We start from the raw sequence: 57,671 nt of genomic DNA on the forward strand, positions 1-57,671 counted from the left end.
AAGATGGCCATAGTCAGCGGTGAGTGCCGCCATATTCTCTACATCCTTAAGATTAAAGACGCTGAGATGAACAGCTCCCAGTTCATGCAATAAGTTTTCGATCTCATCCTGATAGGTGTTAATGGTCTCGTCGCTGGTCCCAATTAGATCGCCAAATACATGCCCATCCGAGCAAATACGGATATGTGCGCCGGGCGGATAATAAAGCTGAATACGCTGACATAACGAATTCAGAAATATCAGGGACAAGCGCTCTGCCATGTCTGGCATTCTCCCCAGTACCTTATAAGGGCTAGGAGATTTAACGGGAAACGCCGGTAGAATAAGTTCAACCCGACGACCTTCGTCAACAAAAGTACGAATTCTGGGTAATTGAACCTGAGTTACCTGAGATTCCTCTTCACTCACTGACTTCGTCGAGTGGGTGAATCGACGCCGATATTGAATTAACTCCCTTAATATTAGCGATGAAACTAATTCATTATTCATTATATCCAAAATAACCTCACTCATTTACATTCATTTAAAAATAGAATTAACCACATAGCTATGGCGTAGAAACAATAGAATAAAAACCCTTCACGAGTACAAAGAAAATACTGAATAACATATTCAGTATTTTTATTTACATAGCTAATAATTAACTTTGAATATAAAACTAATATAGTAAAATGGAGAGTGGTTTGTGTATTAAAAATGAGAGATAGTCATATTACTGAGACCATTAGCGACAAGAGTAGTGCAAAAGAGATGAGTAGATAACGGAGAACTGACTATGGAGGGAGGCAGATTATATATGGGCTGACTACCCAGTCAGTCGTTGGATATTCATTGACAGAAAAGGGCGAAGTACTGGCGTCATCGACTTATGACGGATACCAACCGTAACCAAATAAGAATAAATCATCTACTTTAACTAATTATATCACGAGATCTAATTGATCGTTTTCACTCTCTACTCTTTTAACCATAAAATCGTTAGAATGTAGAAAACCAAGAAACCTCATTTTATTTATTAAATCGTCGCCTTTCACCCTAAGCTTCAGAGTGTTTATTGCAATATCGTTAATAATAATATAATCATCTGGCATTATATTCATAAAACACTTACCACCAATTAATATGGAAGTGAAATAACTTCCATTTGAATTAAACGCCACCGCGCCCCGTCCGGCAGGCTCACCCGCAACAGTCGGTCCTGCACGTCCCAGTCGAAGTACGTTTCCTTCGGCCTGAACCCCGGACGCGTTTCCCGTTTCATCGCCAGACGCCCGCAGTCATCATACCGGTACTGCGTATGGCCGCGCTCCACCACCCGACCCGCCGTATCATACCGCACCGACGACTGTACCACCGCATCCTGCACCTTCAGCGTCTCACCCAGACCCGGCGCTATCTGCGACACCTCGCACAGGTTCTGTTCGCTGTCGTAGCCAAATAGCCGTGCTTGGCGCCGCCATTGTGGCGGACGGTGGAAAAGGCAAGATTATTATTGAAATGCAGATTAATCTGTAGCGACTGACCAGACCATATAGCATTGACAATGCAATAGCACATACGATATTTTTCAAACCCACTCATAGCCAAAGCCTTATTATTCAATAGGGTAACAAATTCAGATTTAACCATGAGTGTCATTACTGACAGAGCCAAAAATCCGATGACCACGTATATAGAACGTGTTATTCAGTTAGAAATAAAAAACCTGAAGGGTCATAGATGATCTTTTCGGATTTTTTATAAATTCAAAATTGTATTTAATTAACTTTCATATCTAACAAACACCCAGCCTTTATAAGAGTTCAACTTACCTACAGGTTCACATGACTTGACTAAATTGATCTCTTGATTTTCCAATTCAGGACATGATGCCATTATTTCGCTTACAGCAACATCGATGATTTCATCATCATCAGGCTCAGTGTCCAAATACCCATACATTATGATTTTTTTATCAAAAAAATCATAAGCTAATGCTCTAACATTTTCATTAACGTTACCCAAAAGCGAATTAAATATTATTAATTTCAGTTCATTCATATTCATCTCATAACCTACCTAAATTGTATCAGGCAACGCCGGAACAATATGAGCACCATTTTTACGGCTATGGATTAGCCCCCATGATGTGGAAGTATTAGTACCATTCATATCTTTATGAGTACCGTTCACATCACCAAAATCCACTTTAATTTTATTTTCGTTAATTACCCTAGAGGTATTAACATTTCCTGCATGGTAGTTATCTAATAATTCTTGAGGCTTAGCATCTATAACACTCTTACCCTCAACGTAGTTATTATGTCCTTCTATATGTTTACCTTGTGCGCCGTCATGAATTTTTGTTGAAATATTTGGTTTTTTAACTTCTGGCTTTTGGCTGTTTTCAGGTGAGTTCGGCTGCTTACAGCCAGATTCCGTCAACCCTAGCGGATCAACCCATTCTAACGGATTATGTACGTAACTTTGTGGTTGGATACCCCCACCCAGCCCTATCGGATCCGGAGACAGATGCTGCCCCCCTCTCCGCATCATAGTAACGATGTCAGTTGTAGTAAAGCCCCGTTTCCGCGTCGTACAGCTGCCCCTGATAGCGCAGCTCGCAGTACACTTCCTCGTTTGCCGCATCACCCAGGTAGCGCCGCAGCGGGATAGGCCGTCGCTCTTCACGATGCGCCCCCCACAACCCCTGCTCGCCGCGCCAGCGGATTTCCCCTTCCTCGCTGCACAGCTCTCTCGCGGTTCCTGTCAGGTCAGTGACGATGTAGTGCAGTTGTGTGCTATCACCTTGCGCTTCCACTTGCGCAAGTGGTCGGAAGCTCCCCGGCTCGTACACCCACTGTACCTCCCGCGCCGCTGACCCGTCTGCCCGGTACTGCTGCTGACCAATTAACTGGTTTTATTATACCGTGTGATATGCCCCGCATAGTGGCAGATCCACCCCGCCTTCGGCCATTAACCTTAAAAGCCGCTGGCTCGAAGAGTCGGGCTTTATCACCGGGATGCCCGTCACCGTCACTGTGGAGCGGGGCAGGATTATTATTGAGACGCAGATTAATCTGTAGCGACTGACCAGACCATAAAATAATAAAGCCGAAAGGATCGTAAGATCACTTCCAGCTTTTTTAACGAACCATTCATGTATAAAATCTAAACATCATTAAATATGTCTATTAATTTTTCCATTCGGATTCCATATGCATTTATTTCCCCATCATTACCTATACCAACATTAGATATAGCATTCGATAGTTCATCTAAAATAACATCAACATCCTGTTCAGAAAACTCAACAAAATATCTACCAGTCGGATATACATCTTTTATTTTTATCTCCCCCGTTCCTACACTTTCTTTTAATACCCCTGCTATATGAGGGTCAGAAATAAAAACAAGAAGATCATTTATAACCTCACGATTTAGCTTAAAATTCATAGCCTCACCTTACCATTCTGGGGTTGTAACTAAAGCCAAGATCATTAGCTCGACGCTGCGCTGAACCACTTCCCGAGACTCGACTAGTTCCTTGACCCCAAATTTCTGGCCCGCGAGATTTTCCGAATGTTGTAACAACCTTACCGTCCTGATTTAATACGACAGTTGCTCTTTTACCTTGATAGCGGGTTGTTCCATTTGCATTTTCTACAACTTTTTTAGGATTCTTCACTGCATCGAGCATATCTTTAGCATTGACCCCTTTACCACCATTACGGCCAACTGCTTGGTTTAAACCATGCTTCGTATAACCAGTAATTTTTCCAGCTACTGGCTTATTCGGCTGTTTACATCCCGATTCCGTCAACCCCAGCGGATCCACCCATTCCAACGGATTGTGAACGTAGGCTTGAGGCCGGATTCCACCAAGTAACCCTATCGGGTCATAGGGACAACTCCGGTGCAGTCGTACTTTTTAGTGCACTCAACCACTTGAAGCAACAGCCTTTTTAGACAGCGTTTTCGGCCATGTTAACACGCCCGTAACCCACAACTCCCGACGCGCACTTTTGCCCGCAGACACGCTACCGCCACGCTGTGACTTCCCTGTCTGCCTGCGCCACATCATAGCAGCGGCGTCAGCCGCTGCCATTACTCGTTTTGTTGCTGAACCGGGGTTTATTGTGGCGCGAGCCGTTCCGCAGCTTGCTGTGGGACGGTGAAGCGTCTGCCGGGCGCGGGCTGGCGAGGCCCGCAAGACAAGACGTTGAACAGGGAGGCCCCCGGCGGGGGCCGCACGGGGCGAAGATGGCGAGCACGGGAACGAGCAAGGAGCTTGCGACTGCGAGCCGGGCACAGCCAGTGCAGCGGGGTTGGGGCGGGGGCGAGGTGAAGCCGTTAAGCGCCGTGACGAAGGAGCGGCTTCTGCTTTGGGGTTGACGTTGGTCGAGGGTTGACGCCGGAGCCAGTGCCGCCAGGGAGGGCGGCCACACCGTAAGAGCCGAGAACGAGTGCCGTTGCCGACAGCAGAGCGAGCGGGCGAGCTGTGCGCCACACCGCACCAAGAACCCAACCCCGGCGGCCAGCCGCTCACTGAGGTTGAGGTAGCCGCAGCGCGCCCTTAACCTGCCCGGCGCCGATATAATGTGTGTTGCGCGTTGGCCGCGTTCAGCGGCTTTCGCGTAATGCCACATTATGTTGAATGACGTTCGGCCAGCAACGATTGTTACAGAGAACGCTTTTGTCTGGTGCTGGCCGGGCGGCATTTACCGCCGGAGCGCCTTGGCTGAACAAGGCAGTAAGCCCGCAGGGACCGCCTGCGTAAGTCCCCGCTCCTCGCACCACGTCACGAACGGGCGAAGCCGTTCACCGTAGCCTTCCACCGTGCGCGGGCTGTGGCTCGTGGCCGTCAGGTATTCAAGGTAAGCGGTGGTGTGCTGGCGCAGCGTCTGTGACAGGCTGCTAAGGTAAAGGGCTTCCGAGCTGGGTAGTTTCGGTTTGGTCATGGCGGCGCGTCCTGCGAGGTGATGAGGGGTTACGATGTGATGCGTTTGTTTCTCTTCGCCGGAACAGGGCTTTTCGCCTTATCGCCACTTGCGACTGACGAACCCTTACCCCGCGTGGCTTGGCGGGATTTTCCAGACTCCAACTTGGCACCAACTTGGGGGCAACTTGAGGCCAACTTGCTCTCCTTATCCCCCAACTTGCGTGAGTCGTACTGTCCTGCCGGATTATCTTCCGGCGGATCGATAAGGCCGCACAGATGCGTATTATCATCGCTTCCGTTCCCATCCCACAGCAGTTCGTACTGCAACAAGTGCCCCCGACTGCCGCCGTGGATAAGCAGGTATTCCATTTCGACCAGCCGCAGACAGTGGACTTTCAACTGGTTATCGCTCCACTGGGTCGCGTTGCGGATATCCCGCCGGGTAAAACGTACCTCGCCCGGCTTCCTGTTTTGCGTATGTGCTAACTGATTGACCATGCCCTGTATCAGCAGCAACAGCTTGCGCGTCTGTGGCGGCATCTCGTCCAGCGTGCGGCCTAATATCTCGTGCGCTAACCGGTTGGCCAGCACGATATCCGAGCGCGCCACCTCGATATACTCGATAACCGCGCCACGGTGTTCAACCTGCTTTATCTCCCGCTGATACTGGTGCAGCAGCGTGATGCTCTGGATTAACGTCAGGTATTTCATATGGTCGCGGCGGGTACGGGTTTTGTCGCTCAGGAACGTGAGCTGGCTGGCGAACGGGTTCACCACTTTTAACGGTTTCAGTAACCGCTGGGCATTCTGGTGCAGTTCGGTGAGATAGCCTTTCTCGTTCTCCATCAGCAACCCTACCGTTTGGCAGGGCGTCAACCACGACACCCGCAGCTAAGGAAGCAGCAGGTTGAGACGGTTTGTCAGGCTGTAATGGATTCAGGTTCAGCTCTGACGGCTTCCCCATCGCCATTGCGCCTTCAACCACCGCACGGAACGCCACTTCCGCCGCTGGGAGAGAGGGCATATTTCACCGCAGTTGGAGACGCTGTTAAAGCTGGCTGAGGTGTTGCAGGTTTCGCTTGATGAACTGGTTGGAAGAGTGGAGACCAGCAAGGATGTGAAGATCCGTAATGCCGAGTTACATGAACTCTGGCAGCAGGCTGATGCATTGCCGGATGAAGAGCAAAGAGCGTTGATTATGGTGATTGACAGTTTTGTGACTAAGGTCAACGTGGAGAAGGCAGTCAAGAAGAGTGTAAGACAACGTTAAAATAGCGCGGCGGCGATGAGTTCAGACCTCATTGCCGCCGCTCACCACAAGCAACTATAGGAGTAGTTACTATGGCTAAGGCACATTCTAAGTCAGGCGTCACCGTTAATAAAGCAGCCAAAACAGAGCGTTACTACACCGTGGGATATGCGTCGCACAACGGCAAGCCTAACCCGCCCTCGGCCATCAACCTTAAAGGCCGCTGGCTGGAAGAGTCCGGTTTTATCACCGGGATGCCGGTAACCGTGACGGTGGAGCGCGGCAGGATTATTATTGAGACGCAGATTAATTTATAACGGCTGACCTGACCGCTAATAAAATAAAAAAGCCGGAAGGATCGTGTTATCGCTTCCGGCTTTCCATAACCAATATTAATACTGAGGATAACTCGTTTCCCAGTCCTTTTTAAAATCCTTTTCGTTAACGCCAAACTCTTTCTTTACAAAGTCCATGCATTTATAAAAATCATCAAATGTATAATATTCATCATATTTTACATTCGCTGCAAAAACTTCAGAGTCTGAGTCTTCAAGATATACCTTGTCTATATCACAAACATTTAAATTATATAACCAAAATGTTTCCAATCTATCAGGAATATATCCCAATCTAATTACATCGGGATATAAATCCTCCAGTGTCGATATCCCTTTTTTTATAAGATCTATATCTCTTTCAATAGTATCCTGGGGGAAGTAAGCCTTAGGTCTAATAATAATAAACCTTGTTCCTTTCCCCTCATTAATATCCACTTCACAATAAGATCCCTTTTTAATATCCCCTCTAAAACCATAAGGGTAAGGGCTATATGGACTAATTTTTTCTGTCATCACTTACACTTCCTTAAATAGACTTAATAAAATATCCTTATTATCTTTCCTTCATAAGTGTGGATTTGGAGGTGATCTCCAAGTAAAGCATGATCCCCTGCTTTTGCATTCGCGTCAGCTAAATCATAATGATAAGTGCCTTGTTTTTCATAAGCACCTTGACCACCAGGAAGCCAGTCAGAACCAGAGTCCGATTTTTTACCTGAGGGTAACTTCTGATCCGTGGTATTTCTGAAACCACCTTGTTTACTCACATCTTTATCAGAGATATATCCTCTTAAAACATCCTCTGCCTCTTCTTTAGAACCAACGGTAACGCTAACTTCCTTACCGTTTTGTTTCATCTTTTCATTAATTTCTTTGAGGGCTTTATCTGGACATCCAGCCTTGGCCAGTCCCAGAGGATCACAGAACACTAAGGGATTGGAAACATATGCTTGAGGTCTATTTCCCCCCGCCAGCCCTATCGGGTCATAGGGACAACTCCGGTGCAGTCGTACTTTTTAGTGCACTCAACCACTTGAAGCAACAGCCTTTTTAGACAGCGTTTTCGGCCATGTTAACACGCCCGTAACCCACAACTCCCGACGCGCACTTTTGCCCGCAGACACGCTACCGCCACGCTGTGACTTCCCTGTCTGCCTGCGCCACATCATAGCAGCGGCGTCAGCCGCTGCCATTACTCGTTTTGTTGCTGAACCGGGTTATTGTGGCGCGAGCCGTTCCGCAGCTTGCTGTGGGACGGTGAAGCGTCTGCCGGGCGCGGGCTGGCGAGGCCCGCAAGACAAGACGTTGAACAGGGAGGCCCCCGGCGGGGCCGCACGGGGCGAAGATGGCGAGCACGGGAACGTGCAAGGAGCTTGCGACTGCGAGCCGGGCACAGCCAGTGCAGCGGGGTTGGGGCGGGGGCGAGGTGAAGCCGTTAAGCGCCGTGACGAAGGAGCGGCTTCTGCTTTGGGGTTGACGTTGGGCGAGGGTTGACGCCGGAGCCAGTGCCGCCAGGGAGGGCGGCCACACCGTAAGAGCCGAGAACGAGTGCCGTTGCCGACAGCAGAGCGAGCGGGCCTTGCGACTGACGAACCCTTACCCCGCGTGGCTTGGCGGGATTTTCCAGACTCCAACTTGGCACCAACTTTGCGCTAACCGGTTGGCCAGCACGATATCCGAGCGCGCCACCTCGATATACTCGATAACCGCGCCACGGTGTTCAAAGGTCATCCGTCAGCCTGCCGATCAGGTTCGGGTCACGCAGCAGCGCCAGCGCGGCCTCCCGCTGTACATCGGTGATGTCCTGTGTGGCTTCACCGTTTGTTTCCGGCTGGCTCAGATGCGCTTCCAGTGCCAGCAGCACACGTCCCAGAGTGCGTTTAAGGTCACTTTCCGCTAACCCCAACTCCGAGGCGGCCAGCCGCGCATACCCTGCACGGGAACGCGCACTCATCATGTCCACGCTGTCGGCGAACACCACGCCGCTGGCCGTGTCGAGTACCTGTGCGTTCACTTTCATGGCACCGCTGCCGATCTTCACCGATGCCATGCCCCGGATGCGCCATTGCTGGCCGGATAACGCTATCTCAAGCTCACCGTTTGGCAGGGCGTCAACCACGACACCCGCAGCTAAGGAAGCAGCAGGTTGAGACGGTTTGTCAGGCTGTAGCGCAGCTTTCCGTTGTGGCATGGATTCAGGTTCAGCTCTGACGGCTTCCCCCATCGCCATTGCGCCTTCAACCACCGCACGGAACGCCACTTCCGGCTCCGAGACTTTACACAGGTATTCATTCGCATCCATGCCAGCCGGGAACACCACGCGGAACGGGGTGATGCCGTCAGCGGCTAACGCAGAAGCCAGTTTTACCGCGCCGTCATCGCCTGCCGTATCGTTATCGAACGCGATAAGTACCTGTTTTACGCCGTGGCGCATAACGGTATTCCGCATCTCTTCCGTGAACCCATTCACCCCGAACGCCGCCGTCACATTGCGATACCCCGCTACCCAGAACGACATCGCATCAATGAGTGATTCGCATAAGATGACCGACTTACTGGCAACCAGTGCTGGCTCGTTCCACACCCCGCCGTGTGGCCCCGGCAGGTACAGGTGTTTTGGCGTTCCGGCACGCAACTTGTCGCACAGTTTGCGCCCGTACAGCTCCCGCACCTGGCCGTTACGGCGATAGCCCAGCGTGCGGTTGGCGAACCCTAAGCGGAACTGCGCGACTAACTCAGGATGATGGAGGCGGCGCTTTTCCAGATAGGCGACGGCCTCCGGCGCATTGAGCAAGGTGTGGTGATAGAACTCGGTAACACGATGCAGTAACGCCTGCCGCGCCTGTTCATTCGCGATATTGGCAACGGGTGGCAACGGCTCAGCCGCTGGTATCTCACCCAGCTCACGCCGCAGCTTATCGACCGCATGCGGCAGGCTTAAGCCCTCCGTCTTCATCACCCAGTCAATGACCGAACCGCCTGCATCACAGCCGAAGCAGTGATAGAGGTTTTTGTCCGGGCTGATAACCATGGAAGGGGTGTTCTCCTGATGGAACGGGCACAGCACCACGACGTCTTTGCCGCGCTTCACCACCTTGCGCCCTTGAGAGCGCACCACCTCAACCAGTGACACGGCGGCTTTGAGGTGCTGCAACTCAGATTCGGGGAAGCGTGCCATTCGATACCTCTAAAATTGCTGTCAATGGACATATATGTGATATATAGTAATCACATATATAGCACATTACAACAGGCAGTTAAAAAAGGGGGCATACAATGGCAGCTAGTGATTTCCTGATAACAGGTCTTGATATGTCCGCTTTTTCCGAACGCCTGAAAGCACTAAGGGAAGCCAGAGGGCTTACCCAGACACGCCTTGCTGAGATGATAGATGTACAGCCCAGAGCCTATAACCGCTGGGAGCGAGGGCATATTTCACCGCAGTTGGAGACGCTGTTAAAGCTGGCTGAGGTGTTGCAGGTTTCGCTTGATGAACTGGTTGGAAGAGTGGAGACCAGCAAGGATGTGAAGATCCGTAATGCCGAGTTACATGAACTCTGGCAGCAGGCTGATGCATTGCCGGATGAAGAGCAAAGAGCGTTGATTATGGTGATTGACAGTTTTGTGACTAAGGTCAACGTGGAGAAGGCAGTCAAGAAGAGTGTAAGACAACGTTAAAATAGCGCGGCGGCGATGAGTTCAGACCTCATTGCCGCCGCTCACCACAAGCAACTATAGGAGTAGTTACTATGGCTAAGGCACATTCTAAGTCAGGCGTCACCGTTAATAAAGCAGCCAAAACAGAGCGTTACTACACCGTGGGATATGCGTCGCACAACGGCAAGCCTAACCCGCCCTCGGCCATCAACCTTAAAGGCCGCTGGCTGGAAGAGTGTGGCTTTATCACCGGGATGCCGGTGACCGTCACAGTGGAGCGCGGCAGGATTATTATTGAGACGCAGATTAATTTATAAAAACTGACCTGACCGCTAATAAAATAAAAAACCGGAAGGATCGTGTGATCGCTTCCGGCCATTAAAATAAGATGTCGTATTGCAAACCTGATATTAATTTGGCAGCAGTATTTCCTCTGCAACTATTTCTATGATATCACCCGATTGAATTTCAATTTTCATTCTTTCAAACCCATAGGAATTTCTATCTAACTCAATAACTTCATTAATACTCACGCTCTCTCCCCACTCATCACTCTTAGGTATATTAATCAACTTAACACCACTGGCTTTTATGACAACTGGTTCAGAGTTACTGTTCAATAATTTGATAACAAGCTCCCCTTTACTCCAATCAATTAATAAAGAAAGCAATGTCCAATCGTGCATATTTATATTCATCATGGGTCCATATCTAAGGGTAGATGAGCTTCAGGAGATTCGGAAGGAACGAGCTTCCCATTTATATCGAGCCTTTCTCCTGCTGGATTATTAACATGACAATGAGGACCGCAAGATGCATCAGGATGAATTAGTACCCTTTGTTTTGATGTAACAGGATCAACATAAGCTCCTTTACCTTCCATTGGGTTTGGCCCTTTAGGTTGAAGGCCCGCATCTCTTGCTACTTTATCAATTTCAGCGGGCTTTTTACCTGCTACGTCTTTAGGGTCAATATCAGGGGAAGTCGGTTGTTTACATCCAGATTCAGTCAACCCCAATGGGTCAACCCAAGTGAGCGGGTTGTGAACATAACCCTGCGGTCTCAACCCTCCCGCTAGCCCTATCGGGTCCGGTGACAGATACTGCCCACTCTCCGCATCATAGTAACGATGTCGGTTGTAGTAAAGCCCCGTTTCCGCATCGTACAGCTGCCCCTGATAGCGCAGTTCGCAGTACACTTCTTCATTCGCCGCATCACCCAGGTAGCGCCGCAGCGGGATGGGCCGTCGCTCTTCACGATGCGCACCCCACAAACCCTGCTCCCCACGCCAGCGAACTTCCCCTTCCTCGCTGCACAGCTCTCTCGCGGTTCCTGTCAGGTCAGTGACGATGTAGTGCAGTTGTGTGCTGTCGCCCTGCGCTTCTACCTGCGCCAGCGGCCGGAAGCTCCCCGGCTCATATACCCACTGCACTTCCCGCGCTGCGGAGCCGTCTGCCCGGTACTGCTGCTGACCAATCAGCTGGTCGCCATCCCACCGGTACGCCACCCGCGCTACTGCCTGCGCCGACGGCACCTGCCCCTCGCGCACCTTGTTGACTCTGCGACCAAACGCATCGTAACGATAGCGCCACCGCGCCCCGTCCGGCAGACTCACCCGTACCAGTCGGTCCTGTACGTCCCAGTCGAAGTACGTTTCCTTCGGCCTGAACCCCGGACGCGTTTCACGTTTCATCGCCAGACGCCCGCAGTCATCATACCGGTACTGCGTATGGCCCCGCTCGATTACCCGGCCTGCCGCATCGTACCGTGCCGACGACTGCACCACCGCATCCTGCACCTTCAGCGTCTCACCCAGACCTGGCGCTATCTGCGACACCTCGCACAGGTTCTGTTCGCTGTCGTAGCCAAACAGCCGCGCCTGACGCCGACGTCCCTCATCACGGCGCTCTGCCGTCACCTGACCCGCCCCGTTCAGTCGGAATGCCTGCTCACCCCAGTGGCTGTCGGTGATACCCGTCAGACGGTCCAGCACATCGTACTGATAACGACGCTCCAGCACGTCACTCACCCGCCCGTCCGCCCCTTCCAGCGCCTGACGCTGCAGCAGCCCCGTCGGACTCCACTCGTGGCGTAATGCAAACCCGCTGCCGTTACTGCGTCGCTGCTCTTCACCCGCTGCGGTATGGCTGAACTGCAACGGCTGGTGTGAACCGATACCCAGCGACGACAGCCGCCCCGACTGCCATGCCAGCTGCAGTGGTGCCAGAATGCCGTCGACAATGGCACGCTGACCGCCCGCGTCGTAACCGCTCTGCACCGCTTCGCCGTTGACCGTCTCCGACGTCACCTGGCCCGCCCGGTTATAGGCGTATTCCACCACCGCATCCGGGCTGGCGGCCTGGGTCAGCCTACCGGCAACATCATATTCCAGTTCGGTGATGCCGTCCGTTTCCCCGTCCGCTCTCCGCGCCGTGATACGCGTTATCCGCCCTGCTGTATCATGTTCATAATGAAGAGCACTGCCATCCGGTGCCATTCGCTGCACCAGACGGTCTGCTACATCGTAGTGATAGCGATATACCCGGCCGTCGTAATGCCGCTCCTCACTCAGCCGACCGCTGTGGTCAAAACCGTACGTCCAGTCCCGTCCCTGACTGTTCGTCACCCCGGCGAACTCCGCTTCCGCATTGTAGTGGTAGCGAACGGTTGCGCCCAACGGGTCCGTCGCTTCCAGCAGGTTATCAAACGCCCCATAGCGGAACTGGTAGCGCTGACCCAGCGCATCCGTCACTGCCGTCAGGTTACCTTCCACATCATAACCAAACCGAGTCTCGCTCCCGTCTTCGTACACCACCTTCGACGGTGACTCGCGCACACCGTCATATTCCCAGCGCCGGACCTGCACGCCCGCTTCATGCCCGATATGTCGCTCCGTCAGGCGGTCAAGGTCGTCATACCGGAACGTTACCGGTGGCGCATTATCCCGTTCAAGACTGCTCAGCAGGCCACGGCGGTTATAGTGATAACGCTGCAACACGCCGTCCGGCCCTATCACCGTCGACAGCTGTCCCGTTTCGCCATAAGAATACAGCCACTCACGCCCTTCCGGGTCGTTCACCTCCACAACCTGCCCGGCCGCATTACGCTGGTAGTGCCATTCGCTGCACAGCGGGTCGGTATAGGCCAACAGTTGCCCGTTGTCATCATACAAATACTGATGTGTGGCGCCGTCCGGCAAAGCAACCTCGGTCACCTGCCCCCAGTCGTTACGCTGATACGCCGTACGGCCGCCCAGCGGGTCAGTCTCCGCCACCAGTTGGTTATCCACCCACTCGAACAGGGTCTCACCACCATCTGGCGTACGCTTTAACAGAATATTATTACGCTCATCGCGCACATAGCTGATCACTCCACCAAACCCGCTATAATAATGGCTGGTCAGAGTATCATCATCATATTCAAAGCGCCCCGGCCAGTAACCTTCCGAGGTTCTATCACGAATTACACGACCTTTTTTATCGTAGTCGTGTTCAACCCAGGTCAACGCTAAATCCGACCAGCGCAGCAGCCAACCTTCAGGAGAATAACGATAATCAAAGTTACGCCCCTCATCCGCTCGCACGCTCAGTAAATGCCCGAGACTGTCATAGGTATAGCTAGCCAGTGTTTTCAAAGGCTTGCGATGAGTATCGCATAACGTTAAACAAGTAATACGTTGACGATGAGTTTCCACATGAATCAAGCGATTATCAGGCAAAGCCACCCAGCGTAATATGCCAAACTCCCAAATCAGCGAGATCTGGTTATCCTGCCGATCCTCTATTGATGTTAAGCATAATTCCATCCCTCTGGCGTGCTCAAACCGATAGCGCAAGCTACCGGCATCTTGCAAAATCAACCGTCCCTGTTGGCGGGTCAGACGCCATTGCGGGTTAGATGGCGAACGAGTGGATTCCCCCTCAATAGGCAAAACAAAGATCGCCTGATTGAACTCGCCGTCAGTCAGCGTCACCACACCGTCTTCAAGTGTAAGGCTCATATCCCAGTTACTACGCCATAGTGCGCCTAATAAACTAGGCTTCCTATCACCACCAGATCGGTAATAGCGTTTCATCACCAACGGTAAAATACTTGCCAGTTGGAAATCAGTACGCCACTCCACCATATAACCCGTGGCCATATCGACCGGTTCACCTTCACTTTTGCATTGATTTGATGTAGAGCAGGTATTTCCATCAGCTGTGTTAGCGGTAGATGATGAATGGCCGGGAGTCCCATCAACGTCTGATGGTGTTTTATCCGCTACCTTAATTTCAGGTTTTATAGCTTTTCCCTTACCTATCGCTTCTCCTGATTTTCTGGTAATTATTTTCCCAATAAATGCATTAACCTTCAGGATAATCTCATCAACAATTTCTTTAAATTTATCAATGAGTTTTTTAATAACACCACAAATCGCAGAAAAACTATCTTTTGCAAATGCAACAATCCAACTTTTTGCTGAACTTGCGGCATTATTTACCATTAATTCAATAGCAGTAATTATTTTATTGAGCAGATTTATAGCTTCTTTAGCCTCTTTATTAATTTTTTCTGCGAAGTCCATTAACCATCGAACAATATTACCATTAGACAAATTTCTAATTTCACGAACAGCCAGTTGAACAGCTTGATTATCCAACGCACTTTTTTCTAATGCTTTCATTGCACGGACAACAGATTTCCCTGCAATTTTTAGCGCATGTCCTGGACCAGGAATAACACCTACGACATTCAGTGCACCTTCAGCAAGAAAGTAGTTATCTTCCAAGTTATCTGGTTTCTTATAGGCGGCCCAGCACCACTCACCAATAAAATAAACATCGGGTGCTTGACCAACAACAGGGATAAAACCGAGAATAATTTGACAAAGCAACAAAACCGCTGTTTCTGTTGTCTGATCGGCAACCTCTGCCGACAAACTATGATGAATCTTATTAATTGCTCGCTTGAATTCACGATCCCCTGCATTAATCTGTTTTTTTAATGTTTGAAAGCGGTCATAGGCTAGCTGATATTTATCTTCAACATTAGAAAAAAATCGTCCACTCAATGTACTATCATCAACATTTACTTCATCATAACGTTCACTGTCTTCAGTGTCGTACTCTACAATCCCTTTTTCATGCAGCAGTAAATAAAGGGTAAAATACTCTCCTGCTAATGCAGCATGAGCGGGATTAGCTTGAAGTACCGGATTATTTTCTACGGTATCAGGGGAATCAAAATCATCTGAACCTTCTTTAATATCAAGTTGATAAGTACTGCATGCCATATCTTGGACTTTAAAGTACCCACTTCCATCCGTTTGCCCATCCGTTTTATTCCCTTTGCTATCGGTTAAAACAAAAGGAGCATTTGGTACAGGATCCCCTGACGAATAGACATATTGAACAAAGGTTTCACACTCACATTCTTTACACCCCCCTTGAATGATTTTATCCGTTGAAAACCTTTTTTCCGCAGCAGCACTACTTTGGTGTAATGAATCCTGTTTATCCTGACTCATGAAATGACGTCCTTTTTATTTTATGCTTCGTCCAGGTGGTCAATTGCTGCCTGATACAGGCGATCCATACGGCTTTGCGTGCCGATGTATTCTGGCTGTATCAGAATATTTTTTGCCCAGGGCTGATGAATGAATTCCGGCGAGAGCTCTGTCGCCAATGCCAGCCAGCGCACAATATCGCGGTCATTGTTAAAGCCATTGTTCCGCGCCTGTTCCGCCTGCTGGTAGGTAAATGTCTGTAGTTCATCGTCAGGCGCATGTTGCCAGCCAGCATGGTAAGCGCGCAGGTGTTCGCTATAGCGTGCCAGATTCTGATGTTCAGAAGGCACCATGATGGCTTGCCATTGTTCATCGCTCAGTTGACGCGGCAGGATGTCAGGAATGGAGTGGGGTTCGCGGGCTGTCAAATTTAAAGCACGTACGGTTCCATCAGGTGAAATATCGCAGAAGCTGGCTATAGGGCCATAGAGCGCGCAGGCTTCTTGTACAGAGCTGGCTGATAGCAGTTGATTCACCACCCGCCAGTCGCCAACGCGCAGAATGACATTCTCCCCGGAAGGTGAGGCCACCAGGCTCCACTGCCGCAGATGCTTCGTTACCTCAAGCAATTGATCGAGCGGCGAGTACGCCTGCATAAACCATTCCAGTTGCAGACCCATGCCCCAACCAGACTGGGTGATAATGTGTTCTTTCACCTGCGACCAGTTAGCAGCGTTAAGCGGGATGCAATACGGCGCTACCGACGCATGAACGCGCCCCGTTTCCCCCCAGTACAAACGCGTCTGTTCCAGGCTGCCTCCCCAGCGCTCGGCTAGCCAAGGCACCGCATCATTCATTGATGCCTCAGCAATAACAAAACAGCCACCCTGAGCGACACGCGTTTGCCAGACGGCATCATCTTCCGGCGTCAGTTCAAGGAAAGGTTGCGATACACTCACAGCGTGACCTCCGTCATGTCAGGTAACTCTCCCCGCATCCAACCGGGGCGATGGTAATTAAGCTGTACACTTTCAATACGTTCAGGCTCAGATTTAAAAATCCGAATACTGTCCGCAATCGAATAACGTTCAGTCAGATGAATAAAAATCGGGTGTAAATAGAATTCACTACCGAGTACCCAGCGATGAGCAGACCAGGCTTCACATTCCGCTTCGCTGGCTTTAGAGTAATATTTTTCAGCTAATGCAATACCGCTAATGAAGCGGGCCTTTACTACTTCGACATCCAGAGGAAAAACACATTGCGCACTGACAAAAAGAAAGAGTTCATTCGCTAATCGGTGTAATCGATTGTCATTGGCGAGAAGATAATATTGATAACTCGTTAAATTAATTTGGTACTCTTTATTAACTTCATTCTTATTTTTATTATTACCCTCTTGTTGTGCGAATAGCTGATATTCCCCTCGTTCACTATTCGCTACAGGCAAATAGATATTATTCAAAGGACCGAGAAAATCAGTTTGAGCAGCAAGGTCAAGGGTTGGCCACCAGGTCGATAAAACGTCTGGCACATAACTACGAAACAGCGCTCGTGTACCATCAGGCCAGAGACAGAAAATACGCGTCTGCCAAAAGTCAGCAACCTGCTGTAATGTCAGTGCGCTATGCGTAAGAATCACACCACCATGCCGCTCTGGCTGTGTATCGGTCAGCCAATGCAACAAGGTTTCTCCTGACTTAGCTTCTTCTACTTTCACCACAATAGGTGCCCACATCTGCCAGTTTTCAGCATCCTTGCCAAAATGCAGCTGTTGCCATATATCCGCCGCCGCAGGTTGAAAGGCCTGCCAATATTCAGGTAATTTGGGATAACTCAGCGGTGAGATAATAGCGTACAAAGGCGCATCAAACTGGCTGATTTCAAACAGAGTATAACCGTTTGCCATCATCGCTATTTGCCTGTAAATAAATGAGATAATTTTTAATACGATGAGCGACTATTTATTTTGTTAATAGTCACAGCACCGACCAGTTAATCACACTGATTATCTGGTCGGTAAGTGCAGTTTCTTTTTATGACACAAAATAGATAATAAAAACCACGAATCGAAATAAAATTACAGCGGCAGTCCTTTTTCCCAACGATCCCGAACTTCAGCAGGCGACAACGGTGGGAATTTAACACCGCGGTCCAGTAACAGTTGTTTTACCTTCAACGCCCAAGGGTAGTGAGGAGATTTAGGGGACATAATAGATAAGCTGTCTTCAACACTCCACGCTAAGCTAGCTCCCGTAGCCGAATAGGTATTAATATTAGCGCCCTGCTCAATCAGCCAATGTGAGATTTCATACTGGTTAAGATAGGCAGCATAGTGAGCACTATTGGTTTTTTGCTCATCAGGTAAATTTACGTCAGCTCCACGCGCCACAAGTAATTTTATATCGGCCCAGCGTTCTTCGTTAATAGCACTAAATATTGCTGGCTGCCCAAGGCGTCCAATTGCATTCGGATCACCCCCCGCATCCAGAATAATACGAAGCCAATCAGGATCTTTAACACCAGATACTCGATTCACCGCACTATCACCAGATCCATCTTTATAGTTTGGATCGACACCTAGCTTAAGCGCCAGCGTGACGGCTTTTTTATCCTTCGTCTCATAAATCAACCACAGTAGCGGTGTAATACCTTCTTTTCCCTTAATATTCAGGTTAACGCCCTGTGACAGTTGATGACGGGCTACTGATTCGTCACCTTTTTGAATGCTTTCCAGCACCGCCACCACTGGTGGTTCAAAAAGTTCACTCGCCCGCATACTGTGTCCTCCTGCCTGACAAGCGGTTAATAGTGGCAGACTAGCCAGCAGCCAATACCACCATCTCAAAGAGGTTCTCCTTTTTCCCAACGCTCCCGAACTTCAGCAGGCGACAATGGTGGGAATTTAACACCGTGATCCAGTAACAGTTGTTTTACCTTCAGCGCCCAAGGATAGTGAGGTGATTTAGGGGACATAATGGATAAGCTGTCGTGTACACGCCACGCCAAGCTACTGCCGGTTGAAGAATAGGTATCGAAACTTGCGCCCTGCTCAATCAACCAATACACAATTTCGTATTCATTTACATAAGCGGCATAAAGCGCACTATTTCTTTTATTTTGATCTTCTAAATTCAGATCAGCCCCTTTCTCAACGAGTAGCTTAATATCAGCCCACCGTTGCTCATTAATGGCACTAAATATTGCCGGCTGACCACGACGACCAATTGCATTCGGATCGCCACCAGCATCCAGAATAATGCGAAGCCAATCTGGATCTTTGGCTCCCGCCACGGAATTAACTGCGCTGTCGCCAAATCCGTCTTTATAGTTTGGATCGACACCCAGTTTAAGCGCCAGCGTGACGGCTTTTTTATCCTTCGTCTCATAAATCAGCCACAACAGCGGAGTAACACCTTCTTTTCCCTTAATATTCAGGTTAACGCCCTGTGACAGCTGATGACGGGCTGCTGATTCGTCACCTTTTTGAATGCTTTCCAGCACCGCCACCACTGGTGGTTCAAAAAGTTCACTCGCCCGCATACTGTGTCCTCCTGCCTGACAAGCGGTTAATAATCCCAGAATAACGACGCCTACCCATTTTATACGTGCCAACCATTGCATTATATTCCCCTGAATGTATTGGTTATCTTCCCGATATCTTCCTTTTTCTGGCTTTCAATACCCGCAACTACCTGATCCATACCGTGACGCGCAATCGGTGAACCGCCAACAGCGGGAAGCGCCATCATATCACCGCTTGCTTTCGGCAGCCCCCCTCCCAGTAGCTTTGCAACACCGATAACGCCCCCTAGCGCCGCACCGGCGGTTCCGCCAATCAATGCGCCCGCACCGGATAGCAAGCCTGGAATCAAAGCTTTACCGTAGGTTTGCACCATGGTTAATATCTCGCCATCAACCGCTTGTGTTTTAATCAATGATGCCGTTTCTGCCAATGTCGCACCACCACCTCGCAAGGCAGTATTCTCATGTAATCCTGCGGCATTGAACGTATAGCCGGGAAGTTTTGTCGCACTGACCGCTGCAGAGGCTAACCCGCCCCCCAGAGAGTGGCCAACAATAACAGGTGGAGGATTTGGCATCAGATCTTTGACTTGAGTCGCGAGATCCATTGCTTGTTTGTACTGCGCTGATTCAAATCCCATACCCTGAGTGGCGTTAGTCAACCAGTCTTTCACTCCCGTCACCGCATTATTGGTACCCCTATAGGTCAACATGGTTTCACCATTAATCGCTGATTTGAACAGGGCAGAACCAAACCCTGTTTTCTTATCCATAAAATCATTGTCCGTCAAACCAGGAAGTTTTTGGACATCCAGCAGTTCCAGACCAACCGGAGCCTTAGGCAGTTTATCCAGCACTCCTCGTCGAAATTCATCGACCGAATAAACGTACTGAGCCGCCTCCGCGCGCAAGATGCTGTCGTTATTAAACGCCAACCGCTTTGCCGCATCGGCTAATCCCGGCAGCGTCGCCGCCTCGGTCGCCAACTTGGCACGAGCCAGATAGCGCTCTTTACGCTGTGCGACAGAGAGCAGATCATCAAGAATGGGCAACTCGGCGACCGAAGCCCATTCCATTAATGTCGGCAACAGCATTGGCGTCAATGCCAACAGAGGCGCGCGGCTTTTGGCCGATTGTTCGGCGCACGGTTTAACCGGGGACTGATAAGGCGAGTCGCCAATGATCACATTCCCGCTGCCAGCAGCAACCGAGCCGCCACAGCCGATCGCATCACCGATACGCGCCGCCAGCTTTCCATTGATGATGACCGTACCGGAGCCCGCAGATATCGCTCGATTGTGTACGCCGTGAGGCATATTCGGGCAAGGGCAAGCATGGAGCAAAACCCCATCACCTTTACGGGCCGCTGGTTTGCCATTGATGATGACATCACCGCTGCCTTCAATAATTGGGGTCGCAGGAAAACAACCGTGACCTACGCAGCTGTCTCCTAAACGTGCAGCACCTGGCATAGTTCCTCCTTAACGTCTGTCTGGCGCATCCGGCAGCGTAGGCTTCGAGGGGTCTTCTGGCGTAATCGACACCGGCGCAGTCCCTACGCCAGCCGCACCACCATCGTTGATTTTCACAATCGTCCCGGAAATTGTGACACCCGCGCTATCAATCTTGATAAAACCGCCAGGCGCTTTAATAGTCAGAGCCTGCCCCGCTTCCAGCACGATATCTGCGGCTTTCAGGTAGCTGTCCGTATTGACCAGAATACGCTGATGCGCCCCGATCAGCGTCTCTTCAGAACCGGACATCGTGGTCTGGCGGCTCCCTTCGATACGGGTAATCTCTCCCCCACCGATAAAGCGCTTGAACGAAGAGCCTATTTTCTGAATAAAACTCCGGCCAATTTCCTGATGATGATCCTGACCGATATTTTCAAAGTCATCTTTGCCTATCGTTCGGTGACGGTGACGATCGACTCGTTGGAACTGATCCTGAGCGACGCTGAGATGCTGATCGCGCCCCACACTCTGCCGATGGATGTTATTGATGACACCATCCATATCTTTCTGAGCGTGATAGTAAATTTGTTCACGCGTCGCCTCATCCTCGAAACGCAGTTCGTTGAAGCCACTGCCTTTGTGCGTATCAGTACGCAGCGTCGTGCGCGTTTTATGTGCGGGTAAAACGTACGGCGTCGGGTTGGTCGCGTGGAACGTACGCCCAGTGATAATAGGCTGGTCTGGGTCACCTTCGAGGAAGCTGACGATCACTTCATGGCTGATACGTGGGATAGCGATCATGCCGTACTGGCCACCCGCCCAGCCCTGACTGACGCGCACCCAGCAAGAGCTCTGGTCGTTGCTCGCGCCATAGCGATCCCACGGGAATTGCAGTTTTACCCGGCCGAACTGATCACAGTAAATTTCTTCACCCGCCGGACCCACCACCGTCGCGATTTGCGGGCCGTCCACCATCGGTTTGTACGGCATCGCCGCGCGCCACGTCGTTGTGCCCTTCACCACCGCAAAGCTGTTGCTCATGGTCGTCGGTTCGCCGCCGCTTTCCTCTTCCAGCGCCTGCGGCTGCTGCCCGACGTGCGTCACACTCACTGTCTGCCACACTGCGTTCAGCGTCGCATTCGGATGCTCCGTCAGGGTAAAGGTATTGCCCGGCATCAGCCCCGCGCAGTTGGACTCCCCTTCGCTTGTCACCGCCCCTGAGCGCAGCGCATCCAGACGATAGCCGCTGAACGCCTTGCCGCTCGGATCTTGCTTATAACGTCCCGGATAGTCGTAATGCTGATAGCTTTCACGCTGGTGCTCCAGCTCACCGCTCATCTTCTTGTGTGACAGTCCGTAAGCCGGCGTCTTGAAGTTGTAGTCCTTCAGTTCCACTTCGGCCGTGCTCACCCGCTCCGCGTAGTGGAAACGCCGGACATATTCGCCCTCACTTAACCCCTGCGTGGCGAGATTGAAGAACAGCTCCGGCCCTTTGGTCAGCGCACCCGCATCATCGGCAAACACCACTCGATGCTTGCCCTCCTCAAACTCGTGGAAGAAGTACAGGCCTTCCTCTGCGGCCAGCCGAGTGATAAAGGCTAAATCACTTTCCCGATACTGTACGCAGTATTCCCGCACGGCGTGCTCATGGCGCAGCGCAAACGCGTAGTCGGTAATGCCTGCTTCTTCCAGCAATGTGCCGATAATCGCTTCCGGCTTCTGCGCCTGAAAGATGCGGGCGTTGGTGCGAAGACCCAGTCGCCACAGCGCCGGACGGACTTCCGCCTGATAGCGCGTGCGCCGAAATCCGGTGTCGCCTTGAGTAAACCCACTGATAATCCCGCTGACCCGACGCTTCAGTTCGCCTTCATACCAAATCATCAGTTCGCACGGCTGATCCAGCACCGCACCGAAATCGACATCCGGCAACGCGCTCGCCAGACTCAGCGACAGGCTGAAGGGCCGATTCAACCCCTCATCCAGACTGAAATCCACCACCGCAAAGGTGCCGGCCTCCAGAGCACCGACCTTTACGGTAAACTGTAATCCTGTACTGTTTGCCATCCGCCTTCTCCTTATTATTCTTGTGCTGTTACCATGGCTACCGCACGCCTCGGGTTCCCTCGGAGCGGCATGTTGCTATCCTGATTAACATGAAAACCTGAGTTGTGGTCTGAGTCTGCTCACACCACGACTCACATCAGTGAAAAAACAGAAAACCCGGGCAAGCCCGGGTTAGATAGGAATTACGCTTCGACCGGCGTACGCCAGTCATCAGAGCCAGAAGTCCCTGCAACCGTGTGTTCCCAGTCGATTTTGCGGTAAGCCAGCGACACTTCAATCAGTTGGGTGTAATCCAGTTTGGACGGGTCCTGGCAGTGTGGCATTTTGCAATCGATGTCCACGATGGTGGAATCGGTCAGTACGGTAGAGAAGAAATGCTCTTGTTTACCTTCAACTGACGTGCGGTACCATTTCAGGGTCACGGTCGGCAGCATTTCGCCAGACGCCAGGGCGTTGTACATCAACGGAACCGCTTTGTTCAGCGCGACAGTAAATTTGAACGGCTTGTGCACGCGTTGGCCAGATGGCTGACCAGACTGCGGGTCGGTCGGTACGGTTACAATGTGTTTGAATTCCTGTACCAGCATTTCGTCTTCGTGGCCTTCCACATAGATGTTGCCGACAGAATCAGACGTGAAGGCACCAGCGGTGATATTGCCCTGAGTTTTACCTTCGATGCTGATATAGCATGGAGTTGGCATAGTCTTGCTCCTTGTTGTTGAAACGGGGAATAGTTAAACGGGTTTAGTAACTTCACCGTCTGTATAGCAATCCCCATGCCAATTTTTATCTTGTTGTTTTTAATGAAAAATAACTTAACTAAAATTCCCCCTAAGCAAAATTTGAGCAATAAGTTGCGCAGACTTCTCGAATCGTTTGCAAACATTGCGCAAAAAGTGATTTACACCAGAAAGTGAGCAAGAAGTTGCGCAGAATGCGCAGTTATTCTGAAAGTTTTTATTAGTGCTGAATTAATCAAATAAATAACCAATTAAAATAGTGATCATTAATAGTAAAGAACGATATATGGCGATAATTTGTTCATTTCCTATAAGAATATAAGTAAGTAATCACTTTCATTTATGATGAAAAATAGGCGTGCAGATCGCGGAATAACAACAAAAAAGCGGGTGCTGCTATCACGCAACACCCGCCTGTTATTGTCATTACGATCTCATTAAACCGTGATGATTTATCGGTTCTACCTTAACTATTCATCAGCTATTTACCACCAACAAATCCGCAGTGGATTACTCTGTCTTTCCTGACGACCAGTGCATCGCCAGCCGCTGTCCGGCTTTGATTTCATCAGGCTGCATTGTCGCTTCCAGATCGTTACGCGCATGGATGGCTTCGCTCATCCCCTCCGTCGCCGCCATGGCATACCAGGCGTAAGCATGAATACGATTGCGGGATGCCCCCAGCCCATCCTGACGCATCATCCCCATACGATACTGAGCCATACGGTTACCGTCATTCGCCGCCAGACGATACTGCTTCATCGCTTCAACATAATCCTCTTTACCGCCTTGTCCCAGCCGCAACATCTCGCCATAGGCCAGTCGTGACTCGGCATCTCCTGCTGAAGCCGCTTTGGCATATTCTTCACGCGCACGCGCGAATTCGCTCACTTTAAATAGTCGCTCACCCAGTTCACGTTGCGCTCGGATATAGCCCGCAGAGGATGCCTGAACCAGATAATGTTCACGCTTTTCATGGGTTGTCTGACTCTGGCTAAGTAAATAATCTGCTTCGCCCGATCCTCCAGACGCAGCACGTTCCAGCCAGTAACGCGCCTTCTGCTCATCCCAAGGTAAGCGCTTACCTTCGCGGTATGCCTTGCCCAGCCAAAGCTGGGCTTCCGAATCACCTGATGACGCGGATTTTTGATACCAGTTCAACGCATTCTCACCGTCTTCATGCAGGGCCATCCACCGTTGCGCCTGTGCCTGACCGAGCGTCGCGGCACGGAAATACCAGCGCTCGGCCAGATCGCGACGGATAACCACGCCGTTGCCCTGCTCATAGCGCTGCGCTAGCTGATATTGCGCATCCCGATTGCCAAGTTCAGAAGCCTTCAGCAACCACACTACAGCCTCTTTTTCACCGCCCGCATGCGTAGCATGCCACTGAGCAACAATCAGCTGCGCGGGGGGATAGCCATTCGCCGCTGCAGACTCAAACGCATTCAGGCAGGCTGCTACCAGCTTTCCCTGATGCTGAACCTGACAGTCCATACCGAGCCGATGCCCCGCTTCACCATTTCCCAGACGTGAGGACGTTCCCCACCACTGGCGGGCAGACGGGCTATTCTTTGGCGCGCCTAACCCGGCCTGATACCAATCGCCGACCTGAAGCGCAGCAGCTGCGCGCATTTCTGCATTTCCGGGGAGTTCAGACAGCCCAGACGCCTTCTGCATCCATTGCATCGCCTCGGTGTACTGGGAACGTGTGGCTAGCGTCTTTGCCAGCTGATATTGCGCTTCACCATTTCCGCGGTTCGCTGACGCCACTAACTCCGATTCAGGCAGCGACGTCACGGGTGCCTGGCATGACGCCAGCCAGCAGGCCGACAGGACTATCAATAATTTGTTGTATTTCATCATGGGCTCAGCGGTTTTCCCTTCACGATAATCAACTGGCAGAATTACCCTGCTGCAAACGGTACAAGCGAATATTGAAGGCGCGCAGCTCATCTTCCATACCGCGTAGCTCCGCTGGCGTCAGCGATTGGCTCTTGATTTTACGCGCCTCAAGTTCCCGCAGCCGTATCCCAAAGGGGACGTCCGATATCAGATCTTTTTGCATATCGTAGAGTTTTGATTTCAGGTAGGAGATCGTCACCGTCCGCCGCTGACGCTCCAGTTCCAGCAGTTGCTGCAACGTCTCGTTGACTCTGGCACGCGCCTGTTCGTAACCCTGTGTTTTCGGTTCATCACCCTGCTGGCGTTCAAGCGCAATTTGCCACTGGCGCTCCATCTCCTTCACCGCCAGCGAATCGGGATAGAGCTGCTGCATCACGTTTTTCAACCCATTGCCGTACTGGTACAGATAGAAAGGCGACGCATTTTTCACCTGTTCCAGCTGTGCCTGATAACGGTTGATCAGTTCGCCTTCCATGCCCTGCAATTTCTGCTCACCCAGAACAATACGCACCCGGCGAATGTCATTATGGTCGGGGGCAGTAGGCAAGGCGTACGCGGGCTGTTGCAGCAATGCCAGCGCATCGGCTTTCTGTTCCTGCCAATACTGCCACCCCGTAATAGCGGCGACAGGTAGCGCGCAAGTCAGCAACCCGGAGACAAACCAGAACCAAGCTGGCTTCTGCTTTTTATGCGCCTCAATTTTCAATACCGTCGGTTTCATTTGCCCCTTCTCCCGTCCGATGAGAATGCTACCCGCGGGCAGCGCAGCCTGACCCGAGCCTGATGAACCACCGCTTTGCACCGTTGCGCCGGGTTCCATGTCTGAATGAAAGAACACCATGGGTGGAATCTGCATATCCTGCTTTCTCAGTTCCTGATCGTCCGACACAATGACAATCTCGGTTTCATCAAACAAATGGGTATAACCTTCGACGAAGTGCAGCAAATTCTCGACGCGAGGAATACGACTCAAGCCGGAATTATGCAGTTTTTCACTCATCAGTTGCAGCGCACGTTCGCAACGATAAACCAGCCGCTTGTGTTCATGGCTGATGGCGTACTGCCGCACCACCTCGCTGATGCGGGCAATGAACCAGTCCAGCATCTCGATACGTGCCCGCTCCTGATGCACCGGCGGCCAGAAGTTATCCCACTGCGTCACGATCAGGTTCGCCAGAAACTCACAGCTTTCCGTGAAGCCCGTCAATCCAGCCAGCCGTGAGCGCGCCAGAGTGAAATAGATCGCAGTCTGGAGATCCACACCCTGTTTTTCAAAGATGGTGGTGGCCATATCGTGTACCAGCATCCAATCCACATCGGGACGAGACGCGTGACTCAACTTGTTAATTTCCGCCCGAAGTGCGTCAAATTCCGGCAGCATCCGTGGATCTCGGCCCACTTTCAGGGCCTGTTGTGCATCTTGCATATCACATCATCCAGCAATAGGGAGCCTGAGCAGGCTCCCGAGAGTTAAGTTAATAAAGCGAGTCAGGCAGCGTGAATTGGCTGAACAGACCACCAGCAAACGGGTTATGGCTGGCATCGGTATATACGCGATACGTCATCGCGCCGTTTTCCAGCGAGAAGCGCACGTCGAAGGTGTTCTCATTAACCTGCGTTAGCTGGTCGCTGTTGACTAACCGGAACATCGCCCACGGCCCGCTAAAGCTCAGGCTACGTGGTGAGCGCTCACGATCGTCCGGCACCAGAGTTAGCTTGCTCTCAGCCCCATCTCGCATACTGTTTGGCCACACCAGCGGCGTTTTCTGACGACGACCGTGACTGTATTCCAGCAGTTGTCCGTCCAGATTGAGTACGCTGCGGCGCTTGTTCGCCGTCAGTTCCAGCGGCTCCAGAACAAAGTGCACTTCCAGACTACCCTGCGCATTAAACAGGGTCTGGCGGATGCGGGTAGCACGCTCCAGCTGTTTCACCAGCTCAGCCTGTAAAGGCGACGCCATCCCTTCTTCCAGCATGCCGCTTTCCATCATCGCCTTGAGGTTGGTTTGATAGAAGCTGTCCAGCGTCCCGCCAGTCATGAAGAACATTTCCATTTCCGATAGCGGCACATCCTTGTTCGATGACGGGTCGAAGGGGTAACGATCCGCCAGCTTCTCATTGAATGGCGTCACAACTTTATCCAGCCACTCTTGATTCAGCGACGACATCGCAAGCCCAGTCACCAGACTGGCGCTTTCTCCGGCTAATTGTCCTACCCAGCGATCCAGTGGCGCGGGAAGGCTACGGGCGTATTGCTGTAAGGCGAAGACTGGATCGGCAAATTTATTTCCCTGCCGCGCCTGCACCGCTTTCAACGCTGCCTGCCCTGGATCGGTCGCGTTGACGATCTGATCGAGGTAGTGATAGAGGTCGGTCAGCTTCTGATTAACCTCTTGCACCAATGGCCCCTGCTCACCACGTCCGCTCAGTGCCGCATTGATAGTCATAAACGGACGACCAGTGCGCGTGTTGATACCTTGCGCCGTGTCGTTATCATCGTCGGACAGCTTACGGATTCGGGTGTTATCACTGACCGTGGTCAACACTCGCTGGAAGGGCTGATCGTTGCCGGTAATATCCGTGAGAATATCGAGCGCCTGCTCCGGCGTATCGAGCGTCTGCACATCAATGTTCGCCAACACTTTCTGCCACTGGTTGATGTAATCCGTAATGTAGCGATCGTTCACCTGACGCAGAATTTCCCGACGGTCTGCCTCGCTAAACTGCGCACGCTCACGCTGGCCCAGAACCCAGGCGTCCAATGCCGTCAGTTCTAACAGCGCTTTGTCCTGCTTGAGGTAATAATCACTGAAACCGGGATACGTCAGCAGCCGCGGCACACTTCCCGCTTTGTCATTACGCAAGGAAAACACCGGATCAAACGTCGGGCCGACTTCATCACGGATCGCTAAATCCGGCGGCAGCACCTGCGTCGCTTTCATCACCAAACTCTGATAAACGCGCTGATACATCGGCAGCTTGCTCAGCTCCTGTTGAGCCAACGTAATCGGCTGATTAAATGGCGTAAAGGTACTGATCGCCGCCGCATATTTTTGCTCACGGGCCTTATGCCAGTCGGTATGCTCAAGGGCGTAATCCAGATGCTGCATCAGTTGTTCCTGCACATTGCCCTGTGCGGGAAACGCCTTCTGCCAGCGCTGCGCCATAAACTGTTCGACCAGCACTTTATTGCGTCCTGACGCATCATCCAACATCCGCATCACACGCAGAATCGTCAGCTTTTGCTCGCTATTAGCGGGTGCCTGATTCAAATCTTCCAACAGCCCCTGCATCACCGCAGGGAGAAAGCGCTGGTTCAGCATTTGCAGGTAAGTGCCTTCAACATAAGGCCCAATCTTACCGCCCTGATACAGGCCAAGATCGGCTAGCAGCGGCGTACGTTCGTGGTAATTACCAAAGGATAAGGTCGCATCACGAATCAAATTCAGACGCGGCAACTGCTGATAGCCATAGCCCGGCTGCCCTTCCAGCTCATTGGTGCCGATAAACGCCTGCGCTTTCGTCAGTACATTACGTCCGGCTTCTTCATTGACCCGATAGAAATGGTGCCAACTGCCGACTAGCGCCAGACTGGCGAGCAGCATACAGCCCACGCCGATACTGAGCCGACGACGACGATAGAGACTATGCAGTCGGTTTTCCCCCGCCAGACTGGCCTCCGGAAAAATGACATCAGGGAAAAGACGTTGCACAAAGAACGTGTTCGACTCACCGCGCAGCGCAGCGTTAATCGGCTCTGGCAGTTGATAGCGTCGGGAAGCCGACTGCGCAAAAGCATCGAACGGCACCCCCTGTTGATAGACAGAACTGACGTAGACGCCACGGATCAGGAACGCGCGATCCTCGCCCGTCGCTAACGTTTCCGTCAGCACTTCCATCACGTAATCTTTCACTCCAGCCAACTGGCGGACGAACGAGAACAGCGAATTGCGCACACTTCTGTCCGATTGCGTCAGCAGCATGTCTGGCAGGTTGTCATTCAGGTGCGTGACCCACTCGTCCCAGAAACGCTCTAGTTCTTCCAGCCAACCTTTGCTGTTGCTCGCCTGCGGAGTAAACGTCACGCCTAAAATGGCCTGACGCGCATCGCGGTTTAACTGGCGATAGACCTTATCGAAGCCGCTCAGCATATCCAGTCGAGTCAGCGCGATATACACCGGTAAGCGCGTATTGATGTTGACAGAAATTTCCTGCAAACGCGCGCGCATGACCTGCGCATAGGCTTTACGATCCGCGACACCGGCCTGTGCCAACCAGGAAATATCCAGCGTGAGAACCAGACCATTGAGCGGCTGGCGGCGACGATTTTCACTGAGCCACTGTAGCAGGTGCTGCCACAGTCGGGCATGGCGCAGCCCGAGCGAATCACCCGCCAGCTCAGGCTGCGCCAGTAATTGTCCACTAGGATCCCAGATGACAGCGGATTCCCCGACCCAGCTACTCACCAGCTGGCCTGCCGCTACGTCTCGCAGCGCGGCATCCAGCTTTGGATTCATTTTGTTTGCCGGATTGGCGCGATGGATCAGGCTGCTTTTGCCACTACCGGCCAGACCAATCGTCAAATACCAGGGCATCGCATACAACGCTTTTTTACCCAACTGGGTCTGAAATGCCTCCAGCCAGCGATCGAGAAACGTCTGCTGACTGTCGACATACACCTGTAAGGGATCCTGCTCAATCACCTGATGTTCATGGCGCTCTGCGCGCATCTGCTGCACGCGACGCCAGACCAGCCAGGCGCTGTAGGAGAACGCCAACCACAGCCAGACCAGCGTGAACACCACGCGGCCCCAGATTCCCTGCAACGGGCGTGACTCGCCCACCGTCAAACGCGGCCCCAGCCACCAGGCTAGAACCAACACTACGACCCACAGTAGCGCTCCCAAAAGTAGCCAGGAGGGTTTCAGTTTAGGCAACTGCTTGCGTAGAAAGGTTATGATTGTTTTAAACATAAGTGACCATTCACTCCGAATGTCTTATTTTTTACGGGCTGCCGCCAACCGCTCCACGCGGCTGACCATTCCCGGTTCCCATTGCATCAGGCCCAATTGCTGGCTTTCCTGCCACATGTGCTGATAGTGCTGTGCTGCCAGTGATTTCATCCCTTCTTCGGCGAGTAAATCCGCCAGTACCAACTCGGCATAAAAGCGATCGCGAGGCTCTTTCAAGCGACGCATACGTTCATCCAGTAACAACATCGCCGCACCGATGCCTTTCTCATCCCGACAGGAGGCAGCCTCTGTTGCCAGATCGTCCTGCCGCGCACCGCCACCGCCGCGCACTGGCTGGCTGGACTGCAACCATTGGCTGCACTTCCCAGTCAAAAATGGTGCGCCATCGCTGAACGCCAGCTCCCGCAGTTCAGGCAAACGCTGAATAAAGGCAGAAAGCTCTTCAGCCATCGCCGTGGCGACAGAGGTATGCCCCAGCCGAGATGCCACCGAAGCAGACAGCATGTGGCCATCAAACCAGTAAGGTGCCAACACCAGGCTTTGTTCTATACGTTCCCACAGCGCCAAATCGGCTTGTGCAAGCGCACTTTGGTATTCATCCACGCGGTCTGACGAGACGGGTGCCAACTGAGTTTTATGTCCCTTCGACGACATCGGCGGTGTGGCAATACCGGACCAGATAGCATGGCGTCGCAGACGATAGCCCATCGGTGAATCAGGATGACGCTCAACCAGCAATGCGGCGACGTTCAACTGAGTTTGTCGCCAACTGCGTTCATCAGATGAGTTAATCTCCACCGAACTGACTGGCGTCGAGGCAGCGCTGGCACTGGTTTCACTTACGCCTGAGCTACCGCTGGCTGCCGAGGTTGGTTTCGCCGTCTGATTCGCCTGTTCCTGCGCCTGCTGCCGCTGTCTGGCACGCTTAAAGCCTTGCACCAATTCATCCATCAGCGCCGCTTTGTCGCTGGCCAGCTCGCCCCAGCGGGTCGCCACCTGCTCGGTTAATTTCTGTAACTGCTCTAACTCTGCGCTGGATGCAGTCTCCGCAATACGAGGGATCGCGCCCTCAAAACGCCGAACAATCTGGATCATCAACTTTTGTTTCTGAACCGGGCTAGCAGGCCAGGCGGTAACCCAGTAGCTCTCCAGCCAGCTATCCAGCAGCATCAGTGCGGTAGAAAACGGTGTCGCTTTAGCGGGGTGCTGTAAGCAGCGCAGTAGCTGAACCAGTACCCGCATGTCTTTGGTTTTGCTTTCCAGTAACGTCAGGCAATAACCCGCCACCACGTTAAGATCGACCTGGTTATGCGCCAGCGATCCTAGCTTGACCAGCTCCGTTTCTACCTTTTCCCAGAGCGGATCGTCAGCCAATACCGCCGCGCGCAACCTCTCATCCGGCAACGAGGTTTGCAGGCGTTTACACCAAGGATGTGCATGCATGAACGCCTCCTTTACCAGTGACACTGCTGACGCAGCGGCGCTAATGCTTCACCCAGACCAGTCAGTTCGATACGCAGCGCGTGACCGTCTGTGCCGTTAAGTACCAGCTCACGATGCCCAATCCAGCGCTTTAACGTATCAATCGCCGGCAGGCCGCGTCCTGACTCCAGCAGCAGCCCGCGGTTACGAATAAACCAACTGTCGGATACCGTCACACCATCAAGCTGTGATGTAACAGATTCTCCTGCCCAAGGTTCACTGAGCGTTAAGCGCAGGTGCGTAATATTGCTGGCGCAGCTAATCACCAGCGTATTGCCATCGGCCAGCACGCGGGTGAGCGTCATATCGTCGCTATCCGCTTCACGTCCCAGTTGAAACGCTCCGCTGGTAGTCGCTCTATCTCCCTGTGGGGACAGCGTACCGGTGCGTTCAGCTTCTCGGCCTAGTGCGTCATAGCAGGCCAGTCGGAGCTCTGAAGTCGTTTCATTGCGGCACTGTTCCCATAACGACTGCCAGGCGGGATCGGGCATCGCGGCAGTTGCCAACAGTAGGGGAGCCATCGTCAGAAACATCAATTCACCTCCAGCTTCTGGCATTTGTGGTCAAGAGTGCGTTTAGGGATATTGAGGCTATCGGCTACCAGCAGGCGGTTGCCCTGAAACTGGCGCAGGCGTGCCTCAATCACAGCCGCTTCATACCGCTGTGTGGCTATACGCAAATCGTGGATATGCTGATAACAATCCTGTTCCTCAGCCGTGCTGCTCGTCAGCCGGTCACGCAGTTCGGGCGGCAGCGATGTCAAGGACAGCGCTTCACCGCTCGGCGTATGTGCACACGCCACTTCCAGCAGGTTACGTAGTTCCCGCACATTGCCGGGAAAGTCGTACCCCACGAGCTGGCGCAGGAAAGCGCGACTCAATGGCCCTATGGGCTTTTGTCGTTCATCCGAAAATGGTTTATCTGCAAATTGACCGATGAAGTGCTCGCACAGCAGACGAATATCATCTGGCCGCTCACGCAGCGGCGCGACCAGCAACAGGCACTGGCAGAGGCGGTGATAGAGATCCTGCCGGAACACGCCGTCAGACACCTGCTGTTCCAGCGGCTGGTGCGTCGCGGCAATCAGACGGAAATCTGAATGAACTTCTTTCTCCGCGCCCAGAGGGCGGAAGCTATGTGTCTCCAATACCCTTAACAGCTTGGCTTGCATGGACTGCGGCATATCGCCGACTTCATCCAAAAACAGCGTGCCGCCGTTAGCCTGCTCAACCAGACCAATTTTGTTACTTTGTGCGCCAGAGAATGCCCCTTTCTGATAGCCAAACAGTTCGCTTTCAATCAGATTTTCGGGGATTGCGGCACAGTTGATAGCAATAAAGGGTTTGTCGACGCGTTCGGAACACTCATGAAGCAAGCGAGCCACCACATCTTTCCCTGAACCGGTTTCGCCCTGAATCAGCACTGAAAGACGGTGTTTTGCCGCCTGATAAATCTGCTGATGCAGCTCTTTAATCACGACAGATCGGCCAATCAGGGTGGCTTCCACCCGCTTTTTCTGCTCGCGACGACTCTGCCCTTCATCCTTAATCTGGCGGAGAGAATCTCTCAAGGCGACCTGTTCCCGTCGGGTGTGTACCAGCTCACGCAGCAGCATAAGCTGGCGGCAAAATACCTGAGCCAGCCGCTCGCATTCGCCTCGCTGATGCAGCGTTTGCAGGCGCGTCGGCGTATCCAACAGCGCTAATACCGCCAGCGGCTTACCGCTGTCCGACAACAGCGGCAACGCGTGAAGCCCGCAACTCGTCCCGACAGAGACCAGCATCTGCCGAAATTCACGGTGCTCAATACGAGCACCGCCATAAAGAGAATCCCAGGTACGCGCCTGATTCTTATGCAGCGCATAAGCCAGCGGATGGCTAAAGTCATCCACCCCCAGACTCAGCGCCACCGGCGTCTCATGCACCCGCCCCTGACAGATCAGCTGTCTGCCGCTGACATCCACCATCCCCAGCAGCATCCCTTGCGGCTGCCAGGCGGCCTGCATCGTCTCCAGCAGCCAGTCGCACAGACTAGTTTCATCATGCTGTCGGGTGAGTGCTAGCGCCAGTTTGAGGGCATGTTGCATACTCAGCCCTCCACCTCGGTCTGGAACTGGCCGGCTTCGACACGGAAATGAATACGGCTAACGGGTTCACCCGCAGACATGCGTTGCAGTAGCTGTAGCGAAACCGGTGGCAGCAAGGCCCCGTCAATCACTGATTCGAGCATACGTGCCCCGTTTTCGCTGCGGTTCGCCAACCGTAGAATCTCTTCCGGCACCTCGTCTTCAATGATGACTTCCGCACCAAAGCGCTGTTGCAGCAGAGAAACCAGACGCGACAATTTGCCCTGTACGATCTCGACCATGGTGTCATGCGCCAGCGGCAGATAAGGAATGACTTCCATACGCGCCAATAATGCAGGTTTGAAGAAGGCCGCCAGTTCGGGATAGAGCGCATCCAGCAACACATCCGACTGCTCGGCGTAGTTCACGATCGTCTGGAACCCGAGATTGGACGTCAGGAAGAACACCACGTTGCGGCAGTCGATGACACGGCCTTCACCATCGGCCAGTTCACCTTTATCAAACGCCTGATAGAACAAATTCAGAACATCCGGGTGCGCTTTCTCTACTTCATCCAGCAGTACCACGGAGTACGGCTTCTGACGGATGGCTTCGGTCAACACGCCCCCTTCGCCAAACCCGACGTAGCCCGGAGGCGAACCGATCAGGCGTGAAACCGTATGTTTTTCCTGATATTCCGACATATTGATGGTGGTCAGATAGTTACGTCCACCAAACATCAGGTCGGCAATCTGAACCACAGTTTCCGTTTTACCGACACCGCTTGGCCCCACCAGCAGGAAAGCACCTAGCGGACGCCCCGGACGACGGAGATCCGCACGCGCAGTCAGTAAATGTTTATGCAATTGGGCAATCGCTAACTGCTGCCCTTTAATCGACTCTCCCAGGAATTCAGGCAGGCGGGTGACGATATCCATTTCACCCTGTGAAATTCGGTTCAGCGGCACGCCCGTCCATTCGGCAATCACTGCCGCAATCTGCATTTTATCGACGTGGGGAGAGACCAGCACGGAAGCTTGCTGAAGTATTTCCAGTGCTTGCTCACAGGTAGCCAGTTCCGCCGCTGCCGATACCGCATCAAAGTCGACGGTTTGCTCGTCATCCAACAGCGCCGTACGCAGTTCAATCACGCGTTGAACCTGTGTTTTCTGCTGCTGCCAATCGGCTTCCAGCTGTGCCAGCGATGCCGCCCCCGCTTCGCGGGCGTCACGCAGTTCGACTAACCGCTCTTCAGTATTACCCAGACCGATGCGCGCCTGACGCTCAAGCTGGGTGATTTCCATTTTCTGCTGATGCAGGCGAGTCTGTAGCTGGCTGACTGCACGCGGTGGCGTCGTCAGGTTAATCGCCACGCGCGCACTCGCGGTATCCAGCACGTCAATGGCTTTATCGGGCAGTTGGCGACCGGAGATATAGCGCGCCGACAGCTGCGCCGCCGCCTGAAGTGCATCTTCATCAATCAGTACGCCGTGTGCTTTTTCATAGATGCTGCGCAGCCCACGCAGGATAACGGTGGCTTCTTCCGCGTTCGGTTCACCGACCTTGACGAGCTGGAAGCGACGGGAAAGCGCCGCATCTTTCTCGACGTATTTTTTGTATTCACTCCAGGTCGTCGCTGCGATCGTGCGCAATTCACCGCGTGCCAGCGCAGGCTTGAGCAGGTTGGACACATCCAGCCCGCCAGCCTGATTGCCAGCCCCAATTAGCGTATGCGCTTCATCGATAAACAGAATGATCGGGCGTGGTGCATCTTTCACTTCCTGCATCACACCTTTGAAGCGTTTCTCAAATTCGCCTTTAACTGACGCACCGGCCTGCATCGCTCCCAGATCGAGCGTGAGCAGTTCTACATCCCGCAATCTTTCCGGTACGGCACCCGCCACAATACGCAGCGCTAGCCCTTCGATCAGCGCACTTTTACCGACGCCCGCTTCCCCCACCACAATCGGGTTGTTTTTACGGCGACGGGAGAGAATGTCGATCATCAGATCGATTTCATGATCGCGACACAGCACCGGATCCAACTGCCCCTGTCGGGCAGATTCCGTCACGTTTTGGGTATAGCGAGAGAGCTGGGTAGTCGCCGCAGCAGCCTGCTCCGCTGTAGCGGAGCGCGTCGCCACCTCCGTTTCAACGGAATCCTTGACCCACTCATCAAACTGCTGACGTAAAAGCTCACGGTTAATCTGCGCCAGCGGGCGGGATACAGCCCCTGCTACATAGCGATTTGGCGTCAGCAGCAAAACCAGCAGCAAGATGCCGCTGCGCAGCTGCGCATGTTGGAATTCAGCCGAGGCCAGCAGCCAGCTGTCCTGTAACCATTCCACCAGCAGAGGAGAGAATGAGGGATAGCCCGCATCAAATTCTTTATCCACGGAAGAAGGTAACAGCAGCGAAGACAGCTCATCCGCATCGACACCCGCGCGCTTGAGGATCTGGCGCACATCACACAGCGGCGTTTCCAGCATTTTCATCAACAGGTGCTCAATACGGATTTCCGCTCCCTGATGTTGAATACAAAGTGCCGCCGCTTCTTCCAGCATATGACGGCACACGGGGTTAAGTCGTTCAACCAGTGTCGGCAGTTCAATTCGAATCACGGTGTAGCTCCTGTTATTGTAATAATTCTCCCAGCTGACGCAGTACGTCCTGGGTTTGATGAGTTAGCTCGTAACGGTACAGGCCGAATGCGGCCACCAAGACCACAAAAACGCCGATAAACAACGTGCGCAATGACACCTGTCTACGCAGGTGGTAACGCGAGGCCTGCTGCCCCAGATTCAAGTGGAAGACCGTCGGCGAATTAGCAGGCTCAGGGCGCAGCGTGTCATGTAACTTACTCACGACGCGGTTCAACTCCTCACGCCCCTGAGTCATCACCCGATAGCGCCCTTCAAAGCCCAGACAGAGGCAAAGGTAGATAAACTCCAGAATGTCGCGATAGCGGGTGGGATCGTCCAGCAGCTTCTCCAGCAGGACAAAAACCTTTTCGCCTCCCCAGGTCTCATTATGAAAACGGGTCAACAGGGAATGGGCCGACCACATGCTTTGCCCGCCCCACTCCCGTCCCATCACGGCTTCATCAATGAAGGTGCAGAGGATGTAGCGGAAGGACAAAATCACGCCGTTTTCATAGCCATGAGAATGCAATTCCTGCTCGATGGCCTGAATTTCAGACACCACGCGCTGATAGAGATCCTCCACGCCCTCATAAGCAGAGAGCTGGCGTACTCGCTCCACCATGCCCAGCAGCGGCGTGACCGTATCAACCATCGGATTAATGCTTTGTCCACGCAGGCGGAACCAGTAGTCGGAGTCCATATCCAGCTGTCGGGCGTGGTCAAAAAGCAGATCGCCCAGTTGATCGTTTTTAATAACCTCGATGCTCATCTCTTACTCTCCTGACTACTGACCACGGATGGCCCAAAGCTGCATATCCAGTTCCGGGAATTCACCAGCAATGTGGAACGCTAACGTATTGCCAGACACCAGCACCTGCCAGGCAGGGCTTTGTCTATCCAGTTGGAAATAGCTGTATCCCGCGTGATAAGGCAACTGGCGCGGTGCCACAGGCAGCGGCAGCAGAGGGATGCCAGGCAACTGCAGGCTGATCAGTTCGCGGATCTTCTCGCTGGAGGCAATCTTCGTTTGTTGCAGCAGCTGTTTACGCAGATGCTCCTGCGGCATACGCGCGCGCACTGCCAGCACAAACTCGGCGCTGGTCATCAATTCCGCATCACCAACCATCGCCACCATCACGCCATACGGCTGTTTCTTCAGTTGGATGGAGACGGCACGCGGCGACAGCACGGTGCTCAGGGCTTGACGCAGCGCCATCATCAGCGGCTCAAAGCTGGCCTGCTGATGTTCGTGACGGTAGGCGGGAAATTCCGGTGGCAGACGCGATTCATCGGTAAACGTCATCAGTTCGCCGCATAGCTCAACCAGCGTTTCGTGAAGGCGTTCAGGGTGCAACGTACCAAGACGCGCCAAATGCGACAGCTTAGGCTGAGCGCGGTTAAGCAATTGCAGCATCATAAATTCGGCCACGTCCGCCACGCCTTGTTGTCCCGGTGCGGCAATACGCTGTGCCAGACTGCGTGCGCGTTCAGCGACCAGACCGGCAGATTCGCCCAAAAAGCGTTTTAAGGTAGGGATCGCGGTAACGCTGATACTGCACGGCATAAAGTTAGGATCCAGGATCAAGCCGCCGTCGGGGCGTTTATCCAGAATGTTGGCAATCGCCAGCGAGGCATAAGCGCTGCGATCGTCACGATCGAGCATCAGGCGCAGGCTGACCTTGCCGACTTCCAGAGAAACGATATCACCGCCGTCGCTGTGCAGATCGCGCACGTCATGCCGATGCGATTGCAGACGGCTGGCTATCCCCTGCCCCGGCTGACCGACTTCACTGACGCCATTTACCGCCAGCGGCAGCGCCAGATACACTTTCTGGTTTGCCAGCGCGACGTCGGTGATCTCCAACGGCAGCGGCAGGGCATCATCACCTGGAATATTGAACACGGTGCCGTCAGGCATCACGCCGCTGGCGTTAACCAGCGCGATACGGCCAAAATTGAGGTATTCCTCATTAATTGCCAGCGACTGTAAACCATAGAAATAATCACTGAGAGCGCTGAGACGCGCATGCAGTGCGTAATCGGTGTGTCTTTGCTGCTGTTGAAAATGCTGCGGTTTAATAAACAAACCTTCCCGCCAGATAATGCGATTGCGACTCGACATAATTATTCTTCTTCTTGGTCTTTTTTGATTTCGACTTCATCCCGGCGCAAGTGCACGAGGATCTGATACGTCTGTCCGGTATTTTTTAGCTTGATGACTTTGCGCCACTCCGCGCTTTCCGAATCTGCATATCGAGCTACCACGCCGAGGTAGTGCACCTTTTCATCCAGTGCTTCTGGCGGCAGATATTTGAACTGCCCCGGCAATAGCGTGTAGTCCTGATGGCTGATGTAATTCTTGGCCAACGCTTTTTCGATATCCGTCGTGATCTGGTCGTAATCGGTTGCTAACAGACGCGAATCTTCCGCCAGCAGAACCAGTTGGAATTCGATAGGGGCGGCTTCACCGCTGTCGTTCGGATTCACATCCGGTTCCGCCAGCAGGCTAAACCCCACGGTAGAAGGCTGATGATTGTTGCTGCCCACCTGGATATCCGGATTCGCCGCGACCTGCGCCATCTTGCCCAGCGTGGAACACCCCGACAGCAGTAACATCAGGGAAAATAAGCACAGTGCCCGCAGCATTATTTTTGCTCCTGCTGCTGACGCACGGCACGGTCATACGCTTGCGCATACACCTGATGGAACAATTTCTGGAAACCCTGCTGGCGGGGTGACGTCAATTCTCGGAAGTAGTGCTGATACATCTGCCACGCCCAGCCATCATCCGCAGCCAACGGTTCGCCACTACGACGATAGTGTTCAAAACGGCTAAGCAGCGCGGCTGGCGAAAAGGCCTGAAGAATGTTTTCCAACGCCACGGCAATCGCCTGCTGGTTCGCAATATGATGCACTCGCATATTGTTCAACACCTCTTCCACCGCGGCGGGCGCTGACAAATGAACTGGGCTTTTCCCCTCGGCAAACAGCACCGACAGCGTATCCGCATAACCCAGCCCCAGACGCAGCGGGTTATCTTCAATCGGGCGTAAGTGCGTGTCCGCCAGTGCCGCCTGTTCCGTCTGCAATGCCAGCAAGCCTTCAACCATGGCGCGCAAGCTTTTCCCCATCTCTTCCAGCATTTCACGCAGTCGCGCATCATCGCTCGGCTGAAGCGACAGCCCCAGCCCGCGCATCAGCGGAGCCAATGAGGTGCCGTCGCTGTACCCTTCCAGCTCATCTCCCGCATAGCGTGTGTTGATAGTCGGTAATTCGACAAATTTCTGATCCATGGTGTCCTCAGCAGAAGAAAAAGAAGAAAGAGAAGTCGTGAGTGATTCTCCGACCGTCTCACTGTCTGATAGCAAGAGTGACTGGCTCTGTTCTTTCTGTAGCGCCCACAGCGGGTCGTTCAACACGACGGTGGAGTCTGCAAGATCCGTAGAGCGCCTTTTTTTATCTTCACTTAGCCAGCCGCCCAGCACATCGTCCGTGCGCTGTCCTAATACCTGATCGATATCCTGTTCCGTTGTGGGATCGCCGATATACACGCCCAGCCGGAAAGGCCCAATCACAAGCTCATCACCGTGCGACAGAATGACTTTACGATCTCGCCCAATCGGCGACAGGGAACCGTTAATAAAAGACTGGCCGCTCAGATCGCACAGGCTGAAATAGCCATCGGTCATTTCGATACGAGCGTGTGCCGGGACCACGGAGCCCAGCCGATCCCGTAGTTGCCACTGATCTTTTTCCGATGCGCCCAGCGTGCCACCACGGTGATCAAACTGGTGCTGTACCTGAGAATTGATATCGAGCTGCTCACTGTTGAGCACAACCAACGTGAGTGGGTGGGTTACGTTCACATTTACTCCTGCACACAAATCGTCACATAGGGATCCGTTGGGGGTTGCCCGAGAAAGCTGCTCCATCCCAACCGGCTGCTTTGTTCACTTCCCAGGCTTAAGCCCTTGGCTTCGCCTTCCGCAAAACCAAGACGCAGATCCCAAGCCAACTGATCGCGAAGAATGAAAGAGACAAAACGCACCAGCGGCTGAAAATGCTCGCCGTTGGGCAAAAAGCTGAGAAAGCGGCTAAAGCTGAGATTGCCGACCTTGAGCAAAAACTTGCCGGCACAGTCATTCACTTTGTCGCCGATAACAAAATCACCGCCCAGCATCATGTTTCCTTTTCCCAGACGATTTTGCTGCCCTTCATGAATAGGAACGCGGCGGTGCTGCCAGGCCATGACGGCGACGTCGTCCAGGTCAAAACAGTGAATAACCAGGCCCGCGACCACTTCCGGTGAACGGCTGGGGCTTGCCAGCACCCCGGCGTAGGAAAGCATCTTGGCGCGGTTAACCGGCAGGCTGTCGCGTACGGCGTCATTCCCTAGTCCTACAAGCGCAAACATCAACCGAGAGAATCCATCCTCCCCATCGTTCTGAAAGCGGACGTGATAGCGATATTTTCGCCATGCGCGGTGCAACAGCGTGAGTAAGCGGTGATGGAAGAAATCGAGAAATACGCCCAGCTTCTGTTCGCCCTGCGCGTACTCCCAAGCCAACTCTTCAAGGTAATAACCTGGCATCGGCGACTGGCTGCCGTGCAGACCCAGAAACGCGACCTCCAACTCCTGACGGCCTTCTTCATCGCATCCCACCTTCAAGATATCGCTGGGGTGAAAGCCAATAGAGGCGGTAGAGCGAAAGCGCAGACGCTCCTGTTCAGGGCGAAAATCCAGTTCTTGTTCCAGATCCACGCCTTCCAGTTGATTAAGCAATTCCACCAATTGGAAAAAATTAAAGCGTGAGACATCCTGACGGAACGTCACATCATTGAGTGTTGACCTATCTGTACCGGCCATCGGTAGCGCTCCTTGTTATCGATGTTGACCACTTCCAACAGGTGGAAAGCGTTAACGCTGGCGTATAGCGAGAAAAAGTGCGCCAGCACCGTACTAAACAGATAGAGTTCTCCTTCACTGGAAAACGCGGATTGCCGTACCGACAGGATTGATTTCAAGCCGCGCACCGGCATGCCCTGAACCAGACGATCGATAGGGGTGGTTTCGATAGACTCGATACCCGCCAGACGCTTACGCGAGGCTTGCTCTGCCTGCTTATCGTGCAGCGCGGGGAAATCGTAGGTACGCAGAATCTGTACCAACGCATCACGCCGCAGCAACGACACGTAGTTCAAGGACAGGTTGGAGATCAGCGTCCAATGCAGGCTGCCATCCATCGCTGGCCGCAGCGGCCGCGTCGGGCGAACCAAATTACGAAACGTTGCGAAAGACGGTGAATTCCCGGTTGGCACGCAGATCGCCCCAACGGACAGCTGCGCCGCACGCGATCGATTGGTGCAAGTCAGGGTTACCGAGATGGATTCATCTAAATCAATCACTTCTTGCTCATCACCGCGCACAAAAGAGAGCATATGATCAAAACCGTTACCATTGATGGCTTCTCTTACCCGGATGCGGTAATAGAGCGCCAGCCGTCCTTTGGCTCGCTCAATTTGGTGCTGAAAGCTCTCAAAAGGCTGATACGTGCGTGGAATTCCCCGAGAACGACCTGAATTCCCTTCAACCCAGCCTTCAACCTTATCCACAGAGAAAATTTCAAAGCTATCAGCGTTACGGTAGCTGGCTTTCAGCGGGTAATCGGTCTGGCGTCCGCTGAGGTTGATCGGTTCGCTATCATGCTGGAAGAGATTAATTGCAGGCACGCAGTTGAACATGAACGAATCAGGGCGGATCTTCAGTTCCGCTGGCAACGGGCGATCAAAGCAAAAATGCAGACGAAATTCCGTTACCGTTAGCGGGAGATCAGGCCATACCGCGCCAGCAAGTTGGAAAAAGAGAAAACTTTCAGGAAAACAAAAGTATTCCTGCAAAATGCGGTAGCCCGAATAGACATTGCCGGGATACGGCAACAGGGCATCTTCACGCTCAAAGCCGACCGTCTTCAGCACGCTAGCTTCCTGACGGAAACGTTGGCCATCAACTTCCAGCTCAATATGCGACAGTTGGCTAGCGATCCAGAAATAGAGCTCGTAGGCGGTATAGGTATCACCGCCCAGATAAAAGCGCAGTTTGTCGAGTTGCAGATCGCTGAGTGATAGCGGGCCATGCAGCCCAATATCCAGAGTAATAGTGGAAAGATCGTTGCCGCTTTGTACCTTGATCTCGCGGATATCTGCCGGATAAATCCAGGCATCGTGGCAGGTCTGAAAATGGCAAACTACATCGTCAATCGGCAGGCTATCAAGCTCACAGCCTCGCGCCACAAACGCAGGTTGGGCAATCGCACCGGGGTGTACCGAAAACTGCATAATTGTCATGCTTGGTACGGGGCGCAGGTAATTAGGCCACAGCATGCCTAGCAGACCATGTGTCAGTTCCGGAAATTCATCCTCGATCTTCGCCCGCAGGCTCCCTGTCAAAAAGGCGAACCCTTCCAGCAGACGTTCGACGTCTGGATCCGTAGTTTGTTCTGACAAAAATCGGGTAAGCTCAGGGTGCGCCTTGGCGAATTCACGCCCTTGCAGGCGCAAGTAGGTCAGCTCATCCCTGAAAAAATGTTCCAGTGACATAATCAGATCATTCTGTAATGACGGTGGCTATCCATGTGGATATTGAAAGAGGCGACCTGCTCCAGATCTTCCAATCTGACCCGGGCGGTAACCTGAAACGACATCTCCATCGGATTCGATAAATAGTCCGACGTGTTGACATCTACATGAACAATTCGAGGTTCAAAGCGACAGATACACTGTCGGATCGCCTCCCGGATTTTCCCCCGAATATCCGCACCACCCTGCGTCGCGTCATTAAAATCAATCACGCCAAGCTCAGGTGCGCTGCGGCAATTTCCGGGCCGGGTGTTGAGCACGTTGTCCAGTTGACGCTTAACGGACTCGATCAGTGCTTCAACTTCCGTTTCAGGGGAGGAACGACGTTCCTCCCCACGGATACGATCAAACAGACTTGCCGCGCTTCCCCTTTCCCAGGCAGAAAGAGACGGCATGAGTCTTATTCCTTATCCAAACGCCCTACCAGCGACAGCTCAAAGTTCGCCCCCATGTACTTGAAGTGCGGGCGCACAGACATGGTGACCTGATACCAACCTGGTTCCCCTTCTACATCCAGCACTTTGATTTGTGCGGCACGCAGAGGACGACGGCTACGGACATCTGCCGGCGGGTTCTCCTGATCGGCGATGTACTGTTTAATCCAGGTATTCAGCTCGCGCTCAAGATCCTGACGCTCTTTCCATGAGCCAATCTGTTCACGCTGAAGCACTTTAATGTAGTGCGCCAGACGGTTGATGATGAACATGTAAGGCAGTTGCGTACCCAGCTTGTAGTTGGTTTCCGCTTCTTTGCCTTCTTTGGTGTTCGGGAACACCTTCGGCTTCTGCACCGAGTTAGCAGAGAAGAACGCCGCATTGTCACTGTCTTTACGCATCGTCAGCGTGATAAAGCCTTCTTCAGCCATTTCATATTCGCGACGATCGGTGATCAGGACCTCAGTCGGGATCTTGGCCTGAAGTTGGCCCATGGCTTGATAAACATGCACCGGCAAGTCGGTAATCGCACCACCGCTCTGTGGGCCAATGATGTTCGGACACCAGCGGTATTTTGCGAAGCTGTCCGTCAGCGCCGTTCCCATCAGATAGGCGGTATTGCCCCACAGATAGTGTTCGTGATCGGTGCTGATATCTTCTTTGTAGTTGAAGCCCTTAATCGGGTTTTCAACCGGGTCATAAGGCAGGCGAGCCAAAAAGCGCGGTGCCGTCAGCCCCAGATAGCGGCCGTCTTCAGATTCACGCAGAGAACGCCATTTCGTGTAGGCTGGGCCTTCGAAAACGGATTTCAGATCTTTGATGGAAGGCAGATCGGTGAAACGATCCACGCCAAAGAAGGTCGGTGCAACGGAAGAGATGAACGGCGCATGTGCCATCGCGCCAACGGCGCTGACATACTGCATCAGTTTGATGTCTGGCGAACTTTGCGTCATCGCATAGTCACCAATCACCCCACCGATAGGCTGGCCACCAAATTGGCCATAACCGCTGGAATAAACGTGCTTATAGAAGCCAGACTGTGAGATTTCAGGAGCGAACTCGAAATCTTCCAACAGTTCTTCTTTCGTCGCATGCAACACCAGCAGTTTGATGTTTTCACGGAAATCGGTGCGATCGATAAGCAGTTTCAGAGAACGCCAGGAAGATTCCAATTCCTGAAGTTCTTTCGCATGCAGAATAACGTCAATCTGCTTGCTGAGCTTTTTGTCCAGTTCGACGATCATGCTATCGACCAGCGCTTTATTCACGGGTTCTGCTGCATTACCGCTATCAAGAATGTTAGCAACCAGCGCGGCAATACCCTGTTTAGCCACGCTATAGCCTTCATCGACTGGGCTGATACGCGCTTGAGCCATGATGTCATCAAGCAGCGAGCCAGAGGTGCTGGCAGCCCCTGCCTGGGCCTGTTCTTCAACTATTGACATATTATTTCCCTATTTCGTCAGTAAACATCAATTATTCGGCGGGTTTCACCAGCTCGAGCTCTTTTAAAAGCTGCTCTCTGGCTTCTTCGCTGGACAACAGATCCTGCAAACGATTACGGAATGAGGGAATATTGCCGAGGGGGCCTTTCAGCGCGACCAGTGCCTCACGTAAATCAAGCAGCTTACGTAATTCAGGCACTTGCTGGGCAATGCGGTCAGGGGAGAAATCATTCAAACCGCCGATGCTCAATTTCACTGGCAGGTCGTCCTGACTTTCTTCTTCAAGGCGATTTGGCACACTGAAATTCAGTTCCAGATTTGCTTCTTTCATCACGGAGGTAAAATTGTTTTTATCGATCGATACGGTCTGACGTTCCTCGATCGGCGTTTCCTCTGTGCGCCCTTTCATATTTCCCACGATCATCAGCGTTAACGGCAATTCTATTTCCGCCTGCTGACCACCAGTGGCCGGAACATATTTGATATTAATACGTTCCTTTGGTGCGACAGATGCACCATCAGTTCCTTTTGCCATGTGTCTATACCAACGTAAGGGCACTCGGGCCCGGAGAAGTAAAGTCGATTCCTACCAAAAGCCCGCCATAATCCATAAGCACGGCAGCGACTCGGCAAACAAATATCCCCGTCATCCTTCAAGTTGCATGTGCGTTGGCTGCGTTCAGTCATCCGAATCACTTACCAGAGTAAGCTCATCGGAATTCCTTATCTTGCCGCCTTCCTGAAACTCGAATTATTTAGGGTATAGCGTATTTGTTTTTCGACCAGCGAGATGAAATAAATTTAAATCGAATTAAAAAAACCATAATAAAGCCGTAAATTTACGGTTTATATCGATGTAAAAGAGTCACACCAAGAAGGAAGTTAAATACATTTATATTTTGAGTTTAGATCATACACACAACACAAACGCATGGTCAATGCTTATATAGCAAAGCAAGTAAACAGAACAACTAAAACAAAAACACAATAAAAACAAAAGATTAAATTAAACTTAAGTAAAAATATCCATAAAAAAACAGAATAAGTCATTGAGTTTCAATTGACTGAAAAAGAATATATTTCGTGCCTTTTAATTTCGTTAACAACGAAATACTTAACCCGCTAACAAATTAAGGAAATTAAAAACAACTCATTAATTTTAATTTAGTAAAAACATTCACTCTTTATTTTTTACTTTTGGCAGAATAAATACCTCTATCACCTTAGGAAACTATTTCCGTGTTAAGAAATAAATATTAGATAGTTTAGCAATCATTGATTTTTTAATGAAAATTATTAGTTTTTTATACTATCAAAAAACACATAACTAGTGACATTAACCAAGCGCATAAAATTAGCGGTATTTCATAACAAAAACCACCAAGAAAAGCAGTGAAATGATCTCTTAAACGACATTTTCAGGTTAAAATAGCGGTCATCCGGCTGGAGAACCTTCCTGACGATACAGTGGAGTAAGGGCGCCCTGACAGGACGCCATTGTTTGTATTACTTTAGATTATCGTTGAAGAACGAGGTCAGCGCTTTCACTGTCTGGCACGTATGATAATTCAGCAGCAAGCTATTTAGCAGGTTACCGAATATGATTAATGCTCTTGCCGATTTTCTTCATGCCAGCCACCACCCAGCGCGCGGTAGAGTGTAGATAATGCAACTTGATGCTGTGTTCGGATATCGATAAGTTGTATCTGACTACCAAACGCCCTACGTTGTGCATCAAGATAGCGCAAGTGGCCATCCACCCCACCGGCATATCTTGCTTCAGCCAGTCGCAACGACTCAAGATTGGTCTTCGTCAGGCTTTCCTGTGCCAACGCTTCCCGCCGTAAGGTATCCGTTGCATCCAATGCGTCAGACACTTCACGAAATGCCGTCTGAATGGTTTTTTCATAATCTGCCACAGCAATCTCTTTTCGCAGATTTGCTACATCCAGGTTAGCCATATTGCTTCCGCCGGAGAATAACGGCAGCGTTATCTGCGGTGAAAATGACCAAGCCTGCTGTCCGCTGCTGAAAAGATCGGATAACTCAGTACTGGCACTGCCGTACATTCCTGTTAGAGAAATACGGGGAAAAAAGGCTGCCCGCGCTGCGCCAATGCTCGCATTTCTTGATTTAAGTCGATTTTCCGCTGCTTCAATATCCGGTCGGTACGCCAACAACTGGGATGGTGTACCCAGTGCAATATTTTGCAGAATCGCCTCTTCAGCAACAGACTTCTGAGGCAGATAACGGTCAATATCATTAGTTCCAACCAGTAAACGCAGCGCGTTTTCTGATTGCCTTAGCTGCCGAGTTACCTGCTCCCTTTCAGCCCGCGCTTGCTCTACAAGCCCCAGAGCTTCCTGATAATCAAGAGCGGATGCTACACCTACAGCACGTCTTTCTGAAATGAGCCTCAGGGAGTCCTGCCGCGACTGTAATGTGCTGTTTGTAAGCTCGTAACGCTGCACCGCACCATTGCGGGTGAGATAAGCCTGCACGACCTCCGCTATCAGCGTAATTCTCGCACCGCGGGCATTGTTCTCTGTTGCAAGATACTCTTCCATCGCGGCATCTGAGAGGCTTTTAACCCGTCCAAACAAATCAAGCTCGAATGCCGCCAGACCAACGCCAGAACGCCACTCGCTTTGAACAGCCGCTTGGCCGGTTGGGGATATATCGCCAGGAACACGCTGGCGTGAACCCGATCCCTGAGCCTCAATCCCCGGCAATCGATCGGCACGTTGGATACGATATTGGGCCCGAGCAACATCCACATTTAACAGGGTCTGCCTTAAATCTCGGTTATTGGCGAGCGCCATATCGACCAAATGTCGTAACCGTTCATCCTGAATGAATGTCTTCCAGTCAGTTGTGGCAGATGAGTGCCGATCGCTTTTCCACTGTTCCGTTATCGGTGACGGTGGCGTGGTATAAGTGGGCGCCATAGAGCATCCCGCTAACAGAAGCGTAACCGCGATCAGACTGAGTTTATGAGGCGTTATCATTTTCCCACCTCTCGGGTATCTGTCTGGCTATCAGGCGGTGTCTTTTCTTTGCTTTTGTTCATCAAAGACATGACCCAGACATAGAAGACTGGCACAAACAGCACACCCAGTAAGGTCGCGCTCAACATCCCCCCCATGACACCCGTACCGATAGCACGCTGGCTGAGTGCACCCGCTCCCGTTGCAATAGCAAGCGGTACCACGCCAAGAATAAAGGCAAGCGAGGTCATCACGATAGGACGAAAACGCAAGCGTGCGGCTTCAATAGCGGACTGCCTGAAGGATTTCCCTTGTGCGTGGAGATCCTTTGCAAACTCGATGATGAGAATTGCATTTTTCGCCGCAAGCCCAATGATAGTGATCAGACCCACCTTGAAATACACGTCATTAGACATACCCGCAGCCATTACGGCCGCAACAGCACCCAACGCCCCGACAGGAACAATCAGGAGGACCGAGAACGGGATCTTCCAGCTTTCGTACAAAGCAACCAGAACCAGAAAGACCACGACAAGTGCTAAAGCTAATAGCAGCGGAGCCTGAGAACCGGCGGCTTTTTCCTGATAGGACAAACCGGTCCACTCATACCCAATTCCCGGTGATAATTGTGCAGCCAACCGCTCAATCTCTTTCATTCCCTCACCAGAGCTCATGCCGGGAACCACATCACCGGAAAGTTTGAGGCTCGGATAACCGTTGTAGCGGACTACTTGCACAGGGCCATGCTTCCACGCGATTTCGCTAAACGCCTCCAGAGGAACCAATTCCCCATTGCGGTTGAGAATATTCAGTTTACGCAGCGTTTCCGGCGTAGCCCGACTTTCAGGTGCTGCCTGGACGATAACGCGCTGCATACGCCCCTGATTTGGGAACTCATTGACTAACGCCGAACCGTAGGCGGTCGAGATAGCATTATTAATGGCATCAAAAGGAACCCCCATTGCTTCTGCTTTCTCACGATCGATACGCAGGTCAAGCTGTGGTGCATCAGCCAATCCTTCCACCATGATGTAAGCAAAAGTCGGGGATTCATACACCCTGCCCATTAGCTGTTGGCTTGCGGCAAGCAGCGCGTCACGACCAAGGCCTGCACGATCCTGAAGACGTAGCGCAAAGCCACTTGAGTTACCCATGCCTTCAATCGAAGGCGGAACGATAGAAAATAGCGTGCCGTCTTTTATGCTCTGGAAAACACCGCTGGATTGATCCGCTTCATTTTGTACAGATTCCTCACTGGAGCGTTCTGACCAGTCTTTGAGCATGACAAAGCCCATGCCGGCATTCTGCCCCATACCGGAAAAGCTGAATCCCTGAAGCGTCAGTACATCCGCAACCGCAGGACGTTCAAGAAAGTAGTTTTCCATTTCCTTGGTTGATGTCATCAGCCGCTGATATGTCGCCCCCGGAGGAAGCTGAATATCCGTCATGACATAACCCTGATCTTCTGACGGAAGAAACGCCGAGGGTAGCCGGGTATAGGCCACCGCAAGCACACCAAGAATGGCGACATACACCAACATCACTCTGCCTGAGCGTGACAGCAATGTTGATGTGGTAGAAGAGTAACGCTCCGTCAAGCTGCTGAATTTACGGTTGAACCAGCCGAATAACCCTTTTTTCTCGGCATGGTGACCTTTAGCAATAGGCTTAATCAAGGTGGCGCAAAGCGCAGGCGTCAGCGTTAGGGCAAGGAAGCCGGAGAAAAGAATCGAAATTGCCAGAGAAACAGAGAACTGACGATATATCACTCCAACAGAACCACTCATGAATGCAAGCGGCAGGAACACCGCAACGAGCACGAGGGTAATCCCCACGATCGCCCCACTGATTTGGGTCATCGCTTTGATCGTCGCCTCTTTAGGAGACAGCCCTTCTTCGGCCATGATGCGTTCGACATTTTCCACGACCACAATGGCATCATCCACCAGAATACCGATGGCTAAAACCATGCCAAACATGGTCATCATGTTGACGGAAAACCCTAACGGCAACATCACCGCCAGCGTGCCAAGCAAACAGATAGGAACAACAATCGTCGGGATAAGGGTGTAGCGAATATTTTGCAGAAACAGCAGCATGACTAGAAAGACGAGTACAACGGCTTCAAGCAGCGTCATCAGGACTTTCTTAATGGCCACTTCAACAAATTTCGATGTGTCATGAGGAACGCTATAACTGATATTCTCTGGGAAATTCATCGACAATTCAGCCAGTCGAGATTTGACGGCTTTTGCTGTCTCAAGTGCATTGGCCCCAGGAGAAAGTTGCACACCGATCCCTACCGCAGGTTCACCATTGAGCCGTGATGATAAACGATAATCCTGCCTCCCCATTTCTACTCGGCCAACATCACTCAAACGGACAGTAGATCCGTCTGCATCAGCCTTAAGCACAATGCGAGAAAATTCCTCAATAGAGGACAGCTGCCCCTGAACCAGTATGTTTGCAGAGATTTCTTGATCAGGTGGACTGGGCTGCTCTCCCAGGCTCCCACCGGATACCTGCGCGTTTTGCGCTTTGATGGCATTATCTACATCATTAATGGACAACCCATAGCTAATCAGCTTCGTCGGATCTATCCATACACGTAAAGCGCGCTCTGCGGAAAACATTTGCACACGGCCTACGCCTGTGACTCGGCGAATTTCGTTGTTAATGTTTCGCGCCGCGTAGTCAGCAAGGTTTACTTCATCAGAATTCTTATCTTTTGCTGTCAGAGCAAAGATCATCAGGAAGTTGGTACTCGCCTGTTCGACCTGTAATCCCTGTTGGGTTACCGAGGCAGGAAGACGGGATTCGACTTTTTTAATACGGTTCTGTACGTCAACCTGAGCGAGATCGGGGTTGGTACCCGGCTGAAAGGTAATGGTTATCTCTCCCGAGCCCGCACTGTTACTCTGAGATTCATAATAGAGCAGCCCTTTTGCGCCATTAAGCTCTTCCTCTATCAGGCTTGTGACACCGCTATTGATGACTTCAGCGGAAGCACCGGGATAAGTTGCCGTCACCACAATTTGTGGCGGAGCAACCGCTGGGTACTGCGAGACGGGCAACGACGAAATGGCAAGCAACCCCGCCATCGCGATGAAGATAGCCACAACCCAGGCAAAGTTGGGTCTGTGAATAAAAAAGTTAGGCATGATTTATTCCGGCACGTATGATTTTTGCGGATTAAAAAAACACTGATGGTGCGAATCGAACAAGATAACGTCCCCGCCAGTGCTAAGAAGAGACATTGCCATCCTGCTGTTTTGGCGTTTGTACTTCCTGTTGGGATGCATCAGCGGTTTTTACCGACATTCCCGGCTGAATTTTATCCACGCCACTGATAATGACCTTATCCCCAGCGCTCAGCCCTTCCGTTATCTGCCAGTCCTTACCTTCCATTACACCAGTGGTAACTTTCTGCTCAACAGTCAGACCTTCAGCATTGATGACAAAAACCTTTGCAGTTCCATCCGTTCCTCGGATTATTGCCCGCTGTGGAATGAAAATAGCCTTCTGATCAACACCCAGCTCGGTACTCACTCTCACATACATACCAGGCAGGAGCCGGTTATCCGGATTGGGGAATTCTCCACGCAGCATGATTTCGCCAGTGTTTCTGTTGACCGAAATGTCGGTGAACAGCAATTTACCCGTTGCGGTATAACCCGTTCCTTCAACATGAATGCTCACCTTCGGCGCTGAATCCTTATTCGTTGAAAGCTGCCCCTTTTCCATTGCCTCACGCAATTGCAGGACGGTATTTGCGGGCTGATTGAAATCGGCATAAACCGGATCGGTTTGCTGTATCAAAGCCATTGGCGTGGTTTCTCCCTGCCCCACCAAACTTCCTTCACTCACCAGACTTTTGCCTATCCTGCCGGAGATCGGTGCTTTGACGGTGGCATAGCTGAGATCCAGTTCAGCCGTTTTGACGTCCGCACGAGCGGACAAGCGATTAGCCTTCGCGGTCTCTAGGGCAGTATCCGCATCATCGTATTCTTGACGGCTGACAGCCTCGATTTTCACAAGCGGGGTATAGCGACGAACAAGGGATTCGGCCTGCTTTACCTGTGACTCCGACCGCGCCAAGCTTGCCTTAGCACGAGCAAGGGCAGCTTCAAACGATGCCTGTTCAATGGTGAAAAGCAGCTCCCCTTCCTTCACAACGGCTCCTTCAGTGAAGTGCCTTTTCTGAACAACCCCTGCTACGCGCGCCCTAACCTGTGCGACACGGACAGGTTCGATTCGCCCTGGCAAATCTGCCGTCATGGTTTTCACCTGCGGGATGACGGTCTGGGCTTCAACCTCTACCGATTGCGACTGCTGCTGTTCAGCTCCCGTCGTTTCATCATCACAGCCAGCCAACAGCAAACTCAAGACGAGCGCACTCATTTTTAACTTAGCCATACTACCCCCTGATCCACACTGGAACTTTTGCTTAAATTTGCGACGGAAATAATACTTTTAAGAATCAAATGAGTCAATATAGATTCATTAGACGCAAAATGGATTCTAATGAGGTGTTTTTTTTTCATTGCGGGTATGGAAAGATATGCAGCCACCCTGACGGGGCTGACAACAAGAAAAGGAGAGAAGATGTCTGAAAATATCAGTGACAAGCTGGCCGGCGCTCTGGCCCTTGCAATCGCCCGCAATCCCAGAGCAAATCTGCAACAAATAGCCAAGAAAGCGGGGATTAGCAAAGCCACTCTGTATCGTATCGCACCGACCAGAGAGGCGATCATCGTACTCTTGCTTGAACGCGCTACCCGTCACCTTGAACAGGCTCTTTTTAGCGCGGAATTAGCAAGAGCACCTTACCCTGATGCATTGATTCGGCTCACGGAGAACGTCATTGTAGGACGTGATTTTTACATGTTTTGGAATGCGGCTCAGTGGGTGCAGATGGTGGATGACAGAAAAGATGCCGTGGATGAAGCCATGCCTTCCTTTTATGGTGAAGCACTGGAAGAATTTTTCAAGAAGGGTCAAAAGGAAGGGGCGTTCCGCATTGATATGCCAGCTCGATGGCTCGCCAAAGCTTACGATTCTATGCTTTATGCTGCCGTTGATTCTGCATTACGGGGCGAAATTGCACCCGTCGATATGGCAGCGCTGGTTAATTCCATGTTTCTTAATGGGGCAAGTTCGGAGACGGAGAAGGGCTGATTGAAAAATACGGATCTCTCGATATGTAAACAACTTCGGCAAAGCGCGATTACTGGTGGGGTTAATGCTGGACTTTAACGTAGCCGATATAGCTGGAACTATTCTCTGGTGAGCTTCCGAAATTGGAGCATTTGTAACTGGCGCTGCTTTTCAAAGCATCATGCGGGAAACCAGCACTCCTCTCCATCAACGCCACGGGAACGATGTGGCTTCGTTTGGCAACGCCCAGCATGATCTGGATTGCTACTGTCTGATTAGTGCATTTGATATGCCCTGAAAATATGGCGGTCTGAGCTATCAACGCACAAGTTTAATGCCCGACCAGTATCCTGACGGACCCACTTTCTGCCTTTTCCAGCCAGCTTTCTGTAGCTCTCTGGCAACCAAAGCATTCATAAAACCATGCCCAACACTTAATACACTCCCATGTGTTTCTGCCATTTTATCCAACTCACAGGAAACGAGCTTCGCTCTTATCTTTACTGAAGAAAAAGTTTCTACTCCTCCACTACCTCCCGCCATCCAAAAAATACGAAATAAAGCAGCCCAAACAAGTGGGGCTAACTTTAGCAGGGGGATATTAAAAACTGGCAATGGCGCTTCATGCAGCTCATCAATGATGATGTCTGGCTCCAACCCAAGAGCAGCTACAGACTCAAGAGCCCGTGGCATTGGGCTAGAAACTATAAATTTCCCCTCACTAGCAGCGACTGTTGAAGCATCGGGCGAATCCAATATGCCAGCCGCATCATACTCCCCTATCCACGAGTACATATCGACCGATCTGATTGCCGTCGAACGTCTAATATCAGGCTTTCCATGTCGCAGCAAAAATAACTCCATGAAGCAGATTCTCCTGTTAAAAAAGAAACACCTATTTACCATAACATTAATTTTTCGTTGCCCAACGACCTCAGTAGCTACTGCGCCACTTACTGCAAAAGAGCGCTCTTTAAACCGCAAGATTCAGTGAGCTTCATTTGGGGCATCTCCTTTAGAACAGAATCGGAGCCGAACATAATGGTGTAACAAACTGTTTTTATTATATAATTTTTGTTATGTGAATTTCGTTTATACACATCTCACCCAATAAAATGATTTTGCGAAAAACGGTTCACCCTCTACACCTTTCATTTTTTATCTTTATTTTTAGCGAGTTAAGTGATGAACAGCGAGTGAAAAGGTAATGAGTGACTCTCACTCATGCAGGTAAGATACGCCTAGGTCGTAATTGTGGTACTCTTTGTCGCATATATATGCGGATTAAAGGTGAAAGCCCATGCGGTATGAAATGGCGGTACTCGCGGCTCTGGTACAAGAGGATTCCCCTAATACGCAATCTATCGTAGCCGCTACAGGTATCTCTGAAAGAAAAGTACAGGAAGTGTTAAACGCGCTCCAGTCAACGATGGATATCAGCATATCACGCGAAAGAAATGGCAAACGGCAAGCCTTGTCTATCTCGTCTTGGGGCGTGTTTGGTGACGGGGAACGGCTGATCGAGAAATTGAAAAATACCGATCTGTCGATATTTAAACAGCACCGGAAAATCACGACAAAAGCATTGCCAAACAAAACGCGATCCCCACATATGGTGACGCTGGAAGAAAAGCGTGATTACTACAATCAGGTGAAACTCAAAAACTATCGGGACAGTATGCGTCTTGAAGGATTTTGCGTTGAGGATACGCCGCTTCCCGCAGACAAGCAGGAAAGGGAAGCGCTGAGAAAAAGCCTGATAGCCATGTATAAAGCGAGTGGTTATGTCTGATAAATACGGCTCAGGGCAAGATCCTTATACCTACCCTAGTAGCGATGTTCTGATAAATAAGCTCGGCATCAACGATGATAGTAAATTCGACGATGCGGAGCGTCAGCTATCCGAACTGGCCGTTCTCGATATTGAATTTGAAGAACCGCCTTACGATCTACATCACTGGTGTGGGCTGCACGGAAAAATATTCGGGGATTTATTCGATTGGGCAGGAGAAATACGGCGTATCGATATTTCTAAAGGTCAAACACGTTTTTGCACCGTATCCCGTATTGAAATTGAAGCCAATAAAATTTTCACGCAACTATCCAACGATGATTTTTTACAAAGTCTTGAACGTCCGGCTCTAATAACTCAGTTAGCAGAATATTATTCAGATTTGAATGTGATCCATCCGTTTCGGGAAGGCAATGGGCGTTCTCAGCGTTTATTGTTCGAGCATATGATTATTAATTGTGGCTATGGTGTCTCTTTCGAAAATATCGGCATTCAGGAATGGTTAGCGGCTAACGTGGCGGGATACCATGGCAATACTCAGCCATTAGCCGATATTTTTGAGAAAAGCATTCTCTGAATCAGACATCAGGTTAAGTTTTTGTGCTTTACGCTATTCGCTTGGATTGATGCCCTCTAAATAGCTGTTCCAAATAGTAGATCACCAGAAGGGAACTCAGTCCGATTTAAGCGATCTGATCAATCGCTGAATATCCCAAATCACCAACCGGACTGAGTCATGCCGATCATAGCACCGATACCCGACGCCGAAAGGTGTCTGATGCAAAAAACCATCCATAAAACATGTGATAAAAACTATGCCCGCAGACTCACCGCGATGTTGATGCTTCATCGTGGGGACAAGATAAGTGACGTTGCCAAAACGCTTTGCTGCGCACGTTCATCGCTGGGGCGCTGGATTAATTGGTTCACACTTTACGGGCTGGAAGGCCTGAAATCATTACCCTCAGGTCGTGGCCGACGCTGGCCGTTTGAGCGCATTTGTGTGCTGTTGCGTCAACTGATTAAGCATTCGCCGGAAGATTTTGGTTATCAGCGTTCTCGCTGGAGTACTGAACTGTTAGCAATAAAAATCAACGAGATAACCGGGTGCCGTTCTGCTGGACTTGTCTGGCGAAGAGCGGCCCCCACGCTTCGCATTCGCGACGCGTATAAAGAAGAGAAAATGGCCCGCCAGGGAAAAACGAAAAATATTATCTGGCTGGCGCGTTGCACAGCGGCACAGGAAAAGTCAGTTACGTCGGCAGCAGCAGTAAAAACTCGGGTTATTTATCAGCTTGTTAAAACATCTAAAAAGCACGTACCGGCGAGCAAAAACGATCACGCTGATCGTTGATAACTACATCATCCATAAAAGTCGTGAAACGCTTCGTTGGCTGAAGAATAACCCAAAATTTATTGTTATTTATCAACCAATTTACTCACCGTGGGTGAACCACGTAGAACGGTTATGGCAGGCATTACACGACACAATAACTAGAAATCATAGCTGTCGTTCGATGTGGCAATTACTGAACAAAGTACGCTATTTTATGAAAACGGTAAGCCCATTTCCTGGCAGGAAGCACGGTCAGGCAAAAGTGTAGCGATATTAGGATCAGCTATTTAGTACCTGCTTACGCGCTTCAGACAGACTCCCCAATGGGTAAGCGCCGAAAAGATATCATCTTGGGTTTACCGCCGAAGCGATAGCGAAAACGCCAGTTTTTGCTGCCGCTCGGTTCAATGAGTAAAGACAGCCCTAAACCGTCACCGAGTGTATAGGGCTTTTCTTCAGGCTTCGCGCTGCGGACCTGCATATCGTTGAGTGGCATTTGTATAGGAATCCTTTATCTAACCTGTCTATACACAATCCTATACAAATTTACATCCGGATGTCACTGGACAACATTGGATACATATGGACGTAAAATCAGAAAAAATCGTTGATTTAAAATGGTTTTATTGAGTTTTTCGGAGGTGCTCGGATGAGTTAGTGGTGCGATAATAGGAGTCGAACCTACGACCTTCGCATTACGAAAATCATGAACCCCACATAAACACAATAACTTACAGTGAATTGCCGCGTTCACACACCGAAGCTCACCTGTACTTGCCTGTGCACACCAAATCCCGCCCGCGCATACCTCACCCATTGTTGTCCCACTCGCAGAGTATTGCCGCAAGCGGGTTCCGATTACTTAGTGATACGGAGTTACCTTGCGGCAATTTTTTGCCCCATACATGCCCCAGAATTTCAATAAGCCCGTGCTTCTAGTGGAACCCCCCCTCCATTAATGAGATAATTCTTAAAAACCAATATATGGCGTTCAGTCATGAACAAATCATTAGCAGCAACAATAATTGCATTTGCATTCTTTTTTTTGGGTTTTATTAGTCACAAATACCAAATAACTGAGCCAATTGTGATATTTGTCAAATCATCATTGAATATAGAATACAAAAATCCGAGCGAATATCACATTAACGACAGAATGACCTTCTTCCGCGAGTTTAACCCATCTGGCGATATTGCATTTGTTGGGGATAGCCTCACTGAGGGCGCGAACTGGGGCCAGATCTTCCCGGCCTCTCGAATAGCTAATTTTGGTATCGGTGGGAACACGCTTAAAAATATTGTCGGAATGACTGATTTGATAGTAAAGTCAGGGGCGAGAAAGGCATTTGTGATGGCGGGAGTTAATGACCTGTCAATGATG

44 protein-coding genes and 11 pseudogenes (2 of these 55 cut by a window edge) are annotated in these 57,671 nt (G+C 51.4%); 13 read left to right on the top strand and 42 right to left on the bottom strand.

Annotation, left to right across the window (positions count from 1 at the left end; genetic code table 11):
* The 4 genes and pseudogenes from DCX48_07950 to DCX48_07965 all read right to left on the bottom strand — a co-directional run.
* Nucleotides 1-498 carry the 5' portion of a paerucumarin biosynthesis protein PvcA gene (locus DCX48_07950; GenBank protein ID QXE17183.1) on the bottom strand. Its footprint begins 468 nt before the window's first position, so 498 of the gene's 966 nt are visible here — the first part of the coding sequence; it begins with the start codon at nucleotides 496-498; its stop codon lies off the left edge, out of view.
* 619 nt (nucleotides 499-1,117) lie between these two features.
* On the bottom strand, nucleotides 1,118-1,405 hold the full coding sequence (locus DCX48_07955) for a hypothetical protein (protein ID QXE14446.1): 288 nt from the start codon (nucleotides 1,403-1,405) through the stop codon (nucleotides 1,118-1,120).
* Nucleotides 1,406-1,761: 356 nt separating this feature from the next.
* A complete protein-coding gene (locus tag DCX48_07960; protein ID QXE14447.1) occupies nucleotides 1,762-2,046 on the bottom strand; it encodes a hypothetical protein in 285 nt (94 codons plus the stop codon).
* Nucleotides 2,047-2,421: 375 nt separating this feature from the next.
* Nucleotides 2,422-2,890, bottom strand: a pseudogene (locus DCX48_07965) (type IV secretion protein Rhs).
* Between DCX48_07965 and DCX48_07970 the strand changes: the two are divergent.
* Nucleotides 2,889-3,065, top strand: a pseudogene (locus DCX48_07970) (type I toxin-antitoxin system SymE family toxin). The pseudogenes DCX48_07965 and DCX48_07970 overlap by 2 nt on opposite strands.
* A gap of 85 nt (nucleotides 3,066-3,150) precedes the next feature.
* Here DCX48_07970 and DCX48_07975 read toward each other — a convergent pair.
* Both DCX48_07975 and DCX48_07980 read right to left on the bottom strand, forming a co-directional pair.
* Nucleotides 3,151-3,435, bottom strand: a complete 285-nt coding sequence (locus DCX48_07975; protein QXE14448.1) for a hypothetical protein — start codon at nucleotides 3,433-3,435, stop codon at nucleotides 3,151-3,153.
* 97 nt (nucleotides 3,436-3,532) lie between these two features.
* Nucleotides 3,533-3,754, bottom strand: a pseudogene (locus DCX48_07980) (hypothetical protein).
* Here DCX48_07980 and DCX48_07985 point away from each other — a divergent pair.
* The gene (locus DCX48_07985; protein QXE14449.1) at nucleotides 3,734-3,868 is read left to right on the top strand and encodes a hypothetical protein; all 135 of its coding nucleotides are present in this window, start codon (nucleotides 3,734-3,736) and stop codon (nucleotides 3,866-3,868) included. The pseudogene DCX48_07980 and the gene DCX48_07985 overlap by 21 nt on opposite strands.
* A gap of 340 nt (nucleotides 3,869-4,208) precedes the next feature.
* A pseudogene (locus DCX48_07990) lies at nucleotides 4,209-4,391 on the top strand (hypothetical protein).
* A gap of 357 nt (nucleotides 4,392-4,748) precedes the next feature.
* Here the strand turns inward: DCX48_07990 and DCX48_07995 are convergent.
* Nucleotides 4,749-4,940 (bottom strand): annotated as a pseudogene (locus tag DCX48_07995) (recombinase XerD).
* Nucleotides 4,941-4,969: 29 nt separating this feature from the next.
* Nucleotides 4,970-5,776, bottom strand: a pseudogene (locus DCX48_08000) (DNA primase).
* Nucleotides 5,777-5,945: 169 nt separating this feature from the next.
* On the opposite strand from DCX48_08000, the gene DCX48_08005 reads away from it, so the two are divergent.
* Both DCX48_08005 and DCX48_08010 read left to right on the top strand, forming a co-directional pair.
* Nucleotides 5,946-6,191, top strand: coding sequence for a hypothetical protein (locus DCX48_08005; protein QXE14450.1), 246 nt, complete (start codon nucleotides 5,946-5,948; stop codon nucleotides 6,189-6,191).
* 71 nt (nucleotides 6,192-6,262) lie between these two features.
* Nucleotides 6,263-6,487 (top strand): type I toxin-antitoxin system SymE family toxin, encoded by a 225-nt coding sequence (locus DCX48_08010; protein ID QXE14451.1) that lies wholly within the window; start codon nucleotides 6,263-6,265, stop codon nucleotides 6,485-6,487.
* Between the two features lie 75 nt (nucleotides 6,488-6,562).
* On the opposite strand, the gene DCX48_08015 is transcribed toward DCX48_08010, so the two are convergent.
* From DCX48_08015 to DCX48_08025, 3 genes and pseudogenes are all read right to left on the bottom strand, one after another.
* Complete coding sequence (locus DCX48_08015) at nucleotides 6,563-7,024, bottom strand: hypothetical protein (protein ID QXE14452.1); 462 nt, start codon at nucleotides 7,022-7,024, stop codon at nucleotides 6,563-6,565.
* A gap of 20 nt (nucleotides 7,025-7,044) precedes the next feature.
* Nucleotides 7,045-7,365, bottom strand: coding sequence for a hypothetical protein (locus DCX48_08020; GenBank protein QXE14453.1), 321 nt, complete (start codon nucleotides 7,363-7,365; stop codon nucleotides 7,045-7,047).
* Between the two features lie 33 nt (nucleotides 7,366-7,398).
* A pseudogene (locus tag DCX48_08025) lies at nucleotides 7,399-7,494 on the bottom strand (type IV secretion protein Rhs).
* A gap of 319 nt (nucleotides 7,495-7,813) precedes the next feature.
* Here DCX48_08025 and DCX48_08030 point away from each other — a divergent pair.
* Complete coding sequence (locus DCX48_08030; GenBank protein ID QXE14454.1) at nucleotides 7,814-8,002, top strand: hypothetical protein; 189 nt, start codon at nucleotides 7,814-7,816, stop codon at nucleotides 8,000-8,002.
* Between the two features lie 229 nt (nucleotides 8,003-8,231).
* Here the strand turns inward: DCX48_08030 and DCX48_08035 are convergent.
* Nucleotides 8,232-9,686: pseudogene (locus tag DCX48_08035) on the bottom strand (toprim domain-containing protein).
* Nucleotides 9,687-9,784: 98 nt separating this feature from the next.
* Here DCX48_08035 and DCX48_08040 point away from each other — a divergent pair.
* Nucleotides 9,785-10,186 carry an XRE family transcriptional regulator gene (locus DCX48_08040; GenBank protein QXE14455.1) on the top strand — a complete coding sequence of 134 codons (402 nt, stop codon included), beginning with the start codon at nucleotides 9,785-9,787 and terminating at the stop codon, nucleotides 10,184-10,186.
* 71 nt (nucleotides 10,187-10,257) lie between these two features.
* Complete coding sequence (locus DCX48_08045) at nucleotides 10,258-10,482, top strand: type I toxin-antitoxin system SymE family toxin (GenBank protein QXE14456.1); 225 nt, start codon at nucleotides 10,258-10,260, stop codon at nucleotides 10,480-10,482.
* 93 nt (nucleotides 10,483-10,575) lie between these two features.
* On the opposite strand, the gene DCX48_08050 is transcribed toward DCX48_08045, so the two are convergent.
* The 28 genes and pseudogenes from DCX48_08050 to DCX48_08185 form a co-directional block, all read right to left on the bottom strand.
* Complete coding sequence (locus tag DCX48_08050) at nucleotides 10,576-10,863, bottom strand: hypothetical protein (GenBank protein QXE17184.1); 288 nt, start codon at nucleotides 10,861-10,863, stop codon at nucleotides 10,576-10,578.
* Between the two features lie 308 nt (nucleotides 10,864-11,171).
* Nucleotides 11,172-15,674: pseudogene (locus tag DCX48_08055) on the bottom strand (RHS repeat protein).
* Nucleotides 15,675-15,694: 20 nt separating this feature from the next.
* Complete coding sequence (locus DCX48_08060; protein QXE14457.1) at nucleotides 15,695-16,612, bottom strand: DUF4123 domain-containing protein; 918 nt, start codon at nucleotides 16,610-16,612, stop codon at nucleotides 15,695-15,697.
* Nucleotides 16,609-17,565 (bottom strand): DUF4123 domain-containing protein, encoded by a 957-nt coding sequence (locus tag DCX48_08065; protein ID QXE14458.1) that lies wholly within the window; start codon nucleotides 17,563-17,565, stop codon nucleotides 16,609-16,611. Before DCX48_08065 ends, DCX48_08060 begins: the two co-directional genes overlap by 4 nt.
* A 168-nt stretch (nucleotides 17,566-17,733) precedes the next feature.
* Nucleotides 17,734-18,432, bottom strand: coding sequence for a hypothetical protein (locus DCX48_08070; protein QXE14459.1), 699 nt, complete (start codon nucleotides 18,430-18,432; stop codon nucleotides 17,734-17,736).
* Between the two features lie 65 nt (nucleotides 18,433-18,497).
* Nucleotides 18,498-19,196 (bottom strand): hypothetical protein, encoded by a 699-nt coding sequence (locus DCX48_08075; GenBank protein QXE17185.1) that lies wholly within the window; start codon nucleotides 19,194-19,196, stop codon nucleotides 18,498-18,500.
* An 80-nt stretch (nucleotides 19,197-19,276) separates the two neighbouring features.
* Nucleotides 19,277-20,650 (bottom strand): DUF2974 domain-containing protein, encoded by a 1,374-nt coding sequence (locus tag DCX48_08080; protein QXE14460.1) that lies wholly within the window; start codon nucleotides 20,648-20,650, stop codon nucleotides 19,277-19,279.
* Between the two features lie 9 nt (nucleotides 20,651-20,659).
* Nucleotides 20,660-22,696 carry a type VI secretion system tip protein VgrG gene (locus DCX48_08085; protein QXE14461.1) on the bottom strand — a complete coding sequence of 679 codons (2,037 nt, stop codon included), beginning with the start codon at nucleotides 22,694-22,696 and terminating at the stop codon, nucleotides 20,660-20,662.
* A gap of 182 nt (nucleotides 22,697-22,878) precedes the next feature.
* Nucleotides 22,879-23,397, bottom strand: coding sequence for an Hcp family type VI secretion system effector (locus DCX48_08090; GenBank protein QXE14462.1), 519 nt, complete (start codon nucleotides 23,395-23,397; stop codon nucleotides 22,879-22,881).
* 549 nt (nucleotides 23,398-23,946) lie between these two features.
* Nucleotides 23,947-25,302, bottom strand: coding sequence for a sel1 repeat family protein (locus DCX48_08095; protein QXE14463.1), 1,356 nt, complete (start codon nucleotides 25,300-25,302; stop codon nucleotides 23,947-23,949).
* A gap of 28 nt (nucleotides 25,303-25,330) precedes the next feature.
* Entirely contained in the window at nucleotides 25,331-26,767 is a 1,437-nt protein-coding gene (locus DCX48_08100; protein QXE14464.1) for a hypothetical protein, read from the bottom strand.
* 49 nt (nucleotides 26,768-26,816) lie between these two features.
* Complete coding sequence (tssM, locus tag DCX48_08105; protein ID QXE14465.1) at nucleotides 26,817-30,314, bottom strand: type VI secretion system membrane subunit TssM; 3,498 nt, start codon at nucleotides 30,312-30,314, stop codon at nucleotides 26,817-26,819.
* Between the two features lie 24 nt (nucleotides 30,315-30,338).
* Nucleotides 30,339-31,757 (bottom strand): type VI secretion system protein TssA, encoded by a 1,419-nt coding sequence (gene tssA / locus DCX48_08110; protein ID QXE14466.1) that lies wholly within the window; start codon nucleotides 31,755-31,757, stop codon nucleotides 30,339-30,341.
* A gap of 11 nt (nucleotides 31,758-31,768) precedes the next feature.
* The gene (tagO, locus tag DCX48_08115; GenBank protein ID QXE14467.1) at nucleotides 31,769-32,329 is read right to left on the bottom strand and encodes a type VI secretion system-associated protein TagO; all 561 of its coding nucleotides are present in this window, start codon (nucleotides 32,327-32,329) and stop codon (nucleotides 31,769-31,771) included.
* The gene (locus DCX48_08120; protein QXE14468.1) at nucleotides 32,329-33,882 is read right to left on the bottom strand and encodes a sigma-54-dependent Fis family transcriptional regulator; all 1,554 of its coding nucleotides are present in this window, start codon (nucleotides 33,880-33,882) and stop codon (nucleotides 32,329-32,331) included. The genes tagO and DCX48_08120 overlap by 1 nt, the downstream gene beginning before the upstream one ends.
* Before the next feature lie 2 nt (nucleotides 33,883-33,884).
* The gene (gene tssH / locus DCX48_08125; GenBank protein ID QXE14469.1) at nucleotides 33,885-36,482 is read right to left on the bottom strand and encodes a type VI secretion system ATPase TssH; all 2,598 of its coding nucleotides are present in this window, start codon (nucleotides 36,480-36,482) and stop codon (nucleotides 33,885-33,887) included.
* Between the two features lie 13 nt (nucleotides 36,483-36,495).
* On the bottom strand, nucleotides 36,496-37,272 hold the full coding sequence (locus tag DCX48_08130; GenBank protein ID QXE14470.1) for a DotU family type IV/VI secretion system protein: 777 nt from the start codon (nucleotides 37,270-37,272) through the stop codon (nucleotides 36,496-36,498).
* Between the two features lie 15 nt (nucleotides 37,273-37,287).
* Nucleotides 37,288-38,625 (bottom strand): type VI secretion system baseplate subunit TssK, encoded by a 1,338-nt coding sequence (gene tssK / locus DCX48_08135; GenBank protein QXE14471.1) that lies wholly within the window; start codon nucleotides 38,623-38,625, stop codon nucleotides 37,288-37,290.
* A gap of 2 nt (nucleotides 38,626-38,627) precedes the next feature.
* Complete coding sequence (gene tssJ / locus DCX48_08140) at nucleotides 38,628-39,149, bottom strand: type VI secretion system lipoprotein TssJ (GenBank protein QXE14472.1); 522 nt, start codon at nucleotides 39,147-39,149, stop codon at nucleotides 38,628-38,630.
* A complete protein-coding gene (gene tagH, locus DCX48_08145) occupies nucleotides 39,149-40,369 on the bottom strand; it encodes a type VI secretion system-associated FHA domain protein TagH (protein ID QXE14473.1) in 1,221 nt (406 codons plus the stop codon). The genes tssJ and tagH overlap by 1 nt, the downstream gene beginning before the upstream one ends.
* A 2-nt stretch (nucleotides 40,370-40,371) precedes the next feature.
* Entirely contained in the window at nucleotides 40,372-41,370 is a 999-nt protein-coding gene (tssG, locus tag DCX48_08150) for a type VI secretion system baseplate subunit TssG (protein QXE14474.1), read from the bottom strand.
* Nucleotides 41,334-43,100: a type VI secretion system baseplate subunit TssF gene (tssF, locus tag DCX48_08155; GenBank protein QXE14475.1), complete on the bottom strand. Its 1,767-nt coding sequence runs from the start codon at nucleotides 43,098-43,100 to the stop codon at nucleotides 41,334-41,336. Before tssF ends, tssG begins: the two co-directional genes overlap by 37 nt.
* A 2-nt stretch (nucleotides 43,101-43,102) precedes the next feature.
* Entirely contained in the window at nucleotides 43,103-43,534 is a 432-nt protein-coding gene (tssE, locus tag DCX48_08160) for a type VI secretion system baseplate subunit TssE (protein ID QXE14476.1), read from the bottom strand.
* Nucleotides 43,535-43,539: 5 nt separating this feature from the next.
* Nucleotides 43,540-45,018 carry a type VI secretion system contractile sheath large subunit gene (gene tssC, locus DCX48_08165; protein ID QXE14477.1) on the bottom strand — a complete coding sequence of 493 codons (1,479 nt, stop codon included), beginning with the start codon at nucleotides 45,016-45,018 and terminating at the stop codon, nucleotides 43,540-43,542.
* 31 nt (nucleotides 45,019-45,049) lie between these two features.
* On the bottom strand, nucleotides 45,050-45,553 hold the full coding sequence (gene tssB / locus DCX48_08170) for a type VI secretion system contractile sheath small subunit (protein QXE14478.1): 504 nt from the start codon (nucleotides 45,551-45,553) through the stop codon (nucleotides 45,050-45,052).
* Nucleotides 45,554-46,622: 1,069 nt separating this feature from the next.
* Nucleotides 46,623-48,026 (bottom strand): efflux transporter outer membrane subunit, encoded by a 1,404-nt coding sequence (locus DCX48_08175; protein QXE14479.1) that lies wholly within the window; start codon nucleotides 48,024-48,026, stop codon nucleotides 46,623-46,625.
* Nucleotides 48,023-51,166, bottom strand: coding sequence for a multidrug efflux RND transporter permease subunit (locus DCX48_08180; GenBank protein ID QXE14480.1), 3,144 nt, complete (start codon nucleotides 51,164-51,166; stop codon nucleotides 48,023-48,025). Before DCX48_08180 ends, DCX48_08175 begins: the two co-directional genes overlap by 4 nt.
* 82 nt (nucleotides 51,167-51,248) lie before the next feature.
* Nucleotides 51,249-52,421: an efflux RND transporter periplasmic adaptor subunit gene (locus tag DCX48_08185; GenBank protein ID QXE14481.1), complete on the bottom strand. Its 1,173-nt coding sequence runs from the start codon at nucleotides 52,419-52,421 to the stop codon at nucleotides 51,249-51,251.
* Between the two features lie 189 nt (nucleotides 52,422-52,610).
* Here DCX48_08185 and DCX48_08190 point away from each other — a divergent pair, with 189 nt between their 5' ends.
* Nucleotides 52,611-53,183 (top strand): TetR/AcrR family transcriptional regulator, encoded by a 573-nt coding sequence (locus DCX48_08190; protein QXE14482.1) that lies wholly within the window; start codon nucleotides 52,611-52,613, stop codon nucleotides 53,181-53,183.
* A gap of 297 nt (nucleotides 53,184-53,480) precedes the next feature.
* On the opposite strand, the gene DCX48_08195 is transcribed toward DCX48_08190, so the two are convergent.
* The gene (locus DCX48_08195) at nucleotides 53,481-54,026 is read right to left on the bottom strand and encodes a histidine phosphatase family protein (protein QXE14483.1); all 546 of its coding nucleotides are present in this window, start codon (nucleotides 54,024-54,026) and stop codon (nucleotides 53,481-53,483) included.
* Nucleotides 54,027-54,462: 436 nt separating this feature from the next.
* On the opposite strand from DCX48_08195, the gene DCX48_08200 reads away from it, so the two are divergent.
* The 3 genes and pseudogenes from DCX48_08200 (at nucleotide 54,463) to DCX48_08210 (ending at nucleotide 56,558) form a co-directional block, all read left to right on the top strand.
* Nucleotides 54,463-54,954 (top strand): hypothetical protein, encoded by a 492-nt coding sequence (locus DCX48_08200; protein ID QXE14484.1) that lies wholly within the window; start codon nucleotides 54,463-54,465, stop codon nucleotides 54,952-54,954.
* The gene (locus DCX48_08205; protein QXE14485.1) at nucleotides 54,947-55,531 is read left to right on the top strand and encodes a putative adenosine monophosphate-protein transferase Fic; all 585 of its coding nucleotides are present in this window, start codon (nucleotides 54,947-54,949) and stop codon (nucleotides 55,529-55,531) included. The genes DCX48_08200 and DCX48_08205 overlap by 8 nt, the downstream gene beginning before the upstream one ends.
* A gap of 159 nt (nucleotides 55,532-55,690) precedes the next feature.
* Nucleotides 55,691-56,558 (top strand): annotated as a pseudogene (locus DCX48_08210) (IS630 family transposase).
* A 32-nt stretch (nucleotides 56,559-56,590) separates the two neighbouring features.
* Here DCX48_08210 and DCX48_08215 read toward each other — a convergent pair.
* A pseudogene (locus DCX48_08215) lies at nucleotides 56,591-56,786 on the bottom strand (DUF4102 domain-containing protein).
* A gap of 501 nt (nucleotides 56,787-57,287) precedes the next feature.
* Here DCX48_08215 and DCX48_08220 point away from each other — a divergent pair.
* On the top strand, nucleotides 57,288-57,671 hold the 5' portion of the coding sequence (locus DCX48_08220) for a hypothetical protein (GenBank protein ID QXE14486.1). It continues 309 nt past the right edge of the window; 384 of the gene's 693 nt are visible here — the first part of the coding sequence; its start codon is at nucleotides 57,288-57,290; its stop codon lies off the right edge, out of view.

Origin of the sequence: Pectobacterium atrosepticum (assembly GCA_019056595.1) — a bacterium.
GTDB lineage: Bacteria > Pseudomonadota > Gammaproteobacteria > Enterobacterales > Enterobacteriaceae > Pectobacterium > Pectobacterium atrosepticum.

Bases quoted from the DNA above. Each gene is read 5' to 3' on its own strand.
- DCX48_08095 (QXE14463.1), bottom strand. From the start codon at position 25,302: ATGATGAAATACAACAAATTATTGATAGTCCTGTCGGCCTGCTGGCTG.
- tagO (QXE14467.1), bottom strand. From the start codon at position 32,329: ATGTTTCTGACGATGGCTCCCCTACTGTTGGCAACTGCCGCGATGCCC.
- DCX48_08065 (QXE14458.1), bottom strand. From the start codon at position 17,565: ATGATGGCAAACGGTTATACTCTGTTTGAAATCAGCCAGTTTGATGCG.
- DCX48_08075 (QXE17185.1), bottom strand. From the start codon at position 19,196: ATGCGGGCGAGTGAACTTTTTGAACCACCAGTGGTGGCGGTGCTGGAA.
- DCX48_08180 (QXE14480.1), bottom strand. From the start codon at position 51,166: ATGCCTAACTTTTTTATTCACAGACCCAACTTTGCCTGGGTTGTGGCT.
- DCX48_08185 (QXE14481.1), bottom strand. From the start codon at position 52,421: ATGGCTAAGTTAAAAATGAGTGCGCTCGTCTTGAGTTTGCTGTTGGCT.
- DCX48_08080 (QXE14460.1), bottom strand. From the start codon at position 20,650: ATGCCAGGTGCTGCACGTTTAGGAGACAGCTGCGTAGGTCACGGTTGT.
- DCX48_07960 (QXE14447.1), bottom strand. From the start codon at position 2,046: ATGAATATGAATGAACTGAAATTAATAATATTTAATTCGCTTTTGGGT.
- DCX48_08070 (QXE14459.1), bottom strand. From the start codon at position 18,432: ATGCGGGCGAGTGAACTTTTTGAACCACCAGTGGTGGCGGTGCTGGAA.
- DCX48_08200 (QXE14484.1), top strand. From the start codon at position 54,463: ATGCGGTATGAAATGGCGGTACTCGCGGCTCTGGTACAAGAGGATTCC.
- DCX48_08175 (QXE14479.1), bottom strand. From the start codon at position 48,026: ATGATAACGCCTCATAAACTCAGTCTGATCGCGGTTACGCTTCTGTTA.
- DCX48_08085 (QXE14461.1), bottom strand. From the start codon at position 22,696: ATGGCAAACAGTACAGGATTACAGTTTACCGTAAAGGTCGGTGCTCTG.
- DCX48_08195 (QXE14483.1), bottom strand. From the start codon at position 54,026: ATGGAGTTATTTTTGCTGCGACATGGAAAGCCTGATATTAGACGTTCG.
- DCX48_08040 (QXE14455.1), top strand. From the start codon at position 9,785: ATGGCAGCTAGTGATTTCCTGATAACAGGTCTTGATATGTCCGCTTTT.
- DCX48_08050 (QXE17184.1), bottom strand. From the start codon at position 10,863: ATGAATATAAATATGCACGATTGGACATTGCTTTCTTTATTAATTGAT.
- tssA (QXE14466.1), bottom strand. From the start codon at position 31,757: ATGCATGCACATCCTTGGTGTAAACGCCTGCAAACCTCGTTGCCGGAT.
- DCX48_08045 (QXE14456.1), top strand. From the start codon at position 10,258: ATGGCTAAGGCACATTCTAAGTCAGGCGTCACCGTTAATAAAGCAGCC.
- DCX48_08120 (QXE14468.1), bottom strand. From the start codon at position 33,882: ATGCAACATGCCCTCAAACTGGCGCTAGCACTCACCCGACAGCATGAT.
- DCX48_08130 (QXE14470.1), bottom strand. From the start codon at position 37,272: ATGAGCATCGAGGTTATTAAAAACGATCAACTGGGCGATCTGCTTTTT.
- tssC (QXE14477.1), bottom strand. From the start codon at position 45,018: ATGTCAATAGTTGAAGAACAGGCCCAGGCAGGGGCTGCCAGCACCTCT.
- DCX48_08100 (QXE14464.1), bottom strand. From the start codon at position 26,767: ATGCAAGATGCACAACAGGCCCTGAAAGTGGGCCGAGATCCACGGATG.
- DCX48_07975 (QXE14448.1), bottom strand. From the start codon at position 3,435: ATGAATTTTAAGCTAAATCGTGAGGTTATAAATGATCTTCTTGTTTTT.
- DCX48_08090 (QXE14462.1), bottom strand. From the start codon at position 23,397: ATGCCAACTCCATGCTATATCAGCATCGAAGGTAAAACTCAGGGCAAT.
- tssJ (QXE14472.1), bottom strand. From the start codon at position 39,149: ATGCTGCGGGCACTGTGCTTATTTTCCCTGATGTTACTGCTGTCGGGG.
- tssF (QXE14475.1), bottom strand. From the start codon at position 43,100: ATGTCACTGGAACATTTTTTCAGGGATGAGCTGACCTACTTGCGCCTG.
- DCX48_08010 (QXE14451.1), top strand. From the start codon at position 6,263: ATGGCTAAGGCACATTCTAAGTCAGGCGTCACCGTTAATAAAGCAGCC.
- tssM (QXE14465.1), bottom strand. From the start codon at position 30,314: ATGTTTAAAACAATCATAACCTTTCTACGCAAGCAGTTGCCTAAACTG.
- tssK (QXE14471.1), bottom strand. From the start codon at position 38,625: ATGTCGAGTCGCAATCGCATTATCTGGCGGGAAGGTTTGTTTATTAAA.
- DCX48_08205 (QXE14485.1), top strand. From the start codon at position 54,947: ATGTCTGATAAATACGGCTCAGGGCAAGATCCTTATACCTACCCTAGT.
- tssE (QXE14476.1), bottom strand. From the start codon at position 43,534: ATGCCGTCTCTTTCTGCCTGGGAAAGGGGAAGCGCGGCAAGTCTGTTT.
- DCX48_07985 (QXE14449.1), top strand. From the start codon at position 3,734: ATGCTTCGTATAACCAGTAATTTTTCCAGCTACTGGCTTATTCGGCTG.
- tssG (QXE14474.1), bottom strand. From the start codon at position 41,370: ATGGCCGGTACAGATAGGTCAACACTCAATGATGTGACGTTCCGTCAG.
- tssB (QXE14478.1), bottom strand. From the start codon at position 45,553: ATGGCAAAAGGAACTGATGGTGCATCTGTCGCACCAAAGGAACGTATT.
- DCX48_08020 (QXE14453.1), bottom strand. From the start codon at position 7,365: ATGAAACAAAACGGTAAGGAAGTTAGCGTTACCGTTGGTTCTAAAGAA.
- DCX48_08190 (QXE14482.1), top strand. From the start codon at position 52,611: ATGTCTGAAAATATCAGTGACAAGCTGGCCGGCGCTCTGGCCCTTGCA.